This is a genomic window from Corynebacterium sp. 32222D000AT, from assembly GCF_053546955.1.
This window is the reverse complement of the sequence record NZ_JBPPVW010000001.1, coordinates 111,838-169,214: the sequence shown is the minus strand read 5'-3', so window position 1 is coordinate 169,214 and position 57,377 is coordinate 111,838. Positions and strand designations below refer to the sequence as shown.

The window sequence follows — 57,377 nt, the reverse complement described above, 5'->3', positions numbered from 1 at the left end:
CCGGCGTGGCGGCGGCGACCCCGGGCACCGCACTCGCGGACGTGGACAAGGCCTGTCGCGACGTCATCGAGGAGGCCGGCTACGGCGAATACTTCGTCCACTCCACCGGCCACGGCGTGGGCCTGCTGGTCCACGAGGCACCCGCGGCCGCCCGCAACGCCAAGGGCACCCTGGCCGCGGGAATGACGCTGACGATCGAGCCCGGCATCTACGTGCCCGGCAAGGGCGGCGTGCGGATCGAGGACACGCTGATTATCACCGACGGCGCGCCGACGATCATCACCCGCTCGCCGAAGGAACTGCGTTCCTTCTAGCCGCCGCTGGTCCTTCCGCACTTTAAAAAGTGGGCGCCGGTTTTACACGCATTCCGGCAGGGATAGTAAACTGGCAAGACGTAACTTTTAATCCAACAGACTTCGGGAGATTGATTCGTGGCTGATACCACCGCATTCAAGAACGGTCTTGTTCTAAAGATTGACAATAAGCTCCAGCAGATTATTGAGTTCCAGCACGTCAAGCCGGGCAAGGGCCCCGCTTTCGTGCGCACCAAGCTCAAGGACGTTGTCTCGGGCAAGGTCACGGATAAGACGTGGAACGCCGGCGCCAAGGTCGAGACCGCGACGGTGGACCGTCGCGACATGACCTACCTGTACCACGACGGCAGCAACTACGTCGTCATGGACGACAAGGACTTCGAGCAGGTCGAGCTGAGCCCGGACAAGTTCGGCGACGCCGCCAAGTTCCTGCTGGAGAACATGCGCGTGCAGGTCTCCTTCCACGAGGGCGAGCCGCTGTTCGCCGAGCTGCCGATCAACGTTGACCTGAAGGTCGAGCACACCGATCCGGGCCTGCAGGGCGACCGCTCCAACGGCGGCACCAAGCCGGCCACCCTGGAGACCGGCGCGGAGATCCAGGTCCCGCTGTTCATCGAGACCGGCAACGTGCTCAAGGTTGACACCCGGACGGGCGAGTACCTGTCCCGCGTCAGCAACTAGCGTGCAGCAAGAATCAAAGAAGGACCCAGTGACGGAAGAAAATAACGAGCAGCACAGCTCGTCTCCCGAGCGTGTGTCCCGTAACCGTCGCCACGGCGCGCGGTACCGGGCACGGCGGCGTGCCGCCGACATCCTTTACGAGGCAGAAAACCGCGACATCGATCCGGTGGCCATCGTGGAAGAGCGAAAGGGCCTAGCCCTGGAAGGCGAGCACGGCGTTGCGCCGATCGCGGACTACACCGCCGAGATCGTCCAAGGCGTGGCCGAAGAGCTGGACGATATCGATGACGCGATCGCCCGCTACCTCTCCGACGATTGGCGCCTGGACCGGCTGCCTCCCGTCGAGCGCGCCATCCTGCGCGTGTCCACCTGGGAGCTGCTGTTCAACCCGGAGGTGCCGCTGGCTACCGCGGTGACCGAGGGCGTGGAGCTGGCCAGCGAATACTCGCACATCAAGGCCGCCCCGTATATCAACGCCGTCCTCGACGACATCGCGCAGTCCCGCCGCACCGGCAGCCCGATGGCCGCCGAGCAGGACCTAGATGCCGCCGATGCCGACGAAGACGCAACGGGCACCGACGACGTCACCGAAGCTACGGATCCGGCCGCTGCTGAGACCTCTGCCGCCGCGCCGGCCGCACCCGAGCCCGTAGGCGAAGAGGCTGAGCCTGCGGATTCCCCGGAAGGGGAGAAGGACTCGCCGACCGAGTAGCCGCTGAGGCGGCGCGCCGGTCTCCGGCTGCTGGCTGCGAAAACTAAAAAGCTGGCTGCCTTTCCTTTCCACCCGCGCTAATGCGCGAGGTTGGTAGAGGAGGGCAGCCAGCTTTTGTGCTGTCTGGGCTTTTAGTTTTCGCCGCCGGCTTCCTGGGCGGTCTCGGAGCCCATCTTGGCCATTTCCTCGGCGGCGGAGACCATGGCGTTCTGCGCGCCGATGACGCCGTCGACGGCGGCCTGGAGCGCGGCGGTCAGCTGGCCGTCGGTGGCGCCGGCGGCCACCGGCAGGTCGCGCTCGGAACGCACGATGAGCATGTCCTCGTGCTCGGCGATGGCCACGCGGGCGCCGAAGGAGACCGAGTTGATCTGGTTGGCCGCCAGGAAGAGCCCGGCATCAGCCTGCGAGAAGGAGGCGTCGGTAGCCACGTCGCAGCGGACGATGACCACGGAGTCCAGCACCGCGAACATGCACGGCAGGCCGTTGAGGTTGGCCGTGGCGGCGTCGTTGCGGCCCTCGATCTTTTCCAGCTCGATCTCGAAGGTGCGCATCGCGTCGATGACGCGGTCCAGGGTGACCTCCGGCAGGGCGGTGTCGGCGGGATTCTGGTTAGTCATTGTGCTCCTCCCAAGTCACGAGTTCCGGGTACTGCTGTTCCAGCCAATTAAACGACTGCACGACGGCGTCCAGGGTGGACATCACGAAGGCGCCGATCTGGTTGCGGGACAGGCCCTGGCTGATGTTGAGCTCGCGCACGGCGGAGACGGCCAGGCTGCCCTCGCCGGTCTCAAAGAACCGCAGGGTCGGGGCGAAGTGCTCGGTGTTCCACTGGTTGAGCTGGGCCAGGACCTTCGGGCCCTCGGAGGCCGGCACGTCGCCGCGCCACACCGAATCCAGGATGAGGGTGTTTTCCCGCACCTGCATGGCGATGGCGGCGTTAGAAAAACCGGTCCGCAGGATGTCGATGGTCTCCTCGTCGCTGACCGGCTGGTTTTCCATCCGGTACTGCAGCTTTTCGGCGTCGAAGATCTCCGCGACGCGGGCGAGGGTCACCGGCTCTACTGGGGTGTCCGGGTGCAATTGGGGTTGTTCATCAGTCACTGGGACAAAATCCAAACTTGTAGCTTAAAGGGGGTCGAATATCATTCGTTACCTGCCGAGGTCCCGGCCAGTCCGTGCCGGCTAAGCCGACGGGACGCCGAGGTCTTCGGCGGGTAACCCGTCCATACAGCATAACGGAGAGCAATCCGGCGTGGGGCGCGGGCGGCTAGTTCGCGTCTGCGGGCTGCCAGAGGCGCTGGTTGCCCAGCTCGTGGGCGAAGGTGTCCTGGATGGTGCCAAAGCGCATGGCGTGGCCGTGCTGTTGCAGCTTGGCCGGGGCCACGCGCTGGTCGGCCAGCGCTAGTTCCTGGGCGCCCTCCTTGCCCAGCAGCAGGGCCGGGCCGAGGGCGGGGATGGAGATGACGGCCGGGCGCTTGAGCTGTTCGGCTAGGGCCTGGGTCATTTCCCGGTTGAGGACCGGGGCAGTCGAGGCCGCGTTGACGGGCCCGGAGAGGGCGGTGTCGAAGATGGCGCGGGTATAGATATCGCACAGGTCGTCAAAGGCGACCCAGGAGAACCAGAAATCCCCGTCGCCGAAGGAGCCGCCCAGGCCGGTGGAAAAGAGCGCGCGCAGCAGCGGCAGCAGGCCGCTGGCCCCGGTCAGGGCGATACCCGTGCGGATGTTGACCACGCGCTTGCCGGCCTCACGGGCCTCGGCGGTGGCGGCCTCCCAGTCGCGAACCACCTCGGCCAGGAAACCGTCGCCGCTAGCGGAGTCCTCGGTGAGCACCTCGTCGCCGCGGTCGTTGCCGTAGTAGCCGATGGCCGAGGCGCAGACGAAGGTGTGGGTATCTGGGCTAGCGGCCACCAGCTGGGCCAGCTTGCGGGTGGGCCCCACGCGGGAGTCGCGGATTTCCTGCTTGTGCTTGTCGTTGAAGCGGCCGAAGATGGGCTCGCCGGCCAGGTGGACCAGCACGTCGACGTCGTCGAGCAGGTTGCGCGACGGCGAGTTCGGGTTCCAGGTGCGCTGGCCATCCTTGGCCTCCGAGCGGACCAGCTGGATAACACGGTGGCCCAGCGTGGTCAGCTGGGCAGTCAGTGCGCGCCCGACGGAGCCGCGGGAGCCGGTCACTGCCACGGTTAGCGGGCGGGTCTCGGTTGCCAGGACGTTGATGCCCTGGTCGCGCAGCTGGTTGATGAAGTTGAAGTCCCCGATTAGCTTGTGCTGCCGGTAGGCGAAAGAGGCCTCCAGCGCGCTATCGGGGATGCGGGTGTCCACCGTGTCTGTAATCAGCGTGCCGTCGGCGTGATCGGCGAAGTGGTGGTCGTGGCGCCACGAGGCCAGCCGCTTGAGTGGGGCGGAGACGCACACGTCGCTGAAGGACACCCCGCGGCGGTACCGGGACAAGTCGTGGCGGGCCACCCACTTGAGCCCGGCGGGCAGGGAAAACACGGTGGTGCCGTCCGCCAGGCTGCGGGCCTGCTCCCGCGGGGCCATGGGGAGGAAGGGCGGGGTCAGGCGGCTCACGGCGCCGGGACGGGTGTGCCAATCCCATACCTGCTCGCGGTCGGCGGGGATGACGTGTTGTGCCTGGAATGTCACGGTGTTGAAGAACTCCTTTAAAAAGTCCGGGTATTCGGTGGAGTGTAACCAACTATTGTCCCAGTTTTTGGCCGGCCGCGCGCTCGGCCCGCCCCCGAGTTCGGGGGAGGATGTGTTTCAGCTACGCGCAGGGGTGCGATCGGGGTACCGAGGCTGCTAAAATTCGCCTTAGCACGAGCGGGGAAGGCGACGCCTCGTACCCGGCTACGTGAATAATTTCATCTGACCCTTATTCGACATCCTTTAAAGACCGCACCGTGAGGCGGGGAAGGAGGTCACGATGAGTGGTTCCGACACCTCCGCGGAGTCCACTGAGCTGCTGAGCTCAGACGACGTCGCGCGCACTGTCGCACGCATCGCGCACCAAATCATTGAAAAGACGGCCCTTGATGAGGCCGACGCGAACCCAGTCGTTTTGCTAGGCATCCCTTCCGGTGGTGTTCCTTTGGCCCACCGGCTGGCAGAAAAGATCGAAGAATTCGCCGGGGTGACCGTGCCGTGCGGCTCCCTGGATATCACCCTCTACCGCGACGACCTGCGTTCCAAACCGCACCGCGCCCTGCAGCCGACCCGGATCCCCGGCGGCGGCATCGACGGCACGACTGTCATCCTGGTCGACGACGTCCTGTTTTCCGGCCGCACCATCCGCGCCGCCCTGGACGCCCTGTCCGATGTGGGGCGCCCCCGCATTATCCAGCTGGCGTGCCTGGTCGATCGCGGGCACCGTGAGGTCCCGATCCGCGCCGACTACGTGGGCAAGAACATCCCCACTTCGCGCGACGAGGACATTGCCGTCTACAGCCGCGACCTTGATGACCGCGACGCGGTCGTGCTGACCCGCGTTAACCGGGAGGATTAGTCATGAAGCACCTACTCGATATTGCTGACGTCAGTGCGACCGACCTGGTGGCGCTTCTGGACGAGGCAGACCGTTTCAAAGAGGTCCTCGACGGCCGCGAGGTCAAGAAGCTGCCGACCTTGCGCGGACGGACCATCTACACCCTGTTCTACGAGAACTCCACGCGTACCCGCTCGTCGTTCGAGACCGCCGGCAAGTGGATGTCGGCCGACGTCATTAACCTGTCGGCCTCGACGTCCTCGGTGAAAAAGGGCGAGTCCCTGCGCGATACCGGCCTGACCCTGGCCGCCATCGGCGCGGACGCCATCATCATCCGCCACCCGTCCTCGGGCGCGCCGCAGCAGCTGGCCCAGTGGGTGGCCCCGGACGGTAACGGCCCGTCGGTCATCAACGCCGGCGACGGCGCGCACCAGCACCCGACCCAGGCCTTGCTGGATGCGGTGACCATGCGCCAGCGCCTGGGCATTACCGGCGGGAACTTCTCCGGCCTGCGCGTGAAGATTGTGGGCGACTGCCTGCACTCGCGCGTGGTGCGCTCCAACGTGGACCTGCTCACCAAGCTCGGCGCGGAGGTCACCCTGGTCGCCCCGGCCACCCTGCTGCCGAACGGCGTGGAGAACTGGCCGGTGCGCGTGGCCTACGACTTCGACGCGGAGCTGGCCGATGCCGACGTGGTCATGATGCTGCGCGTGCAGGCCGAGCGCATGCACGGCGGTTTCTTCCCGTCGCACCGCGAATACGCCAACCTCTACGGCCTGTCGCCGCAGCGCGCGGCCCAGATGAAAAAGGACGCCATCATCATGCACCCGGGCCCGATGCTCCGCGGCATGGAAATCAACTACCAGGTGGCTGACTACGACAACACCGCCGTCCTGCAGCAGGTCAACAACGGCGTGCACCTGCGCATGGCAGTCTTGTTCACTTTGCTCGCCGGCGGCGAAAGCTCGGCGGAATAGGAGAAAATACTCATGACCAACACTTCTCAATTCCCGGCTACCGGCGCCACCCACCCGGCGCCGCAGCGCCCGTTGCTTATCACCAACGTCCGCCCCTACGGCGAGGGCGACCCGGTCGACGTCCTGGTCCGCGACGGCGTCATCGCCGAGATCGGCGCGGGCCTGACCGAGAAGCTGGCCGGCGACGAAACCCAGCAGGCCGAGGTCATCGACGGCGCGGGCAACGTCCTGCTGCCGGGCCTGGTGGACATGCACGTCCACCTGCGCGAGCCGGGCCGCGAGGACACCGAGACCATCGAGACCGGTTCCCAGGCTGCGGCCAAGGGCGGGTTCACCGCCGTGTTCACCATGGCCAATACCAACCCGGTCACGGACCAGCCGGTCATCGCCGAGTCCATCTGGGCCAAGGCCCAGCGCATCGGCACCTGCGACGTGCACCCGGTGGGCTCTATCACCAAGGGGCTCGAGGGTAAGACGCTGACCGAGTTCGGCATGATGGCCCGCAGCGACGCCAAGGTGCGGATGTTCTCCGACGACGGCAAGTGCGTGGCCGACCCGCAGCTGATGCACCGCGCCCTGGAATACGCCAAGGGCTTGGACGTCCTGCTGGCCCAGCACGCTGAGGAGCCGCGGCTGACCGACGGGGCAGTGGCGCACGAAGGCGAGACCGCCGCGAAGCTGGGGCTGACCGGCTGGCCGCGGGTCGCCGAGGAATCCATCGTGGCCCGCGACGCCCTGCTGGCCCGCGACTACGGCAACCGCGTGCACATCTGCCACGCCTCGACCACCGGCACGGTGGAGCTGCTCAAGTGGGCGAAGTCCCAGGACATCCCCCTGACCGCCGAGGTGACCCCGCACCACCTGCTGCTGACCGACGACAAGCTGCACACCTACGACGGCGTCTTCCGCGTCAACCCGCCGCTGCGCGAGGAGCACGACACGCAGGCGCTGCGGCAGGCGCTGCTGGACGGGGTCATCGACTGCGTGGCCACCGACCACGCGCCGCACGGCGCCGAGGACAAGTGCGTGGAGTTCGAAAACGCCAAGCCGGGCATGCTCGGCCTGGAGTCCTCGCTGGCGATCATCGCCAAGATCTTCGTCGCTTCCGGCCTGGCCGACTGGCGTTTCGTCGCCCGCGTGATGTCCGAGCGCCCGGCGGAGATCACCCGCCTGCCGGGCCAGGGGCGCCCGATCGCGGTGGGCGAGCCCGCCAACCTGGCGCTCGTGGACCCGAACAGCCCGTGGACCTCGGACTCGACGCGGCTGGCCTCCAAGGCGCGGAATAACCCCTATGAGGGGGAGGAATTCAACGCGCAGGTTACCCACACCATCCTGCGTGGCGCGGTGACGTACTCCCGCGGGGCTGACGACTAAAGTCAGTCGTGGAAGAAATACATCAGACCGCATATAATACTTTTCAAGATTTCCTAGTCAGCGAAAGGCACATTCATGACTGACTCCGCCCACACCTCTACGCCGGCCATCCTGGTCTTGGCCGACGGCCGTACGTTCCGCGGCTTCGGCTTCGGCGCCACCGGAACCACCCTCGGCGAGGCCGTGTTTACCACCGGCATGACCGGCTACCAGGAGACCATGACGGACCCGTCCTACCACCGCCAGATCGTGGTGACGACCGCCCCGCAGATCGGCAACACCGGCTGGAACGACGAGGACAACGAGTCCCGCGGCAACCGCATCTGGGTGGCCGGCCTGGTCATCCGCGACCTGGCCCACCGCGTGTCCAACTGGCGCGCCGAGCGCAGCCTGCCCGAGGAGATGGAAGCCCAGAACATCATCGGCATCCGCGGCGTGGACACCCGCTCCCTGGTCCGCCACCTGCGCAACTACGGCTCCATCGCCGCCGGCATCTTCAGCGGCGAGGCCGCCGAGCGCGACGTCGAGGAGCTGCTCGCCGAGGTCAAGGGCCAAGACGCCATGGAAGGCGCCGACCTGTCCGGCGAGGTGACCACCGAAGCGCCGTACACCGTCGAAGCGGAAGGTCAGAAGCGTTACACCGTCGTCGCCTACGACATGGGTATTAAGTCCGCCACCCCGCGCCACTTCGCCCGCCGCGGCATCGAGACCGTCGTCGTGCCCTCGGGCACCCCGCTCAAGGAGATTGAGCAGTACCACCCGGACGGGGTATTCATCTCCAACGGGCCGGGCGACCCGGCCACGGCCGACGAGATGGTCGGCATCGTCCGCGACATCCTGTCCGCCGGTTACCCGTTCTTCGGCATCTGCTTCGGCAATCAGCTGCTCGGCCGCGCGCTGGGCCTGGGCACCTACAAGATGAAGTTCGGCCACCGTGGCATCAACGTCCCGGTGCAAAACCACCTGACGGGCAAGATCGACATCACCTCCCAGAACCACGGCTTCGCGCTGGAAAACCCGACCGGAAAGCCGGGCGGGGAGTTCGAGTCGGACTTCGGGCCGGCCATCATCACCCACACCTGCCTCAACGACGGCACCGTCGAGGGCGTGGCGCTCAAGAGCGGCAAGGCTTATTCCGTGCAGTACCACCCGGAATCCGCCGCCGGCCCCCACGACGCCAACCCGCTGTTTGACCAGTTCATCGAGCTGCTCAGCCAGCGTGCAGAAAACAAGTAAAGACCAGGAAGGATAGCAAAGAGACCATGCCAAAGCGCAACGATATTAACCACGTCCTGGTCATTGGCTCCGGACCCATCGTCATCGGCCAAGCCTGCGAGTTCGACTACTCCGGCACCCAGGCCTGCCGCGTGCTCAAGGAGGAAGGCCTGCGGGTAACCCTGGTCAACTCCAACCCGGCCACCATCATGACGGACCCGGAATTCGCCGACCACACCTACGTCGATCCCATCGAGCCGGAGTTCATCGAGAAGATCTTCGTCAAGGAGATCGAGGAGGGCCACCGCATCGACGCCGTGCTGGCCACCCTGGGCGGCCAGACCGCCCTGAACGCCGCCATCCAGCTGGATCGCCTGGGCATCCTGGACAAATACGACATCGAGCTCATCGGCGCCGACATCGACGCCATCGAGCGCGGCGAGGACCGCCAGAAGTTCAAGGACATCGTGGCCTCCGTCGGCGGCGAGTCCGCCCGCTCGGCGGTCTGCTACAACATGGACGAGGTCCACGCCACCGTCGAGAAGCTGGGCCTGCCGGTCGTCGTCCGCCCCTCGTTTACCATGGGCGGCCTCGGCTCCGGCCTGGCCTTTAGCTACGATGACCTGGATCGCATCGCCGGCGGCGGCCTGGCCGCCTCCCCGGAGGCCAACGTGCTCATCGAGGAGTCCATCCTCGGCTGGAAGGAATTCGAGCTCGAGCTCATGCGCGACGGCGACGACAACGTCGTGGTCATCGCCTCCATTGAAAACGTCGACGCCCTGGGCGTGCACACCGGCGATTCGGTCACCGTGGCCCCGGCGCTGACCCTGACCGACCGCGAGTACCAGAAGATGCGCGACCTGGGTATCTCCATCATCCGCGCCGTGGGCGTGGACACCGGCGGCTGCAACATCCAGTTCGCCGTGAACCCGGAAGACGGCCGCATCATCGTCATCGAGATGAACCCGCGCGTGTCCCGTTCCTCCGCGCTGGCGTCGAAGGCCACCGGTTTCCCGATCGCGAAGCTGGCCGCGAAGCTGGCCATCGGCTACTCCCTGGACGAGGTCACCAACGACATCACCGGCGTGACCCCGGCGGCCTTCGAGCCAACCCTGGACTACGTCATCGTCAAGGCCCCGCGCTTTGCCTTCGAGAAGTTCCCGGGCGCCGACGACACCCTGACCACCACCATGAAGTCGGTGGGCGAGGCCATGGGTATCGGCCGCAACTACATCGCCGGCCTGAACAAGGTCATGCGCTCGCTGGAGAACAAGCCCGCGGGCTTCTGGACCACCGACGACGAGTTCTTCGCCGGCGAGCGCGCCACGGACAAGGACGCCGTCCTGGAGGACCTGCGCACCCCGACCGAGGGCCGCATGTACGACGCCGAGCTGGCCCTGCGCCTGGGCGCTACCGTCGACGAGGTCCACGAGGCCTCCGGCATCGACCCGTGGTTCCTGGCCGAGCTGCAAGCCCTGGTCAGCTTCCGCACCAAGCTGCTGGAGGCCCCGGTCCTGGACGCCGACCTGCTGCGCGAGGCCAAGTACCTGGGCCTGTCCGATGCCCAGATCGCCGCGCTGCGCACCGAGTTCGCCGGCGAGGACGGCGTGCGCTCCCTGCGCTGGTCGCTGGGCATTCGCCCGGTCTACAAGACCGTGGATACCTGCGCCGGCGAGTTCGAGGCCCAGACCCCGTACCACTACTCGGCCTACGAGCTGGACCCGGACGCCGAGTCCGAGGTCGCCGAGCAGCGCGAGCGCGAGAAGGTCATCATCCTGGGCTCCGGCCCGAACCGCATTGGCCAGGGCATCGAGTTCGACTACTCCTGCGTGCACGCCGCGCTGGAGCTGTCGCGCCAGGGCTACGAGACCGTCATGGTCAACTGCAACCCGGAAACCGTCTCCACGGACTACGACACCGCCGACCGCCTCTACTTCGAGCCGCTGACGTTCGAGGACGTCATGGAGATCTACCACGCCGAGTCCGTCTCCGGCACCGTCGCCGGCGTCATCGTCCAGCTCGGCGGCCAGACCCCGCTGGGCCTGGCCGAGCGTCTGGCCGAGGCCGGGGTGCCGGTCGTGGGTACTACCCCGGAGGCCATCAACCTGGCCGAGGACCGCGGCGAATTCGGCAAGGTGCTGGCCGCCGCCGAGCTGCCGGCCCCGGAGTTCGGCACCGCCACCAGCTTTGCGGAGGCCCGCGAGGTCGCCGCCAACATCGGCTACCCGGTACTGGTGCGCCCGTCCTACGTGCTGGGTGGGCGCGGCATGGAGATCGTCTACGACGAGCCCTCCCTGGAGTCCTACATCGAGCGCGCCACCGAGCTCAGCGAGGACCACCCGGTGCTGGTGGACCGCTTCCTGGACTCGGCCATCGAGATTGACGTCGACGCCCTGTGCGACGGCGAGGAGGTCTACCTGGGCGGCGTCATGGAGCACATCGAGGAAGCCGGCATCCACTCCGGCGACTCCTCCTGCTCGCTGCCGCCGATGACCCTGGGGCCGCAGGACATCGAGAAGGTCCGCGAATCGACCCGCAAGCTCGCCGAGGGCATCGGGGTCAAGGGCCTGATGAACGTCCAGTACGCGCTCAAGGACAACGTGCTCTACATCATCGAGGCCAACCCGCGCGCCTCCCGCACGGTCCCGTTTGTCTCCAAGGCGACCGGCGTGCAGCTGGCGAAGGCTGCCGCCCGCATCATGATGGGCGCGACCATCGCCGAACTGCGCGCCGAGGGCATGCTGCCGGAAAGCTACGACGGCGGCGCGCTGCCGATGGAGCACCCGCTCGCGGTCAAGGAAGCAGTCTTGCCTTTCAACCGTTTCCGCCGCCCGGACGGTTCCATGCTGGACACCCTGCTCTCTCCGGAGATGAAGTCCACCGGCGAGGTCATGGGCCTGGCCGACAACTTCGGCGCCGCCTACTTCAAGGCGGAGACCGCCGGCTTCGCCAAGCTGCCGAAGGAAGGCTCGGTCTTCGTCTCCGTGGCCAACCGCGACAAGCGCACGCTCATCTTCCCGATCCACCGCCTGTCGACGATGGGGTACAAGATCCTGGCCACCGCCGGGACCGCCTCCATCCTGCGCCGCAACGGCATCGAGTGCGAGTCCGTGCTCAAGTCCTCGGACATCCGCGGCGGGGCAGAGGGCAAGTCCATCGTCGACCGTATCCTGGACGGCGAGGTCGACCTCATCATCAACACCCCGGCCGGTTCCTCCGGCTCCCGCCACGACGGCTACGAGATCCGCGCCGCCGCCGTCGAGGTGGACGTGCCGCTGATTAACACCGTCCAGGGCGTGACCGCCGGCGTCCAGGCGCTCGAGGCGCAGCGACAGGGCAACTTCGAGGTACGCGCCCTGCAGGAGCTCAAGCATGCCCCAGTCAACAACTAGCCAGCAGCAGCCCGGGAGCACCACGCCGGGCTTCGGCGAGCGGCTGGTCGCCGCCGGCCAGGAGCGCGGCCGGCTGTGCGTCGGCATCGACCCGCACCCGTACCTGCTCGAGCAGTGGGGGCTGGGCGTAAACGCCGCGGGCGTGCGGGAGTTCAGCCGCCGCTGCGTGGAGGCCTTCGCGCCGGTGGCCGCACTGGTCAAGCCCCAGGTGGCTTTCTACGAGCGCTTCGGCTCCGCGGGCCTGGCGGCCCTGGAAGAGAGCCTGGCCAACCTGCGGGAGGCCGGCTGCCTGAGCGTGGCGGACGCCAAGCGCGGCGACATCGGCTCCACCATGGCCGGCTACGCCGAGGCCTGGATGGGCGAGGAGGCGCCCCTGCGGGCCGACGCGGTCACGCTGAGCCCCTACCTGGGCGTGGGCGCCCTGGAGCCGGCTTTTGCGGCGGCCCAGGCCACCGGCCGCGGCATCTTCGTGCTGGCGGCTACCTCCAACCCGGAGGCCCGCCGCCTGCAGGGGTTCAGGGAGCCGGAAAGCGGCCGCACCGTAGCCCAGTCGGTGGTGGATCTCTGCGCCGAGCGCAACGCGGCCACCCGCCCCGGCCAGGTCGGGGATATCGGCGTGGTGGTCGGGGCGACCCTGGACAGCCCGCCGGAGTTGGACCAGCTCAATGGGCCGGTCTTGCTGCCGGGCGTGGGCGCCCAGGGCGCCGGCCCCGATGAGGTCCACGCGATCGTGGCCGGGCGCAGCGAACTGGGCTTCGCCAACGTCTCGCGCGCCATCCTGGAGCGCGGCCCGAAGGTGGATGACCTGCGCAAAGCCGTGCAAACGGCAGCCGCGGACTTCCGGGATTAGCACGCGCCTCGGGCCGATTATCGGCCCCGGGCCTAACCTGGTATTTTAGTAACCGCACCTCGATGACGTGCTGAAACGGTGCGCGACACCAAGCCCGGTAACGTCATCGTTTTACTAGCAGTGCTAGGATTGCCAGAAGTCGGAGCGGGTGCCTGCGTGTAATGCGCTGGTACTAGCTTCGGAATCTGGTATTCATGTACTGGACGTCAAAATCAATCTAACGAATCGGAGGAAACCCTGTGGCCCTTCCAAAGTTGACCGATGAGCAGCGTAAGGAAGCCCTCGCTAAGGCTGCTGAGGCCCGCAAGGCTCGCGCTGAGCTGAAGGCTGATCTGAAGCGCGGCGCTACCAACCTGAAGGAAGTTCTGGACAAGGCAGAAAGCGACGAGATCATTGGCAAGACCAAGGTCTCCGCTCTCCTGGAAGCACTGCCGAAGGTGGGCAAGGTCAAGGCTAAGGAAATCATGGAAGACCTGGAGATTGCTCAGACCCGCCGCCTGCGCGGCCTGGGTGAGCGCCAGCGTCGCGCCCTGCTGGAGCGCTTCGGCTACTCCTCCTAAGTCCGTCATGTCTGGTGCAACCAAACGCGGGCGGCTAGTGGTACTGGCTGGGCCGTCCGCAGTGGGTAAATCCACGGTGGTTTCGCGCCTACGCACCGGAGTGGACGGGCTGTACTTCAGCGTGTCCATGACGACGCGCCAACCCCGTCCTGGTGAGCAAGACGGGGTTGACTATTTCTTCGTCACCCCGGAGCAGTTCCAAGAACGTATCGACTCCGGCGAGATGCTCGAGTGGGCAGAGATCCACGGCGGGCTCCAGCGGTCGGGTACGCCAGCGCAGCCCGTCAAGGACGCGATGGCCGAAGGCCGGCCGGTCTTGGTCGAAGTTGATCTGGCCGGTGCCCGCGCCGTCAAACAGGCGTTGCCCGAGGCACAGCTGGTCTTCCTGGCGCCCCCGTCGTGGGATACCCTGGTAGACCGCCTGACCGGCCGGGGTACGGAACCGCAGGACGTTATCGAGCGTAGGCTGGAAACCGCGCGGCAGGAGCTAGCAGCCCAAGACGAGTTCGACCACGTGGTGGTCAACGAGGACTTGGAAGAGGCGGTCGCCGCCATCAGTGCTATCCTGCAAGGTTAGAGTCAGTATTCAAGTATCCGCAATTCAACGAAAAGGTGCATGTGACTAACGTGACCACCAATGACACCGCTGAGGCAGTAAAGGCCGAGCCGGTCTTCGACGCCCCCGAGGGCATCACCGCTCCGCCGATCGATGAGCTGCTGGACAAGGTATCTTCCAAGTACGCCCTGGTGATTTTCGCCGCCAAGCGTGCTCGCCAGATCAACAGCTACTACCAGAACCACGGTGATAGCGTGTTCGAGTTCGTCGGCCCGCTGGTCACCCCGGAAGCCGGCGAAAAGCCGCTGTCCATCGCCCTGCGTGAGATCGACGCGGGCCTGCTGGACCACGAGGAAGGCAACTAAGCCACTCGCGTTCCGCGCAGCACACCTCCCGGACTGGGCATCCCGCCCCGCCGGGAGGTTTTTGTGTGCCCAGTGCATGAGACAACGCCGGGGGAGCGGGCCGGGTGCGTACAATGAGGTGCTGTGACTGAGCAGAACCGACAAGAGCAGCAAGCAGCGCGCCAGCCGGCGGAAGAAACTCCCCGCATCCTGGTGGGCGTGGCCGGGGGCATCGCCGCCTACAAGGCCTGCCACCTCGTGCGCGACCTGAAGGAAAACGGCGCGGACGTGCGGGTCATCCCGACCCCGAACGCGCTGAAATTCGTGGGCGCCGCGACTTTCGAGGCCCTGTCTGGCCACCCGGTGGACACTTCGGTCTTTACGGCCGTCGACGAGGTGCAGCACGTCGCACTCGGGCGGCAGGCCGGCGCCATCGTTATCGCTCCGGCCACCGCGGATCTGATCGCGCGGCTGGCCGCGGGGCGCGCCGATGATCTGCTCACCGCGTCCGTTTTGGTAGCGACCTGCCCGGTGATCGTGGCCCCCGCCATGCACACGGAGATGTGGAACAACCCGGCTACCCAGGACAACGTGGCCACCCTGCGCCGCCGCGGCATGACCGTGCTCTACCCGGCGCACGGCCGGCTGACGGGCGCCGACTCGGGTGCCGGCCGCCTGCTGGAGCCCGCGCAAATCGCTGAGCTGACCCGCACGAGCCTCGCCGGCTGGCCGCCGCAGGCCGACTGGCAGGGGATGAAGGTGGTTATCTCTGCTGGCGGCACCCAGGAAGACCTCGACCCGGTGCGCTACCTGGGCAACCGTTCCTCCGGCCGCCAAGGCTTCGCCCTGGCCGAGCTGGCTAGCCAGCGCGGCGCCGAGGTCATCCTCGTGGCCGGCAACGTGGAGGACCTGCCGGTCCCGGCCGGCGCCCGCGTGGTGCGGGTGACCTCGACGCGGGACATGCTGGAGGTCATGGAGACCGAATCCGCAGACGCCGACGTGGTCATCATGTCCGCCGCCGTGGCCGATTACCGCCCGGCCACCGTCGCCGGCTCCAAGATGAAAAAGGGCGCGGATGACGCTAACCTGTCCCGCCTCGAACTGGTAGAAAACCCGGATATCCTAAAGACACTGGTGGAAAAGCGCGCCGCCGGAAAGCTGCCGGCCCACCAGGTGCTGGTCGGCTTCGCGGCGGAGACCGGCGACGAAAACCACACCGCCGTGGAGCTGGCGCAGGCCAAGTTGGAGCGCAAGGGCTGCGACGTCCTCATGGCCAACGAAGTCGGGCGCGGCAAGGTTTTTGGTCAGCTAGACAACCAGGGCTGGCTGCTGACCCCCGGCGCTGCGCCCGAGGTGGTCGAGCGCGGGACAAAACAGGTCGTCGCGGCGCAGATCCTGGCCGCGGTCGACCGGGTTAGGACCGCCGCGAATGAGGCGTGAGCTTAGTTACCCGTAGACAGACTAGGTTGCCCTTATAGACTGCTTGGTCTATGGTGGGGGATTGTTAAAGCTTGATGCGTCAGTCGAGCTGGAGAATGTAGTTCGTAGAAAAGGATAAATACGTGTCAGAAAACGCCACCCCGGCGACCCGCCTATTTACCAGCGAGTCTGTAACCGAAGGTCACCCAGACAAGATCTGCGATGCCATTTCCGACGCCATCTTGGACGCCATGCTGGACGGGGATCCGCATGCGCGCGTAGCCGTGGAAACCCTGGTCACCACGGGCCAGGTCCACGTGGTCGGGGAGGTGCGCACCTCCACTTACGTCGAAATCCCGCAGCTGGTGCGCTCCACCCTCACCGAAATCGGCTTTACCTCCTCCGACGTTGGCTTCGACGGGAATACCTGCGGCGTCAACGTCGCCATCGGCGAGCAGTCCGCCGAAATCGGCGCCGGCGTTGACTCGTCCACCGAGGTCCGCTCCGGCGACGAATTCGAGGCCGACGACCAGGCCGGCGCCGGCGACCAAGGCCTGATGTTCGGTTACGCCACCAACGAGACCGACGAGTACATGCCGCTGCCCATCGCCCTGGCCCACCGCCTGGCCCGCCGCCTGACTCAGGTCCGCAAGGAGGGCATCGTCGACCACCTGCGCCCGGACGGCAAGACTCAGGTCACCTTCGCTTACGACGACGCCGGCAACCCGAAGCACCTGGACACCATCGTCATTTCCACCCAGCACGATGAGGAAATCACCCAGGAGCAGCTGGCCGAGCAGCTGCGCACCCACGTGGTCGAGTGGGTCATCAAGGACGCCGGCCTGGCCCATTTCTACGACTCGGAGCGCACCACGCTGCTGGTCAACCCGTCTGGCTCGTTCATCCTGGGCGGACCGATGGGGGATGCCGGCCTGACCGGCCGCAAGATTATCGTCGACACCTACGGTGGTATGGCCCGCCACGGCGGCGGCGCCTTCTCTGGCAAGGACCCGTCGAAGGTCGACCGCTCGGCGGCCTACGCCATGCGCTGGGTGGCCAAGAACATCGTGGCCGCCGGTCTGGCCGACAAGGCCGAGGTGCAGGTGGCCTACGCCATCGGCCGCGCCAAGCCCGTGGGCCTGTACGTGGAGACCTTCGGCACCGCCCACGGCGAGCTGACTGACGCCGCCATCCAGGCCGCCGTCAACGAGGTCTTCGACCTGCGTCCGGCCGCCATCATCCGCGACCTGGACCTGCTGCGTCCCATCTACCGCCAGACGGCCGCCTATGGTCACTTCGGGCGCACGGATGTTGACCTGCCTTGGGAGTCGACCGAGCGGGCCGCCGCCCTGCGCGCTGTCGCCGGGCTGTAGAATCGGGGCCTATGCCTCCCAAGACACCCGCTGCCACCAAACCGGTGGCGCGGGTGTTGCCTTTATTGGGCATCTCCCACCTGGACCGCGGTTTCGACTACTACGTCAGCGAGGCCGACTCGGAGGCCGCCCAGCCCGGGGTGCGCGTGCGCATCCGCTTCGCCGGCCGCCTGTGCGACGCCCTCGTGCTCAGCCGCGAGCCGAGCCCGGAATTTAGCGGCGAGCTGCGTTTTATCGAGCGGGTCATTTCGGACTTCGTGGTCTACCCGCCGCAGCTGGCCGCGCTGGTCGAATCCCTCGCGGACCGTTACGGCGGGGTGCGCTCTGACATCATCCGCTCGGCCCTGCCGCCGCGGCACGCCAAGGCCGAAGAGGCGGACTTCTCCACGCCCTGGGAGGAGCTCGGTTCCACCACGGAACCGGACCTGTCGGACTGGGCCGGCTACGTCCACGGGCAGTCCTTCGTCGACTACGTCTTAAGCGGCAACCCCGCCCGCGCGGCCTGGCAGATGGCCCCCGGTAACGAGTGGCACCGCCCCCTGGCGGCCTTGAGCGCCAAGGTCGCCATCGACGGCGGCGCGGTGCTGCTGGTCGTGCCCACCCAGCGCCAGCTCGACGAGCTGGAAGAAAGCCTGCGCGACTACGTCTCCGCCAAGCAGATCACCGTCCTGTCCAACAGCCTGGGCCCGCAGGCGCGCTACCGGCGTTTCCTCTCCGCGGTAAAGGGGCAGGCCCGGATCGTGCTGGGCACCCGTTCGGCCGCCTTCGCCCCGGTGAAGGGACTAAAGCTGGCCGTGGTGGTCGACGACGGCAACGACAACTTGGTCGACAACGTCAAGCCCTACGTGCATGCCCGCGAGGTCCTAAGCACGCGCGCCGCCCAGGAGTCCGCCTCGCTAATCATCGCCGGGTTCTCCCGCACCGCGGAGGCCCAGCTTTTGGTCGAGGCCGGCTGGATGCACGATCTCGTCCCGGCCCCGGCCACCCTGCGCGCCCGGATGCCCGCGGTGCTGCCCGTCGGCACCTACGGCATTGAACTATCCCGCAATACCGAGGGCGGGACCACCCGGCTGCTGGGGCCGGCCTTCCAGGCGATGGCCCGCGCGCTGGACCGCGGCGAGCCCGTCCTGGTGCAGTCCCCGCGGGCCGGCTACATGCCCATCCTGGCGTGCGGGAATTGCCGCGCGCCGGCCCGCTGCCGGCATTGCAATGGGCCCATTGGCCTGCCGCCGGAGGAAGGTTTCGGCGCCGCGGGGCAGGCCTCCGCCCCGACCTGCCGCTGGTGCGGGCGGATAGCCGCCCATCATCGCTGCAGCGAGTGCGGCTCGCCACGGCTGCGCGCCATCGTGCTGGGGCAGGAGCGCACCGCCGAGGAATTCGGCCGCGCCTTCCCCTCGGTACGCGTCAAAGTCTCCGGCGGCAACCGCGTCATCGAGGACATCGAACACGCCGCGCAGCTGGTGGTCGCGACCCCCGGGGCGGAGCCACCCGTGCGTGGCGGCGCCTATGGGGCGGTCATCTTGATGGACACGGGCGCGCTGCTCAACCGCCAGGACCTGCGCGCCGGCGAGGATACCTTGGCCAAATGGGCCCGGGCTGCCCGCCTGGCCGCCCCGGCGGGTCAGGGCGGCGAGGTCATCGTCGCCGCCGACCCGGACCTGCCGCTGGTGCGTTATTTGGCCGAATGGGACTTCGCGGCGGCCGCGCACGCGGAGCTGTCCAGCCGGCGCGAGGTGCGCTTCCCGCCGGCGGTGCACATGGCCGCCATCGACGGCCCGGACGCGGCCTTGGACGGCTTCCTGGAGCTAGCGGAGCTGCCCGCCAACGCGGAAATCCTCGGCCCGGTGCCGCTCCCGCCGGGGCTGAAGCTGCCCGGCGACTACGACGAGCAGCGCCTGGGCCCGCCCCAGCGGGTCCTTGTGCGCACCCCGCTGGGTCCGCGTTCCGAGCTCGGCCGCGCCCTGCGGCAGGCGAACGCGGCGCGCACTTCCCGCAAGGACGACGCGCCCCTGCGCATTCAGGTAGATCCGATCCATATCGGCTAAGGCGGCGCGCCAGCCGCCAGAAAGGAACAGCGACCATGACATTGCGACCGATTCGCCTGTTCGGCGATCCCGTGCTCAACACCGCCGCGGACGCGGTGACCTCCTTCGGCCCGGGGCTGCGCACCCTGGCCCGGGACATGCTCGAGACCATGGACGACGCCGGCGGGGTCGGGCTGGCCGCCAACCAGGTGGGCGTGACCCAGCGGGTCTTCGTCTACGACTGCCCAGACGGCGGCGCGAGCCGGCGCGGCGTACTGGTCAATCCCTCCTGGACCGCGGTGGGCCGCGGCGCCGACGGGGAAGCCGCACCACTGGTGGCCGGGCGGGAAGGCTGCCTGTCCATCCCCGGGGTGCCCGGCACCGTGCCGCGGCACGAGCGGATCGTGGTCCGCGGCTTCGACGAGTGGGGCCGGCCGGTGTGCCTGCTCGCCGGCGGGCTCCTGGCGCGCTGCATTCAACACGAGTCGGATCACCTGGATGGGGTGCTGTTCCTGGCGCACCTGAGCACCGAGGATCGCCGGGAAGCAATGGCTACCATCCGCTCCGCGGACTGGTTTAACCGTTAGGAGGTACCAGTCCGTATCATGAGGGAGACAACGCCAAACGCGAAGGTTAACCGGGGCGCCCGGTCAGCCCGCGGGAAGCGGGGAGCGAGAGGTCAATTGGGAAGGACGAGGGCCTAACCGTCATGCGAATTGTTTTTGCCGGGACACCAGAGCCGGCAGTGGTTGCCTTAGAAAAGCTCATTGCATCGGAGCACGAGGTCGTAGCCGTCATCACGCGGCCGGACGCGCGCCGCGGGCGCGGGCGGAGCCTGCACCCCAGCCCGGTCAAGGCCTGCGCGGAAAGCCACGGCATTGAGGTGCTCACGCCCACGACCCTGAAGCCGGGCACCGAGGACGGCCAGGAGCTGCGCCGCCGGCTCATCGAGCTGGCGCCCGAGGCCATCCCGGTCGTGGCCTACGGCAACCTGATCACCCCGGACCTGCTGGGCGTGGCGCCGCACGGCTGGGTCAACCTGCACTTTTCCCTCCTACCCGCCTGGCGGGGTGCGGCACCCGTCCAGGCCGCCATCGCCGCCGGCGACGACATCACGGGGGCGACCACCTTCCGGATCGACGAGGGCCTGGATACCGGCGAGATCCTCGGCACCGTCACGGAGGAGATCCAGCCCACCGACACCGCCGACGATTTGCTGACCCGGCTGGCTTATACCGGCGGCGACCTGCTGGTGGCCACGATGGACCTGCTGGACAGCGGCGAGGCCGCGCCGCGTCCCCAGGAGGGGGAGGCGACCTACGCCGCCAAGATTTCCAAGGACGATGCCCGCATCCGCTGGCAGGACCCGGCCTTTGCCATCGACCGCACCGTGCGCGCCCACACCCCGGCCCCGGGCGCGTGGACGCTGTGGGGAGACAAGCGCGTCAAGCTGGGCCCGTTGACGCCCGTCCGCCTGGACGGTGAGGCCCTCCCAGACAGTGACGCGCTGGAACAGCTGCAGCCGGGCGAGCTGCACGTGGCCAAGGACGCCGTCTTCGTCGGCACCGGCAACGGCGTGGTGCAGCTGGGTAACATCCAGCCGCCGGGCAAGAAGATGATGGAGGCCGCGGCCTGGGCCCGGGGCCTGAACCAGAACGATGGAAAGGTGGTCTTCGAATGAGTGGTGGTTTCCGTTCCCGCTCCAAGTCGGGAGACAAGCCGAAGGACAAGCCCGCCCAGGGAGCCGGCCAGAGTCGTGACGGCAACGGCCGCGGGCGTAACGGTCGCGGCGGCGGGCGCAATTCCCGCGGCGGGAAGAACTTCCGCGACAACCGAGACAACCGCGGCCACCGGCAGGGGCGCGGGGGCGCCAACGCCGGTTCGTCCCGTCGTCCCGGGCGCTCCAACAGCACCGGGCAGCGCCTGAACGAGCGGGCGCAGGCGGCCTCCCTGGCGCAGGCGGCGAAGCAGGCCGGCCTGGACTTGCCGCGCGCGGTGGCGCTGGAGACCTTGCAGCGCGTGCACCAAGAGGGCGCTTTCGCCAACCTCATCCTGCCGCGGGCACTGCGGGAGCACAACCTCAGCGGCCGCGACGCGGCCTTCGCCACCGAGATCGCCTACGGCACCCTGCGCGCCGAGGGCGTGGTGGACGCGGTCATCGCGCGGTGCTCGAGCCGCGAGCTTTCAGCCATTGCGCCGGCCGTGCTCGACGCCCTGCGCATGGGCGTCTACCAGGTGCTCTACACCCGGGTCGAGGATCACGCCGCCGTGGATACCACCGTGCGCCTGGTCGAGGCGGCCGGGGAGACCAAGGCCAAGGGCTTTGCCAACGGCATCATGCGCTCGGTCACCCGCCGCAGCCGCGAGGACTGGATCAACCTGCTGGCCCCGGACGATGAGGTCGCGCGCCTGGCCTTCGAGCACGCCCACCCGGAGTGGATCGCCCGTTCCTTCGCCCGCGTGGTCGGCCGCGAGGAACTGCCCGCCGCGCTGGCCGCGGACTCCGAGCGACCCATGGTGCACCTGGTGGCGCGCCCCGGGGAAATTACCGCCGAGGAACTCGCGCTGATGACCGGCTGCGAGCAGGGGCGCTACTCGCCCTATGCGGTCTACTTGGAGCACGGCGACCCGGCGGACCTGGAGCCGGTCAAGGAGCGCATGGCCGCCGTCCAGGACGAGGGCTCCCAGCTCATCGCCCGGGCCGTCGTCGAAGCCGAGGTCATCGGCGAGGATCACGGCCGCTGGCTGGACCTGTGCGCTGGCCCGGGCGGCAAGGCAGCGCTGATGGGCGCGCTCGCGCGCATCGAGGGCGCGAAGGTGGACGCCGTCGAGGTCAGCGAGCACCGCGCCAAGCTCATCGACCGCACCGCCGGGGACCTGCCGGTGCGGGTCCACGTGGCCGACGGCCGCGATCCGGGCCTCGAGCCCGGCTACGACCGCGTACTCGTCGACGCGCCCTGCTCCGGGCTGGGCGCCCTGCGCCGCCGCCCGGAGGCCCGCTGGCGCAAGGAGGAGGCCGACCTGGCTGAGCTCAGCCGCCTGCAGTTCGAGCTGCTGCGCTCCGGGCTGGAGCTGCTCCGCCCGGGCGGCATCCTCATCTACTCGACCTGCTCGCCGGATCTGCGCGAGACCCGCTCCATCGTGGACAAGGCCGTCGCGCAGCTGGGCGCCGTGGAGGAGGACGCGCACGCGCTGCTGCCGGAGGCAATGACCGACGTGGGCGAGGAGAAGTCGGTCCAGATATGGCCGCACCGGCACGGCACGGACGCGATGTTCTTCGCGGCCCTCCGCCGGAAGGATACGTAGGATAGTAGACATGTCAGCACCGATCATTTCGCCGTCCATCCTGGCCGCGGATTTCTCCCGGCTCGGCCAGCAGATCTCCGCCATTTCCAACGCGGACTGGATCCACGTCGACATCATGGACGGCCACTTCGTTCCCAACCTCTCCTTTGGCCCGGGGATTACCTCCACGGTCAACGGCCTGACCGACCAGCACCTGGACGTGCACCTGATGATCGAGCACCCCGAGAAATGGGCGCAGACCTATATCGAGGCCGGCGCCGACTGCGTCATCTTCCACGTCGAGGCCATGGAGAACGCGGCCGCCGTGGTCGAGCTGGCCCGCGACCTGCGCGGCCAGGGGGTTATGGCCGGCATTTCCATCAAGCCGGACACTCCCATCGAGCCCTGGCTGGAGATTCTGGAAGAGCTCGACCTGGTCCTGGTCATGAGCGTAGAGCCCGGCTTCGGCGGCCAGAAGTTCATGCCGGAGATGTTGGACAAGGCCCGGGCCCTGCGCGCGGCGATCGACTCCCGCGGCCTGAAGACCCTCATCGAGATCGACGGCGGCATCGACGCCACGACCATCACGCAGGCCGCGGCCGCCGGGGTGGATGCCTTCGTGGCCGGCTCCGCCGTCTTCAAGCACGCCGACCCGGGCCAAGCCGTCGACGAACTGCGCTCGGCCGCCACCCAAGCCACCGCCTCTTAACAACCGCCACCTACCGCGCGCACAGCCGCCGGGCTGGGCCGAGGAAGCCAGAATCTTTGGAAAGGAATCGCATGCCAGAAGGACTCGCAGCGGGCATCGAGCGCGCCATGGAACGAGCAATCGAATTAGGCGCCGGCGTGCGGGGGACGACCAGCCCGAACCCGCCGGTGGGCGCGGTCGTGCTCGGCGCGAACGGCGAAATCGTCGGCGAGGGAGCCACGCAGCCGGCCGGCAGTGACCACGCGGAGGTCGTGGCCTTGCGCGCGGCCGGTCAGGCCGCGGCCGGCAGCACCGTGGTCGTGACCCTGGAGCCGTGCAACCACACCGGGCGCACCGGCCCGTGCGCGCAGGCGCTTATCGATGCCCAGGTGGCGCGCGTTATCTACCTGCACGCGGATCCCACCGGCGCGGCTGGCGGCGCCGAGGCCCTGCGCCAGCACGGCATCGAGGTCGAAAAGCGGGACGTGCCGGCCGCCCTGCGCACCCGGGACGCCGTGATCCCGTGGCTGACCGCGGTGCGCCTGAAGCGCCCGCACGTGACCGTGAAATTCGCCCAGACCCTGGACGGGTACACCGCCGCGGCCGACGGGACCAGCCAGTGGATCACCGGCACCGCCGCCCGCGAGTACGCCCATCGCGACCGCGCCCACCGCGACGCGATCGTGGTCGGCACCGGAACGGCGCTCGCGGATAACCCCTCGCTGACCGCGCGGCGGGCCGACGGCAGCCTCTACGAGCACCAGCCGCGGCGCGTGGTCATCGGCAAGCGCGATCTGCGCGCCGCGGGCCCGGCGTCGACCAACCTCCGGGAGCTGGGTTATACCCAGTACGGCGATCTCGAAGAGGCCATGGAGGAGATGTACGACGACGGGGTGCGCGACGTGCTCGTCGAGGGCGGGGCCGGGCTGGCCAGCGCCCTGTTCTACGGCGGCTACGTGGACGCCATCAACGCCTATATTTCGCCGGTGCTGCTGGGCGAGGGGCTCGGCATCCTGGCCCACCCGCTGGCCGACACCCTGGCGGACGCCCCGCGCTTCCATCACCTGGGTACCCGCCAGCTGGGCGAAGACGTCCTGGTGGAATACGTCACCAGCGACGCGGCGTTGGAGAGCATGAAGCTCTAGCACAACTGAATACCTTTTGAAACGAACGAAGACGCAGACGCAGTGAGCGCCGCCGAGCACGGCGGCGGTCAACCGCGAAGGAGATACGCACCAGAAGTGTTTACCGGCTTGATAGAAGAGACTGGGGCAGTGGAGTCCCTCGAGCAGCTGGGGGATTCCATCCGGCTGTGGGTTCGCGCCCCGCACGTGGTCCAGGACGCGGGCCTGGGGGATTCGATCGCCGTCAACGGCGTGTGCCTGACCGTGGCGGAGCTCAACGCGGAGCGGACCGGGTTTGCCGCGGACGTGATGCAGGAATCCCTGAACCGCAGCGCGCTGGGCCAGCTCGGCGTTGGCGACCGGGTGAACCTGGAGCGGGCCTTGGCGGCCTCGGCGCGGCTAGGCGGCCATATCGTCCAAGGCCACGTCGACGGCACGAGCCACCTGATCGAGCGCACGCCCTCGGAGCATTGGGAGGTCCTGCGCTTCGAGCTGCCGGAGCAGCTGGCGCGCTACGTGGTGGAGAAGGGCTCCATCGCCATCAACGGAACCTCGCTGACCGTCAGCGCCCGCGGGGAGGACTGGTTCGAGGTTTCCCTCATCCCGGTGACCCTGCGGGATACCACCCACGGCGACCTAGCGCCCGGCGACGTGGTGAACCTAGAGGTCGATATCCTGGCGAAATACGTCGAGAATATGCTGGCCTACCCGAAGACTGGCGGCGCTGTCGACCCGACTAAGGTTGAGCACTATGAGCGTTGAGGAGCAGCAGACCGCCGCGGGTAGCGTGCGGCTGGATTCGGTGGAGACCGCCATCGCGGAGATCGCGGCCGGCAAGCCCGTCGTCGTGGTCGATAACGAGGACCGAGAAAACGAGGGCGATCTGATCTTCGCCGCCGAGCTGGCCACCCCGGAGCTGGTCGCTTTCATGGTGCGTTATTCCTCCGGCTATATCTGCGCCCCGCTGTTGCCGGCTGACTGCGCCCGGCTGAACCTGCCGCCCATGGTCGCGCGCAACGAGGACGTGCGCGGCACCGCCTACACGGTGACCGTCGACGCCGCCACCGGCACCACGGGCATTTCCGCCACCTCCCGCGCCGAGACCATCCGCCGCCTGGCGGATCCGGAATCCACCACGCAGGACTTCACCCGCCCCGGCCACGTGGTACCGCTGGCCGCCCGCCCGGGCGGGGTGCTGGAGCGCGAGGGCCACACGGAGGCCTCGGTCGACCTGGCCCGCCTGGCGGGCCTGCGCCCGGCCGGCGTGCTGTGCGAGATCGTCTCCGAGGAGGATCCGACGGACATGGCGCGCTCGCCGGAGCTGCGCCGCTTCGCCGACGCGCACGGCCTGGCGATGATCTCCATCGAGCAGCTCATCCAGTGGCGCCGCCGCCACGAGTCCCAGGTCGAGCGCGTCGTGGACACCCAGCTGCCCACCGACTACGGCCGCTTTACCGCCATCGGCTACCGCCACGCGGTGGATGGCCAGGAGCACGTGGCTCTTATCGCCGGCGACCCAGAGCAGCTGCGCGGTGCGGAAAACGTCACCGTGCGCGTCCACTCGGAGTGCCTGACCGGGGACGTCTTCTCCTCCCGGCGCTGCGACTGCGGCCAGCAGCTGCACCGCTCCCTGGAGATCATCCAGGGCGCCGGCAGCGGCGTGGTCATCTACCTGCGCGGCCACGAGGGCCGCGGCATTGGTTTGCTCCACAAGCTGCAGGCCTACCAGCTCCAGGACCAGGGCTTGGATACCGTGGACGCGAACCTGGAACAGGGCCTGCCGGAAGACGCCCGCGAGTACTCCGTGGCGGGGCAGATCCTGCGGGATCTGGGCATCGTCTCGGCCCGCCTGCTGACCAACAACCCGCACAAGGGCCAGGGCCTGGCCGGCTTCGGCGTCGACGTGAGCGAGCACCAGCCGCTGGAGGTCACGCCGAACGCGGACAACATCAAATACCTGCGCACCAAGCGCGACCGGATGGGGCACCACCTGCCGCAGGTCGCCGCCTGGGACGCCGAGCACGGCGTCACCTCCTAGGCAGTACCAGCTGCCGCGCACGGCGCAGCACCACCGCTAAGACAGCACCACCGACAGGAAACACCACCGACCGGAAAGAGGTACCGAAATGAGTAAGGAAGGCTTGTCGGCGATCGACTCGGTCGATGCGCGCGGGATTTCCGTCGCCGTTATCACGGCCACCTGGAACGCGGATATCTGCGACCAGCTCCACGCCGAGGCGCTGGCGGCCGCCGAGCGCAACGGCGCCCATGCCGAGGGCTTCCGCGTCGTCGGGGCCCTGGAGATCCCCGTGGCTGTCCAGGCCGCGGCGCGGCGCTTCGACGCCGTGGTGGCGCTCGGCTGCGTCATCCGCGGCGGCACCCCGCACTTTGACTATGTCTGCGACTCCGTGACCCAGGGGCTGACCCGGATCGCGCTGGATGAGTCCACCCCGGTGGCCAACGGCATCCTCACCGTCAACGACCACGACCAGGCCGTCGATCGGGCGGGTTTTGCCGGCTCCGCTGAGAACAAGGGTTCCGAGGCCATGGTGGCGGCGCTCGACACCGTTGTGAAGCTGCGGGCGATTAACCAATCCGGTAGTGCGGACGTAGACTATGAGGGCGCAGAAAAAGGAGTGGAGCACTGATGACTGACAGCACTGGCAAGCCGGCGAAGCCACAACTGTCCGAAGAGGAGTTGCTGGCCTATACCCGCATCGATCCCTTCGCCCAGACCAGCAACAAGCCGTGGGATCTCGAGGTCAAGTCCCCGTACCTGCGCAAGCTGGCGGTCATCGTCGTCATCGTGGTCATGGCGGTCCACATCTTCATGGGCCTAACCCTGGACATCGAGTTCACGGGCGCGACCGTGACCACCATTGACAAGTTCGCCTTCCCTGGTGTGGGCGTGCTGCTGTCCATCCTGTTCTGGCTCATCCTGACCCGCCCGCGCGTGCGGGCCAACGAGGACGGGGTAGAGATCCGCAACATCGTGGGCACCCGCTTCTACCCGTGGGCGGTCATCTACGGCCTGTCCTTCCCCGAGGGCGCGCGCATGGCGCGCCTCGAGCTGCCGGAATTCGAATACGTACCGATGTGGGCCCTGCAGGCCGGTGACAAGTCCACCATCATGGACTCCGTCAACAAGTTCCGCGCCCTGGAAGCCCGCTACATGCCGCAGGATTAGGCGCCGCCGTGGCTGATCCAACTACCTATCGGCCGGCCCCCGGAACCATCCCCACGGAACCGGGGGTCTATAAGTTCCGAGACGAAAACCGCCGCGTCGTCTACGTCGGCAAGGCAAAAAACCTGCGCGCCCGCCTGTCCAACTACTTCCAGGACATCACCCAGCTGCACCCGCGCACCCGCCAGATGGTGCTGACCGCGGCGTCGGTGGAATGGACCGTGGTGGCCAGCGAGGTGGAGGCCCTCCAGCTCGAATACACCTGGATTAAGCGCTTCGACCCGCGGTTCAACGTCATGTACCGCGACGACAAGACCTACCCGATGCTCGCGGTTTCGGTGGGCGAGCGCTTCCCCCGCGCGTTTTTCTACCGCGGTCCGCGGCGCAAGGGCGTGCGCTATTTCGGCCCCTACTCGCACGCGTGGGCCGTGCGCGAGACCCTGGACTTGCTCACCCGCGTGTTCCCCATGCGCACCTGCACCAAGGGCGTGTTCAACCGCCACGAGGCGCTCGGCCGGCCCTGCCTGCTGGGCTATATCGGCAAGTGCGATGCCCCGTGCATCGGCCGCGTCAGCGAGGACGAGCACCGCGCCACCGTCAAACGCCTGGTCTCCTTCATGAACGGCAATACCGCCCCGGTGACCCGCCAGCTCACCCAGGAGATGGAAGAGGCCTCGGCCAACCTGGAATTCGAGCGAGCCGCGCGCCTGCGGGACGACCTGGGCGCCATCAACAAGATCATGGAGCAGCAGGCCGTCGTCTTCGGCGACGGCACGGACGCCGATCTCATCGCCTTCCACACCGACGAGCTCGAGGCCGCGGTGCAGATCTTCCACGTGCGCGACGGGCGCATCCGCGGCCAGCGCGGCTGGGTCGTGGAGAAGGTCGGCGACCAGGCCAGCACCGAGACGGTCGCCGAGGGGCAAGAGGATCCGGCGCTGCCGGCGCTCATCCAGAACTTCCTCATCCAGTTCTATTCCGACGCCGTGGAGCGCGAGAAGCAGGAGGCCGCCGAGGACGCGGCCATCGACCTGGGGGTGCCGCGGCGCGGCGTCGACCAGGAATCCCACGCGAAGTCCCGCACGGTCAAGGTGGTCCCGCCGGAGATCCTGGTCCAACGTCCGCCGGCCGAGGACGCGGAGGTCAAGCAACTGCTGGAGGAGCTGCGTGGGGCCCGGGTGGATCTGCGCGTGCCGCAACGCGGGGACAAGCGCGCCCTGATGGCAACGGTCGCGCGCAATGCCAAGGACGCCCTGCGCCAGCACAAGCTCAAGCGCGTGGGCGATCTGACCGCCCGTTCGGCCGCGCTGCAGGACATCCAGGAAGCCCTGGGCATGGAGCAGGCGCCCCTGCGCATCGAGTGCACGGATATCTCCCACATCCAGGGCACCGACGTGGTGGCCTCCCTCGTGGTCTTCGAGGACGGCCTGCCGCGGAAGTCGGACTACCGGCGTTACCGCATCAAGGAAGCGGCCGGCGACGGCCGCTCCGACGACGTCGGCTCGATTGCGGAGGTCACCCGCCGCCGCTTCAAGCGCCACCACGTGGATAAGCTGGCCAACCCGGATGAGGAATCGGAGGAGCAGACCTTCTCCGACGAGCAGGTCGTGGAGGAATCCGCGGAGGCCGGGCGGCGTTTCGCCTACCCGCCGCAGCTGTTCATCGTCGACGGCGGCGCGCCGCAGGTGGCCGCGGCTCAGGAGGTCTTCGACGAGCTGGGCATTAACGACGTCGTGCTGGTGGGGCTGGCGAAGCGCCTGGAGGAAATCTGGGTGCCGGGCGACGACGAGCCGGTGATCCTGCCGCGTAACTCGCAGGCGCTCTACCTGCTGCAGCAGATCCGCGACGAGGCCCACCGCTTTGCGATTACCTACCACCGCCAGCAGCGCTCGGCGCGGATGCGCTCGTCGGTGCTGGACTCCATCCCCGGGCTCGGGCCGCAACGGCGCAAGGACCTGGTCAAGCATTTCGGTTCCGTCAAGAAGCTCAAGCAGGCCTCCGTCGAGGAAATCGCCGAGGTCAAGGGCTTCGGCCCGAAGCTGGCCCAGACCGTCTTCGACGGCCTGCAGGCCCGCTAAGAATCCTGGCGGGCCGGGATCGGCCGCGAACCAGATAGAATGGCCCCATGGCACAATTTGTCACCCCTCCCATCCTGCTGACCGGCATGTCCGGCGGCGGGCTCAGCTCGGCGGCCAAGGTCTTAGAAGACAAGGGCTATTTCGTCGCGCACAACCTGCCCCCGGTGCTCATCGTGGAGCTGCTGGAGCTGTGCGCCCAGGACGACTCGCCCGTCGACAAGGTCGCCGTCGTCACCGACGTGCGCAGCCGGATGTTCCCCGGTTCCTTGCTGGAGACCTTCGACCAGCTGCGCGAGCGGGACATGCAGCCCACCGTGTTGTTCATGGATGCCCGGGACGACGTGCTGATCCGGCGTTTCGACTCCGTGCGGCGCACCCACCCGCTGCAGGGCGAGGACACGCTGAAGATTGGCATCCGGCGGGAGCGCGACGCCATCGCGAGCGTGCGCGCCCGCGCGGATATCATCCTGGACACCACGAACCTGTCGGTCCACGATCTGCGCCGCGCCATCGAGGCCTCCTTCGGGCCGCTGGGCAGCCAGAAGCAGCACGTCACCGTCGAGTCTTTCGGCTTCAAGCACGGCTCGCCGCGCGACGCGGACCTGGTCGTCGACGTGCGCTTCCTCCCGAACCCGTACTGGGTTCACGAGCTGCGGCCCTACCGCGGCACGGACGCGCCGGTGGCTGATTACGTGCTTTCCCAACCGAGCGCGGAAGAGTTCATCGATCGATTCATGGCGATGCTGGATTCCATGCTGGCGGGTTACCACCACGAGGGCAAGAACTTCATCACGGTCGGCGTCGGCTGCACCGGCGGGCACCACCGCTCCGTGGCCGTGGCCGAGGAGATCGCCCACCGGCTCGGCGAGAAGGGCAAGGTCGACGTGAGCGTCCTGCACAGAGATATCGAGCGGGACTAGAAAATATAGCCCGCCGCGGATAGCGAAAACTTAAAGGAACTGAATACACCCACAACGAACCGGGGCGAAAACGCCCGCAGAGTCGGTGGCCGACGGGCCGGATGGGGCGGGCACGGGCACGATCTGTGCCCAACCCGCTGCTAAGTCCCGTGTCCTGGGCCTTGAAGATTTTAGGCCCGGGGCAGCGGCCACCGGCGATGAGACCATAGAAAGGCGGCAGGGATCTTTTCCAATGTCTAATCCCTTCCACGTAGCCTGCCTGGGCGGCGGGCATGGCTTGTACCAAACTTTGCTCGCGGCGCAGGAGACCGGCGCCACGAAGGTGACCGCAATCGTGACCGTGGCCGACGACGGCGGCTCCTCCGGGCGCCTGCGCCGCGAGCTGGCGATCATCCCGCCGGGGGATCTGCGCATGGCGCTGGCGGCGCTGTCCGACGGCGAGGACGAGGGCCGCTTCTGGGCGACCACGCTCCAACACCGTTTCGGCGGGCACGGGGCGCTGGCCGGACATGCGCTAGGCAACCTGCTCATCGCGGGGCTGACGGAGATTTTGGGCGATAGCCAGGCCGCCCTCGACAAGGTCGCGGAGCTGACCGAGTCGCACGGCCGGGTCCTGCCGGTGGTCAACGAGCCGCTGGAAATCGAGGCCGAGGTCGCGGGCCTCGACGAGGACCCGCGCGTGGTGCGCTCGGTCCGCGGCCAGGTGGCCGTCGCCTCGACGCCGGGCCAGGTCCGCCGCGTGCGGATCATCCCCGAGGACGCAAAGGTCAACGACTTGGTGTTGGAAGCCATCGGCCAGGCCGACCTCATCACGCTGGGGCCGGGCTCGTGGTTTTCCTCCGTGCTGCCGCACGTGGTCATCCCGCGCCTGATGGAGGCCATCAGCGCCGCCGATGCCCTGCGCGTGGTGGTGCTCAACCTGTCCGCGGAGCCGGGGGAGACCCAAGGCTTTTCCGCGGAGCGCCACCTCCACGTCCTGGCTCAGCACGCCCCGGGCCTGCGGATCGACAAGATCTTGGTGGAGGAGAAGATCCTCACCGCGCCCAGCGAGCGGGAGTACCTGCAGCGCGCGGCCCGCGCCCTAGGCGCCACGGTCGAATATGCGGATCTCTGCCGGCTGGACGATAATGGGCAGCCCACCAGCGTCCACGATCCGGATAAGCTGTCCGCTGCGCTTTCCCGGATGCATTCCGCTTTCCTCGAGGCCGGGCGCTAGAATAGGCAGTCTGTTTTAATATTTTTTCATCTCTATTTCGATTACCTGACGACAACCGGTGTGGTGCTGCGGGCCGGAAGCTGGCACCGCAGGATAGAAAGGGCAGGAAGGCATAAAAGATGACTCTTACCGACGCGGTGAAAAAAGAGTTAACGGCGGTGCACGCCACCCGCACTAGCGCGCGGGCAGCAGAGCTGGCGGCCATCTTGCGTTTCGCCGGCGAGCTGACCGTCTCAGGCAGCTCCATGATGTACGAGGTGCAGCTGCCCGACCAGGACACGGCCGACCGGGTCATCGCGGCCCTAGACGAGCTTTACGGGATCAAGGTGGGAAGCCACGTGGTGGGCCCGACCGCCGCCCAGGCCCACAAGCGGGCCCGCATCCACATCCGCATCACCGACGGCACCCCCGACCTGGTCCGCCGCTTGGGGCTTATCACCCGCTCCGGGCACCCGGTAGTGGGCCTGCCGCCGCAGGTGATTTCCGGCTCCATCGCCGACAACGAGGCCGCGTGGCGCGGGGCCTTCCTCGCCGCCGGCTCCCTCACCGAGCCGGGGCGGTCCTCCTCGCTCGAGGTCCTTTGCCCGTGCCAGGAGGCCGCCCTGGCCCTGGTGGGCTGCGCCCGGCGCCTGGGGCTGTCCGTCAAGACCAAGGAGACCCGCGGCGCCGACCGCGTGGTCGTGCGCGACGGCGACGCCATCGGCGCGCTGCTGACCCGCATGGGCGCCCAGGTCACCCGCCTGAAGTGGGAGAAGAAGCGCCTCCGCAACGAGGTGCGCATGAGCGGGGAGCGCCTGCAGAACTTCGACGACGCCAACCTGCGCCGCTCGGCCCGCGCGGCAGTTACGGCGGCCGCCCGCGTGGAACGCGCCATGGAGATCCTGGGCGACGACGTGCCGGAGCACCTGGCGGATGCCGGCCAGCTGCGCGTGCAGCACCGCGAAGCCTCGCTGGAGGAGCTCGGCCGCCTGGCCGATCCGCCGATGACTAAGGACGCGGTGGCCGGCCGTATCCGCCGCCTGCTGTCCATGGCGGACAAGCGGGCCGAGGAGCTGGGCATCCCGTCGACGAGCGAAGCGGTCACCGAGGACCTCTTCGACGCGGACGGCGCCGGGCACGGCGAGCACCAGGACGACGGCGAGAACTAGCCCGCCGCAGAGCGACCAGGGGAGTGGTCTAACCCGCCCCGCCCGTGGTCCTGTGCCCAGAATCACGTCCGCTATCTTTCCTTCGCGGGTATGCAGGCCCAATCGGGCACCGCGCGTCTACCTGCGGTTATGGGCGCTATTTTGTGGCCGTGTCCAGGAATATTAGTCACTGAATGTGGGAATATGTCTGGTTTTGTTGATTTGCTTTCCGTAACCCGTGCGCGCTAGCGCGAGCGTCGGTAGTATCGGACCTGTTGGAAGTTGTCGAGGAAAAGCCAAACTACCTCACGTAGCCCTCGGTGAGTTCCACCAGACGTAAAACCTTACGTACATCCAATTTTCTAGGAGAACATCAAGTGACTATCCGCGTAGGCATCAACGGCTTCGGGCGCATTGGCCGCAACTTCTTCCGCGCAGTCGTCGAAGGCGAGCACGACTTGGAGATCGTCGCGGTCAACGACCTGACCGACAACCAGACCTTGGCAAACCTGCTGAAGTACGACTCCGTCCTGGGACGCTTCCCGGGCGAAATCACCTACGACGACGAGTCCATCACCGTCGATGGCAAGCGCGTGGTCGTCACCGAGGAGAAGGATCCGAAGGATCTCAACTGGGGCGAGCACGGCGTGGACATCGTCATCGAATCCACCGGCAAGTTCCGCACCGGCGAGAGCGCCCGCGCTCACATTGAGTCCGGCGCCAAGAAGGTCATCATCTCCGCCCCGGGCAAGGAGGTCGACGCCACCTTCGTCTACGGCGTCAACTCCGAGGAGTACGACCCGGCTAACCACCACATCATCTCCGCTGCGTCCTGCACCACCAACTGCCTGGCTCCGATGGCCAAGGTGCTGGACGAGAAGTTCGGTATCGAAAACGGCCTGATGACCACCATCCACGCCTACACCGGTGACCAGCGCCTGCAGGACGCTCCGCACAAGGACCTGCGCCGCGCTCGCGCCGCTGCCGTCAACATGGTTCCGACCTCCACCGGCGCTGCCAAGGCCGTGGCTAAGGTCCTGCCGAACCTGGAGGGCAAGCTGGACGGCTACGCCATGCGCGTGCCGATCATCACCGGCTCCGCTACCGACCTGACCTTCACCGCCTCCCGCGACGTCACCGTCGAGGAAGTCAACGCCGCCATCAAGGCAGCCTCCACCGGCGAGTTCGCTGACGTCCTGGGCTACACCGAGGATCCGCTGGTCTCCACTGACATCGTCACCGACGGCCACGGCTGCATCTTCGACTCCGGTATGACCAAGGTCTCCAACGGCAACCTGGTTAAGGTTCTCGGCTGGTACGACAACGAGTGGGGCTACACCGCCCAGCTGCTGCGCCTGACCGACCAGGTGGCAGCCAACCTCTAAGAAACAGTTTCTCTAAGAACTAGTTTCTGTGACACCGACCCAGCGCAGGCCCAGCCCAACTCACGGCGCCGCCCGCGTTGGGTCGGTATTGTTTTAGGTGCATCAACTTTCGCCAAAGGAGTAGAAAAACTATGGCTTTCAAGACGCTAGACGAACTGCTGTCCGAGGGCGTGGAGTCCCGCCACGTGCTCGTGCGCTCCGACTTCAACGTCCCCCTGGATGACGAGGGCAATATCACGGACCCGGGCCGTATTACCGCTTCGCTGTCGACCATCCGCGCGCTGGTCGACGGCGGCGCCAAGGTCATCCTGACCGCCCACCTGGGCCGCCCGAAGGGCGAGGTTAACCCGAAGTACTCCCTGGCTCCGGTCGCGGAAGCCCTGTCCGAGGCCCTGGGCCAGTACGTCGCCCTGGCCGGCGATGTCTGCGGCGAGGACGCGCACGAGCGCGCCAACGGCCTGAACGACGGCGACGTCGTCCTGCTGGAAAACGTCCGCTTCGACCCGCGCGAGACCTCCAAGGACGAGGCCGAGCGCGAGGCCTTCGCCGGCGAGCTGGCCGCCCTGGCCGCCGACAACGGCGCTTTCGTCTCCGACGGCTTCGGCGTGGTCCACCGCGCCCAGGCGTCGGTCTACGATGTCGCCAAGAAGCTGCCGGCCTACGCCGGCAAGCTGGTCCAGAAGGAGCTGGATGTGCTCTCCACCGTGGCGAAGGAGCCGGAGCACCCCTACGTCGTCGTCTTGGGCGGCGCGAAGGTCTCCGACAAGCTCGGCGTCATCGAAGCGCTGGCCGGCAAGGCCGACAAGATCATCATCGGCGGCGGTATGTGCTACACCCTGCTGGCGGCCAAGGGCTACAACGTCCAGAAGTCCCTGCTGCAGGAGGACCAGATCGATAACTGCCGCGACCTGCTCGAGCGCTTCGGCGACAAGATCGTCCTGCCGGTCGACCTGGTCTCCGCCACCGAGTTCGCTGCCGACGCCGAGCACGAGACCACCTCGGTCTCCGAGATCCCGGAGGGCTGGATGTCCCTGGACATCGGCCCGAAGACCGTCCAGGAGTTCGCCTCCGTGCTGGCCGAGTCCAAGACCGTGTTCTGGAACGGCCCGATGGGCGTTTTCGAGATGGAGGCTTTTTCCCGCGGCACCGCCGGCGTGGCCCAGGCCATCATCGACGCCACCAAGGCCAACGGCTCCTTCACCGTGGTCGGCGGCGGCGACTCCGCCGCCTCCGTGCGGGCGCTGGGCCTGGACGAGGACGGCTTCAGCCACATCTCCACCGGCGGCGGCGCCTCCCTGGAGTTCCTGGAAGGCAAGGAGCTGCCGGGCGTTTCCGTCCTCGAAGCCTAGCTCTCGCACGCACCGCGTAACTGCGCGGACAGCCTACGTTTACACCCTAAGAAAGGACCACCACGTCATGGCACGTAAACCGCTCATTGCGGGCAACTGGAAGATGAACCTCGACCACATCGAGGCCATCGGTTCGGTGCAGAAATTCGCCTTCTCCCTGCCGAAGGAATACTACGAGAAGGCGGACGTGGCCTTCCTCGTGCCGTTCACGGATCTGCGCACCATCCAGACCCTGGTCGACGGGGATAACCTGAAGATCACCTACGGCGCGCAGGATGTCTCCCGCCATGAATCCGGCGCTTTCACCGGTGAGGTCTCCGCCCACATGCTGGCCAAGCTGGGCGCCAGCTGGGCCATCGTCGGCCACTCGGAGCGGCGGCAGTACCACTACGAGACGGACGAGACGGTGGCGCAGAAGTCCGCGGCGGCCCTGAGCCAGGGCATTAGCCCGATCGTCTGCGTGGGCGAGCCGCTGGACGTGCGCGAGGCCGGTACCCACGTGGACTACGTGGTCAACCAGACGCGCAACTCGCTGGCCGGCCTGGACAAGGAGCAGCTGGCAAAGGTTGTCGTGGCCTACGAGCCGGTCTGGGCTATCGGCACCGGTAAGGTCGCCTCCGCCGCCGACGCGCAGGAAGTCTGCGCCGCCATCCGCGGCGTCCTCGGCGAGCTGGCCGGTCAGGAGACCGCGCAGCAGATGCGCATCCTCTACGGCGGCAGCATGAAGGTCGATTCCGCGGCCGAGCTGGTCAGCCAGCCGGACGTGGACGGCGGCTTGGTCGGCGGCGCCTCCCTGGTGGGCGAGGACTTCGCCAAGCTGGTGGCCAACGCCGCCAACGCCGTCCAGTAGCAGCCGCGTCCGCCCCGGCACCGAGGATCTCTGGTGCCGGGGTTTTGGCGGGGCGCTACTACTGCCGTAATGGCAGGTGGTGTAGACTAGCCGGAGTACTTCAAGCGCTGGAGCGTGGCGCGCGCGTTGCGTGCTCCCGCTGACCGGCGCGCGGACCTTTCGGCCTTATCGAGAAGCAAGGAATTTTAATGACCCTGGCATTGCAGATCATTCTGGTTATCGCAGCAGTCTTGATGTCTGTGTTCGTCCTGCTCCACAAGGGCAAGGGCGGCGGCCTGTCGAGCCTGTTCGGCGGCGGGGTGCAGTCCAACCTGTCCGGTTCGACCGTCGTGGAAAAGAACCTGGACCGCGTGACCATCGTGATGGTCATCATCTGGCTCGGCTGCGTGATCGGCCTGAACCTGATCACCGCTTTCAGCTAAACCGTCCAACGCGGCGTGTGCCGCCGCGTTAGCTAACCGCCGAAAACCAACACCGCCTAGCTGGTCAAACCAGCTAGGCGGTGTTTGCGTATTTTAGTGTCTATTGTGTCCTCTCGGTGCCGCGTGGGTGGGGCGGCCCGGGACTAGCCTCGGGCGGCGTCGTTGGCCAGGTAGAGGCGGGTAGCCGCCGCGCCCTGGGCGCCCGCGGCCGGCCAGTCGAGGGCGTCTGCGCCGTCGATGACGTGCTGGGCGGCCTCGGCCTTTTCCTCGCCGCTAACTAGCAGCCAGACCTGCTCGGCGCGGCGGACCGCCGGCAGGGTCAGGCTGGCGCGCTCGGCCGGCGGCTTGGGGGAATCCGTCACCGCCACCACGAGGCGTTCTTCCTCGCGGACCGCCGGGGTGTGGGGAAACAGCGAGTTGATATGGCCCTCGCCGCCCATCCCCAGAAGGTGCAGATCGAAACCGCGCGGGGCGAACTCGTCCAGCACCGCGGCGTAGTCCGCGGCGGCCTGCTCGAGGTCCGCCGCGCCCAGGCCGTAGCCGTGGACGTGTGAATCCGGGATGCCGACGTGGTCGAGCAGGGCAGCGCGCGCCTGCCCCTCGTTGGACTCGGGATCGTCGACGGCCACGTTGCGCTCGTCGCCGAAGAAGACGTGCACGCGGGACCAATCCACCTGCAGGGCCGGGAAATCCTCACCCTGGGCCTGGGCGGCGTCGGCAAAACGGCGCAGCTGCTCGAGCATGCCGATGCCCGCGCTGCCGCCGGTGAGCACCACCCGGGCGACCCCGTCGCCGTGGCGGCCGCCGCCGGGTGCCTGGCAGGCGGCGATCAGATCGATGAAGTCGAGTGCGGCCTGCTCGGTGAGGGCGGCCTTGTCCTTGACGCGGCGAATATCGACCATGTGGGAGTGCCTTTCTGATTAGACGTAGCTTACGCGCGGCAGGGCGCGCAGAGCGTTGGCGAAAATCTGATCGGTGTCCAAGTGGCGCAGTTCCTCGGCGAGCACCTCGGCCTGGGAGCGCACGCTGAGCGCCACCAGCGAGGTGGGCGAGTTCGGCACGGCCAGCTCGACGCTGCCGTGGTCGACGACCGTGAGGCTGATGTCGCCGGAATCGCGGTGGAAGATGAGCTTGGAGATAGGGAAGTGGTGGTGCAGGCTCGGGTCGTCCGCGGCGCGGCGCACCGCCACGCCCAGGCGATCGGCCAGCCAGCCGGCGGCCAGGTCCACGGCCGGGTGCGACTTGGGACCGGAGATGGTCACCGATCCGACCGGTTCGTGCGGCAGGCGGTCCAGGGCGGAGGCGACGATGCCGCGCCACAGGGTGATCATCGCCCAGGACATGTCGGAATCACCCGGCTGGTAGTCGTCGGAGAGCTGCTGGAGCATTTGCGGGGTCGGGCCCTCGGAATGGGCGATATCGGTGATGCGGCGCTGGGCCAGGCTGCCGATGGGGGCTTCCGCCGGCGAATCCGGGTAACGGGTAGGCCACCACGCCACAATCGGCGTGTCGGGCAGCAGCAGCGGGGTGACGACGGCCTCGGCCTGGTGGGCGAGCTCGCCGTGCAGGCGCATAATCACGATCTCGGAGGCACCGGCCTCGCCGCCGACGCGCAGCTCCGCGTCCAGGCTGGTGTCGGCTTCCGGGTCCTCGGAGATGACGACCAGCACGCGGGCCGGGTGCTCGTGGGAGGCATCCCGGATGGAGTCGAGGATGACGTTGATGTCATCGCCCTGGTACGCGGAGACAATCAGGGTCAGCACGCGGCCGGTGGTCAGCGTGTAGTGCTCTTGGGCCTCGACCAGCTTCTTGGAGATGTCGCGCGTGGTGGTATCTGGCAAGGGGATAATCATGGCAAATCTCTCTTTTCGCTCGAGCTCTTAAGGGCGGCGCCAGGAGTGGCCCCGGCGGCGCAGCATCTTGTCGGCGGACTCCGGGCCCCAGGTCCCGGCCGGGTATTCGTCCGGCTGGCCGGCCTCGGCCCAGTAATCGAGGATCGGGTCCAGGATCGCCCAGGACAGCTCGACTTCCTCGTTGGTGGGGAAGAGCGAGGACTCGTCCAGCAGGGCGTCGAGGATGAGCCGCTCGTAGGCCTCCGGGGATTCCTCGGTGAAGGCCTCGGCGTAGGCGAAGTCCATGTTCACGTCGCGGACCTCCATGGTCGAGCCCGGCACCTTGGAACCGAAACGCATGGTCACGCCCTCGTCCGGCTGGACGCGGATAACCACGGCGTTCTGGCCCAGAGCGTCGGCCTGGCCGTTTTGGAAGGGCTGGTGCGGGGCGTGCTTGAAGACCAAGGCAATCTCGGTCACGCGGCGCCCCAGGCGCTTGCCGGTGCGCAGGTAGAACGGCACGCCGCCCCAGCGGCGGGAGTTGACCTCCAGCGTGCAGGCCGCGTAGGTCTCCGTCGTCGACTCCGGATCGAAGCCGTCCTCCTCGCGCAGGCCCTTGACGTATTCCGAGCCCTGCCAGCCGGCGGTGTACTGGCCGCGGGCGGTGGTCTTGTTCAGCGGGTGCACCGGCGTCGTGGCGCGCAGCACCTTCGTCTTTTCGGCCTGCAGGGCCTCCGGCTCGAAGGAGGAAGGCTCCTCCATGGCCACCAGCGCCAGCAGCTGCAGCAGGTGGTTCTGGATGACGTCGCGGGCTGCGCCGATGCCGTCGTAGTAGCCGGCGCGCCCGCCCAAGCCGATGTCCTCGGCCATGGTGATCTGCACGTGGTCGATGTAGTGGGCGTTCCACATCGGCTCGAAGATCTGGTTGGCAAAGCGCAGCGCCATGATGTTCTGCACCGTCTCCTTGCCCAGGTAGTGGTCGATGCGGAAGACCGACTGCTCCGGGAAGACCGCGTTGACGACCTCGTTGAGCTCCCGGGCCGACTTCTGGTCGTGGCCGAAGGGCTTTTCGATGATGACGCGGCGCCACGTGTTGTCGGAGCTGTTAGCCATGCCGACGCGCTCGAGCTGGTGGCAGATGCTAGAGAAAAACTCCGGCGGGACGGACAGGTAATAGGCCCAGTTTCCACCGGTACCGCGGGCGGTATCCAGCTCGCTCAGGCGGGCCGAGAGCTTGTCGAAGCCGGCGTCGTCGAAACCGCCCGTGACGAACTCGACGCCCTGAGCCAGGTACTGCCAGACGTGCTCGCGGAACTCGGTGCGGGCCCCGGCCTGGACGGCCTTGAGGACGTAGTCGGCGAACGCCTGCTTGTCCCAGTCGCGGCGGCCGTAGCCGACCAGGGTGAAGCCGGCCGGCAGGAGGCCGCGGTTGGCCAAGTCGTAGATGGCCGGCAGGAGCTTTTTCCGTGCCAGATCGCCGGTAACGCCGAAGATAACCATGCCGGAGGGGCTAGCAATGCGGGGTAGGCGTTTGTCTCTTTCATCCCTTAACGGGTTGTCCCAGGAACTGGGGTCTGACACGGGAAATCCTTTCGCCGGAGATTAAGAAGACAATATTTATTTTAAGGTTGCGGTTACCCATTGTAGCGAGGAGCGCACCGTCGGTTTACTTCGGCGGTGCGCTGCGAATCGCGGCCTGAGGGAGGGACACAACGCCCACCTTCAGGCGGACGGAGGAGCGGCCCTAGAGCTTCGCGGACATGGTCTCGAGCAGCTCGTTCCAGGAGGCCACGAACTTGTCGACGCCCTCCTGCTCGAGTTGCTCGTAGACCTCCTCGAGGGAAACCAGCTGGGCCGCGTGCCCGCAGGTGCTGTTGGCGGTCTCCAGCATGCCGGTCAGGGCATCGCCCAGGCGCACGTCCGCGTCCAGGAACGCGTCCAGGGTGGCCTCCGGCATGGTGTTGACGGTCTCCGGGCCGGCCAGCTCGGTTACGTACAGGGTGGCGGGGTACTCTGGGTTCTTCACGCCGGTAGAAGCCCACAGCGGGCGCTGGAAGTTCGCGCCGGCCGGCAGCGGATCCGGGGCGGGCAGCCGCTCCGGGTGGAGGAAGGCGGACTCGAAGAAGCCGTAGCAGAGATTGGCTTCGGCCAGGCCGACCTGGCCGCGCAGCTTGAGCGCCTCAGGTGTGCCGATTTCCTCCAGGCGCTTGTCGACCTCGGTGTCGATGCGGGAGATGAAGATGGAGGCGACCGAGAAGATCTTGGTCACGTCCAAGCCGGCGGCCTCCGCGCGGCGGATGCCCTCCTTGTAGCGGTCAACGACCTTGACGTAGCGCTTCAGGGAGAAGATCAGGGTCACGTTGACGCAAATGCCTTCCGCCAGCGCGTCCTCGATGGCCTGCAGCGAGCCGTCGGTCGCCGGGATCTTAATCATCGCGTTGGGGCGATCGACTTTCTTCCACAGGTCGCGGGCCTGGTTCAAGGTGGCCTCGGCGTCGTCGGAGATGCGCGGGTCGACCTCGATGGACACGCGGCCGTCCTCGCCGTTGCTGTCGACGAAGACGTCGTGCAGCTCGTCGCAGGCGGCGCGCACGTCGTCGATGGCCAGGCTGTAGACGGCCTCGTCCACGGCCGCGCCCTGCTCCTTGAGCTTAGCGATGTCGGCATCGTAGGCCGTGCCCTGGGACATGGCCTTGGCGAAGATGGTCGGGTTGGTGGTCACCCCGACCACGCTCTTGGTGTCGATGAGTTCGCGGAGGTTGCCGGACTGCAGACGCTGGCGGGACAGATCATCCAGCCACGTCGAGGTGCCCATCTGGGCGAGCTTGTCAACGTTGTTCATGTGCGTTCTCCTTAAGGAAAATCTCGGGTTAGGTAGCTCGGTCGGGCGGGTGAAAAAACTACGCGCGGGCGGCGGCCAGGGACTCCTGGGCAGCCTCGACGACGGCCTGGGCGGTGAAGCCGAACTTCTTGAAGAGCTCCTCCGCCGGGGCGGAGGCGCCGTAGTGCTCGAGGGAGATGTTGCGGCCGAAGGTGCCGGTGTACTTGTGCCACGGCTGGGCCACCGCGGCCTCGACGGACACGCGGGCCCGGACCTTGGCCGGCAGCACCTGCTCGCGGTACTCGGCGTCCTGCTCCTCGAACCACTCGAGGCACGGGGCGGAAACCACGCGGGTGGGCACGGACTGCTCCTCGAGCACCTTGGCGGCCTCGACGGCGTACTGGACCTCGGAGCCGGTGGCAATCAGGATGACCTCAGGCTCGCCGCCGGTGGCCTCGACCAGGGTGTAGGCGCCGCGGCGCACGCCCTCGGCGGCCTTTTCCGCGGTGCCGTCCAGGATGGGCAGGTTCTGGCGGGTCAGCGACAGGCCCTTCGGGGCGGCCGGGCGCTCCAGGGCGGCGGTCCAGGCCTGGGCGGTCTCGTTGGCGTCCGCCGGGCGGATCACCGCCAGGTTCGGCACCGCGCGCAGGGCGGCCAGGGTCTCGACCGGCTGGTGGGTCGGGCCATCCTCGCCCAGGCCGATGGAGTCGTGGGTCCAGACGTAGTAGGTATCCGTGGACATCAGGGCGCCCAGGCGGATGGCCGGGAACTGGTACTCGGAGAAGATCAGGAAGGTGCCGCCGTAGACGCGCGTGTTGCCGTGCAGGGCGATGCCGTTCATGATCGCCGACATCGCGTGCTCGCGGATGCCGAAGTGAAGGTTGCGGCCGTAGGGCTGGGCGGACCAAGCGTCGGTGGTGATGGCGGTCGGGCCGAAGGAATCCGCGCCCTTAATCACGGTGTTGTTGGAACCGGCCAGGTCGGCCGAGCCGCCCCACATCTCCGGCAGGGCAGCGGCCAGCGCCTGGATGGTCGCCTCCGAGGCCTTGCGGGTAGCCAGCGGCTTGTCCTCGGTGGACCAGGTCGGCAGTTCGGCCGCGAAGTCCTCCGGCAGCTGGCGGGCCTGCATCCGGTCGAAGAGCTGCTTGGCCTCCGGGTTCTTTTCCGCCCAGGCGTCGAAGCGCTGCTGCCAGTCCGCGTGGGCCTGCGCGCCGCGCTCGACCAGCCCGCGGGTGTGCTCGAGCACGTCGGCGTCGATGTGGAAGGTCTCCTGCGGGTCGAAGCCCAGGATCTCCTTGGTGGCGGCGACTTCCTCGTCGCCCAGGGCGGCGCCGTGGGCGCCACCGGTGTTCATCTTGTTCGGCGCCGGGTAGCCGATGACGGTCTTGATGCGGATGAAGGAGGGCTTGTCGGTGACCTTCTGGGCTTCGCGCGCCGCCTTCTCGATGGCCACGACGTCCTCGCCGGACTCGACGGTCTGGACGTGCCAGCCGTAAGCCTCGTAGCGGGCGACGACGTCCTCGTTGAAGGCGATGTTGGTGTCGTCCTCGATGGAGATGCGGTTGTCGTCCCAGAAGACGATCAGGTTGCCCAGCTGCTGCGTGCCCGCCAGGGAAGAGGCCTCGGAGGTCACGCCCTCCTGCAGGTCGCCGTCGGAAGCGATGACGTAGACGAAGTGATCGAAGGGGGACTCGCCAGCCGGTGCCTCCGGGTCGAACAGACCGCGCTCCTTGCGAGCGGCCATGGCCATGCCCACCGAGGACGCCAGACCCTGGCCCAGCGGGCCGGTGGTGATTTCCACACCGTCGGTGTGGTGGACCTCCGGGTGGCCCGGGGTGCGCGAGCCCCAGGTGCGCAGGGCCTTCAGATCGTCCATCTCCAGGCCGAAACCGCCCAGGAAGAGCTGGATGTACTGGGTAAGCGAAGAGTGGCCCACGGACAAAACGAAGCGGTCGCGGCCGGCCCAGTCCTTATCCTGCGGATCGTGGTTGAGGATCCGCTGGTACAGCGTGTAGGCCAGCGGCGCGAGCGACATCGCGGTACCCGGGTGCCCAGAACCACAGTTCTGCACGGCGTCGGCGGCCAGCACGCGGATGGTATCGACTGCCCGGGTGTCCCGGTCGGTCCAATCCTCGGGGTAGCGGCGCTCGGTCATGGCCTGCAGCTCAGGCGACAAGGTAATTTCCGACACGGTAAATGGTCCTTACTAGCTCGGTGTTTTCGACATAGAAAAATTCCTCCCTCAGTCTAGTGAACTTTGCGGCCCCAAGGGAGCACCTCCGGGCGCAACTACCGAAGCCGGGGGAGAATTGTCCGGCGGACACACCAGCCGGCCCGGCGGTGGGGCGCCCAACTCGCTCGGCCCGCATTCGTTCTGAGCTGGGGCCGAGCAGCGACCGGCCGTCGCCAACTCAGGCGCCAGCCGGGCCGTACTGGGCCGGTGTCGAGGTGTCTCGACACGGCAGCGGAGAGAATTTAAGGTTTATCAGCCAAACGTTGTAGGCTGGCAGGGATAGGAAAGGCTGGGGCTGGACCAGCGCGCACTTTTTCGCGGCGCGCCTAGTCCGACTAAAGCCCCGTAGGAGCCTTCCCACCCGCCGGCGTTGTGAAGTTGGTAACGAATCACGGCGTGCGCGGAACTATCGCCCGCGAAGGGGCGACCACTTAACTGCGGCCTTTAGCGGCCGCCTTTTGACCACCAACCCGCTCGTGCCCAGGACGCTGGAGGATGATTCCTTGGAGACCATCAAGGCCTATATTGCGCTGACTAAACCGAGGATCATTGAGCTCCTCCTCGTCGCAGCAATTCCGGCGATGCTCCAGGCGCAGCGCGGTCTCGAGGCCGTCAGCGACAATATCTGGCTCATCCTCTCCACCCTCTTCGGCGGCTGGATGGGCGCGGCGGCCGCCCACACGTTCAACAACGTGGTCGACTACGACCTCGACCAGAAGATGCAGCGCACCCGCGCCCGCCCGCTGGTCCGCGCCAAGATCAGCAAGCGCAACGCCGCCATCTTCGCCTGGATCATGCTGGCGCTGTCCATCTTCTGGCTCGGGGTCATGGCCAACTCCTGGCTGGCCGCCTTCTTCGTCATCCTGACGAACTTGTTCTACGTCTTCGTCTACACGAAGTTTTTGAAGATGCGCAACGCCCAGAACATCGTTTGGGGCGGGCTGGCCGGCTGCATGCCGGCGATGGTCGGCTGGGCGGTCATCAAGGACAACGCCCCGGCCGGCGAGCCGGGCCAGTGGTGGCAGGCCATCGTGCTCTTCCTCATCATCTTCTTCTGGACCCCGCCGCACACCTGGGCGCTGGCCATGAAGTACAAGGAAGACTACCGCCGCGCCGGCGTCCCGATGCTGCCCGTGGTGGCCTCCGATCAGGAGGTGACCCGCCAGATCGTCTGGTACACCATCGGCACCGTCATCGTGTCCTGGCTCATCGTCCCGGCCACCTCCTGGATCTACCTGGTGGTCGCAGTGCTCTCCGGTGCGGCCTTCCTGTGGATGGCCATCCGCCTGCACCAGGGCGTCAAGGGCGGCCAGACGGTCAAGCCCATGCGCTTGTTCATCTACTCGAACAACTACCTGTCCGTGCTCTTTATCGGCCTGTCTATCGACGCCATCCTGGGCTGGCAGACCGTCGGCGAGGCTCTCGGCTTCTAATAGGCCCGCCGAACCGGCTTAACGCATAAGAAAACCCAGCCCGCCTCACCTCCCGTGGATAACTCCACGGGGCGGTAGGCGGGCTGGGTTTTAGGCGCTTAGGGTGCTAGGCGCGGGGGTTCAAGACGATGGAGCCGGTGGTCTTGCGGGCCTGCAGATCGCGGTGGGCCTGCTCGGCCTGCTCGAGCGGGTACTCGTTGCTCACGCGCAGGGTGAGGTGGCCGCTGCGAATCATCTCGACGACGGCCTGGGAGCGCTTCTGGAACTCGGCATCGGTAGCCGTGTAGGCGGCCAGCGACGGGCGGGTCAGGAAGATCGCGCCGTGGGTGTTGAGCACCTGGGGATCGATGGGGTCGACCGGGCCGGAGGCCGCGCCGAACAGGCAGACGGTGCCGCGCGGGCGGACGACCTCGAGGGACTCCTGGAAGGTGGCCTGGCCGACGCCGTCGTAGACCACGTCGACGCCCTGGCCGCCGTTGAAACGGCGGACCTGCTCGGCCAGCACGTCGGAGTAGCGGAAGACCTGGTCCGCGCCCGCCTCGTAGGCCAGCTGCTCCTTCTCGTCGGAGGAGACCACGGAGTAGACCGTGGCGCCTAGGTACTTGGCCATCTGGGTGGCCAGCAGGCCCACGCCGCCGGCGCCGGCGGTAATCAGGCAGGTGGAGCCTTCCTCCAGCTGGTAGACGCCGTGGGTGAGGTAGTGCGCCGTCATGCCCTGCAGCATCATGGAGGCGGCGATATTCAGCGGGAAATCGTCCGGTACCTGGGCCATGCGGTTGCGGTCCACGCAGACCTGCTCGGCGTAGGAGCCGAAGGCGTGGTGCCAGGCCACCAGGGTGCCCTCGGCGATCTCGCCGCGCGGATCGTGGCTGACGCGGCCGACGCCTTCCAGGCCGAGGATGAACGGGACGTTGGCGTTGTAGATGCCCTCGCGGTAGTAGGTGTCGATATAGTTAACCCCCGCCCGCTCGACATCCACGAGAACCTCGTTGTCGCTGGGGACGGGGGCATCCACGGACACGTACTCCAGTACTTCCGGGCCGCCGGTGCGCTTTACTTGAATAGCATGCATACACCCACGTTAACTGTTTTTAGCGCGCGGCGAGGGCAGCTTGGCGATCCGCGTAGTGCTTATCACCCTCGATCGAGCCCGTTTTGAGGCCCTCGGTGCCGCCGGTGCGGACGAAGCCGTAGGCATACAGAGCCGCGGTCAGGGCGGTGACGAGGGAGGACATCCCGATGTGCACCGGGATGGTCCAGCGGGGGATGCCCAGGCGGAACTGGATGACACCGATGGCCCACTGAATCAAAATAGCGACCACCAGGTACCAGCCGATGTTGCGCGGGCGGGCCGCGACCCGGTTGCGGTAGAGCAGGATGATGACGACCAGGGTCAGGGCTAGGTAGACGTACATGCACATCGCGTGGACCACGGCCATGGACTCGGTGTCTAGGTGGAGGCGGCCCAGCATGCCTTCCTCGGCGTCGCCCGCGTGCCGGCCCGAGCCGGTGACGAAGGTGCCGGTAATCAGCACGACGGCCAGGGCGGCCGCGGCGACGGCGGCCAGGTTGCGGATGGTACGCGGGAAGGCCTGGGTCGGGGTGCCGTCATCCGGCTGGCGCAGGCGGGTATACAGCAGCGCGGCGATCCAGACCAGGACCATCGACGGCAGGAAGTGCATGGCCACCGCCCACCACTTCAGCTTCAGGAAGACCGACAGGGCGCCGATAAGCGCCTGGACGAAGATGCCGGCGACCGAAATCCAGGCGTAGACCTTGAGCTCCTTGCGGCGGCGCGCGCGGTGCATGGCGAAGGCCGCGGCTAGGGCGGCGGCCAGCACCACGAAGGTCAGCAGGCGGTTACCGAACTCGATGAACTGGTGGATCAGCGGGGCCGTGCCCTCCAGCGGCACCAGCGAACCGGGGTGGCAATTGGGCCACGTCACGCAGCCCAGCCCGGAGCCGGTCACGCGGACGATGGAACCGGAGACCGTGATGCCGCCCTGGCACAGCAGCAGGATGAACGCGATGATGCGCTGCTGGCGCAGGCTGGGCACGCCGTTCCGGACGAAATTGCCCAGGCGGGAAAAGAACCCGGGGCGGGTATCGCCCGAGGCGGGGGAAGCAGAGGTTGTCACGTTGTCACTCACGGTCATTAGGGTACTCCGTTTGGGGGTCGAACTAAAAAGAAAAGTAGGGGTCAAGCTGGGTTTTTAGAAATAACTCACACTTAGCCCTCGAATCGGAACCATTTGGCCGCCGCCAACGACGCCGCGCCTGCCCAGACGGCCAAGACCAGCATCTGCACCCAGGGTAGGTGACCGGCGAACGCGTCGGCCAGTCCGCCCGCCAGTGCCACCGTGGGCACCACGTTGAGGAGCCCGTTCGAGCCGAGCCCCTGGCTGTACATCGCCCAGCCGACGACGCCCAGCAGCAGGAACCAGATGAGGTTGGCCAGCGCCAGGACGATCTCGGACGACAGCGTCCCGCCCAGGATGAGGCCGAGTGCGGTGAAGGTCGCCACGCCGAACAGCAGGATGATCAGGGCGAGCAGCACGCCCACCCAGCTGGCCCTAAAGCCCAGGGCCACGGCGATGACTCCCAGGACGATCACCTGGACGGTGACCATGGAGAGCACCGCCATGATCTTGCCGGTCACGATAGTCCAGGCGGGCACGCCGGAGGCGCCGGTGCGCTTGAGGGCGCCGTAGCGGCGGTCGAAGGCCAGGGAGATGGCCTGGCCAGTAAAGCCCGCGCTGGTGGCGGCTACGGCCAGCACCATCGGGAAGATCTGGTCGAGGTGAATCTCGTCCGCCAGCAACGGCATCCGGGCCGCGCCGAAGAGCAGCAGCGCCGGGATGATGATGCTGAGCAGCAGCTGCTCGCCGTGGCGGAGCATGAGCTTGGATTCGATGAGACCCTGGGCCCAGGCTAGTTTGGCTGCCGATGCCCGCTGCGGTGCCGGGCGGAAGGTGCCCGGCGGGAAGTCCGCAGCGCGCCCGACAGCCCGGGCGGAATCAGCAGGTGTGGTGGGTGTATCCATGGCTTTTCCCCTTAACTGCGTAGTTCGCGGCCGGTGAGATCGAGGAAGACATCCTCGAGGTTGCGGTGGGCGGTGTCGATGCGGTGGGCGAGGACCCCCTGGTTGGCCAGCGCCTGGGTCAGCCGGGCGAGCAGCTCCGGCGTGCCGGCGGCGTGGACGCGGTAGTGCAGGGGGCGGACCAGATCGAGCCCGATGCCGCAGTCGCGGGCAAAGCGATCCAGGTCGATGGCCTCGTCCGTGGACACCGTTACCTGCGGGTTAGCGGTGCGCGTCATCAACTCGCTAGGCGTGCCCTCCGCTATCAGCTCGCCGCGGTCGATAATCGCGATATAGTCCGCCAGGGCTTCGGCCTCGTCCATGAGGTGGGTGGTCAGCACGATGGTGGTGCCGTCGCGCTTGAGGGCATCGATGAGCCGCCAGACCGCCAGCCGGGATTGCGCGTCCATGCCGGCGGTCGGCTCGTCGAGGAAGACCAGCTCGGGCCGGGAGATAATCGCCAGCGCCAGGGAGAGGCGTTGTTTCTGGCCGCCGGAGAGTCGCCGGTAGGTGTTGCGGGCCACGCCCTCGAGGCCGAGCAGCTCCATCAGCCAGTCCGGGTCGTGGGGGTTCTGGTTGTAGCTGGCGGCCAGGTGCAGCATCTCGCGCACGCGGATGCCGGAATAGGAGCCGCCTCCCTGGAGCATGATGCCGATCCGGGCGCGCACCTGGTCAGCCTGGGACGTGGGATCCAGGCCGAGGACCCGGATGGACCCGGAGGTCGGGGCGATGAAGCCCTCGCACATTTCAATGGTGGTGGTCTTGCCGGCGCCGTTGGGGCCGAGCAGGCAGAGCATCTGCCCGCGGGGAACCCGCAGGTCGAGCCCGTTGACGGCGGGCTTGCCGCTGTAGGTCTTGTGCACCCCGCGGAGCTCTAAAGCTAAAGATCCATCGAAAGTTTTAGTCACACCGCTCTACCTTAGGAGATCAACCCGCGATCGGCGTAATAGCACCCACCAGATTCCGCCGACTATGACGAACATTACCGCCGCGGCGAGGTAGATGAGCAGGATGGTCATCGGCGGCAGGCCCAGGCCGCGGGGCAGGACGAAGAAGCTGACGATGGCCGAGTAGCCGACCACCGCGGCGCGGAAGACCAAGCGGTTGGCCCACGCAGCCAGGGGAAAGACCGCCCACAGGATGTACCAGGGGTGGACCACCGGGAAGAAGACGACCAGCACCAGCGTGGAGACCCCGAGCCCGCCGACGGGGTGGATGGAGCCGCGGAAGGTGGCGAAAAGCATGCGCACCATGAACACCCCGGCGACCAGGACGCCCAGGGTGCGGGTGACCGAGAGGATGGCGTCGGTGTGATCGCCGAGCCCCAGCTGCATGCCGATAAAGCCAGCGCCCACGCCCACGGAGGTGGTCGCCGACATCCAGGACCGGATGGTGGCCGCGCCGCCCTGGCCGGTGATCCAGCCCAGGCCGATGCCCGTGAGCACAGTGACCACGGCGATGGTCGCAATGAGCAGGGCCAGGTGGAGCGCGGCCGAGCAGGCGATGGCCCGCAGCGGGCTGGCACCCCGGTAATGGACCAGCGTGCGCGCCAGGGTCATGCCCACGAACCCCAGGGCGATAAAGCCGGTGACCTTGACCATGCCGGCGCAGGAGATGAGCGCGACGGACACGGCCAGGTAGCCGGCGATCGCGCGCCCGGCGGGGCTATTAAGCCGCGCGCCAGCCGGGAGATCCGCCACTCGGTCGGCGGCGCGCAGGCCGAATTCGACGCCGAGAAGGATGAGCCCCAGCATGATCGACTCGTTGTGGATGCCGCCGATGAGGTGGAGCACCGTCAGCGGGTTGAGGATCCCCAACCACAGGGCCGTGGCCACCTTGACCCGGCAGCGCAGCGCCAGCCGGGTCAGCGCCCAGCCGGCCGCGCCCACGCCGAGGATGGACAGCAGGCGGTGGGCGATAACGCCCAGGAGGATGGAGTCCTGGGTCAGCCAGCTGACCGCGCCCGCCAGCCCCAGGGCGACCGGCCCGTACGGGGAGGGCGAGTTGGCCCAGATGAACGGCACCGACCGGGCGAGCTCGTTTTCCGGGCCCAGCAGCTGGACCGGGCCTGCGGAATAGGGGTCCAGGCCGGCGACGACGATGGAGCCGTTCGCCAAGTAGGAATAGATGTCCTGGGTGAACAGGGGAGCGGTCAGGATAAGCGGGATGACCCAGCCGGCGAAGGTGCGCCAGATAAGGTGCGGGGCCACGGCCGGGTGTTGCCGCTGTGCCCGGCGCAGGGGCGCGCCCACGTAAGGCGCCATCAGCACCCAGGCGAGCACCAAGAGGGCCACGCCCAGAAAGACCAGGGCGGAGGCGGTCTGGAGCATGCGGGACATCAAGGAGCCGAAGGGGACGTTGTCGTAGGGGTTGCCCACCACGGGCACCGCACCCGCGCCCAGGCCGCCGAAGGCGATGAGGAGCGCGCCGACGGTGCCCATCCACCGCAGAACGAAAAAGCCGCGCAGATGGTTGACGGAATATCGCCCCCGACTACCCCCCGCGGGATCGACCGGCAGGAGGTCGAAGCGGGAGCCTCTTTCGCCGCCTGCAGTGCGCTCGGCGCGGGCCTCCGGCTCGTCGCTGGTGTGCAGCAACGCCGACCGAGAACCGGCCGTGCCCAGGCGGGGTAGCGCGGATCTCAGGGATCGGAGACCGTCGGCGAAAATCTGTTTCATCGGCGTCTACTTTACGCACTCCACCCGCGGGGGCCCGCGGGCGGCACGCCGATAACCTGCGTTGGTGGCATTCGGGAATGAATTAGGGAACACTAGTGTTGTCTAAAGTGTTAGCCCCGGTATCGAGGTGGCTGGCTCGGATACGACTTGTTAGGTGTGCACGGCCAGTGCGCAAGGAGGTGGAAGACATGACGAACAAGGCGCGAGCTGCCGCGGCGGCGAGCCCGGCAAAGGAGTCTCGCTCCACGGAGGGGGATACCCGCCGCCAAGTCATGCTTCTGCTGCTCAAGGACGGTCCGGTCACCGCTTCGTACCTGGGAAAGCGCCTGGGGCTTTCCGCCGCGGGCGTGCGACGCCATCTAGACATCCTGGTGGAAGAGGATTTGACGGAGGTGGTCCACCGTCGGCCGCACCCCAAGTACGGGGAACCGGCCGGGCGCGGGCGCCCCGCCAAACATTTCCGCCTCACCGACAAGGGGCGGGCCCAGTTCGGGCACGCCTACGACGAACTCGCCTCCGAAGCGCTGACCGCCCTTAGGGAAGTCGGCGGCTCTGCGGCCGTCAAGCAATTTGCGAAAGCTCGCATGGAGCGGTTGCTGGCGGACGTGGAACCCTTGGTCCAGGAGGGCGAATCCGTGGAAGAGATCGCGGCGGAGCTCGCCGCGGCCTTGGACGACCACGGCTACGCCGCCACCGTGACCAGCGCGGGCCAGGGAGTGCAGATTTGTCAGCACCATTGCCCCGTGGCTCACGTGGCAGCGGAGCACCCCGAGTTGTGTGAGGCGGAGCAGGAGGTCTTTTCCGCCCTGTTAGGCAAGCACGTGCAGCCTTTGGCCTCCATCGCGGACGGTCACGGTATCTGCACGACTAACATCCCCTTGACACCAATTTTTAAACAACGCAACTAATCTTCACACGCAGTGAGAAAGGAGCGGGTCATGACTCAGGCACAATCTGCGCCGGGTACCGAGGCCAAGATGACCGATGACGAGATCATCGAGTCCATCGGTGCGTACGAATATGGCTGGCACGACTCGGACGTGGCCGGTGCATCGGCACGACGTGGACTGAGCGAGGAGGTCGTTCGCGACATCTCCCGCCAGAAGAACGAGCCCGAGTGGATGCTCAACCAGCGGCTCAAGGCCCTCAACATCTTCGAGAAGAAGCCGATTCCCACCTGGGGCGCGGATTTGTCCGGGATCGACTTCGACAACATCAAGTACTACGTCAAGTCGACCGAGGAGCAGGCCCAGACCTGGGACGATTTGCCCGCCGACATTAAGGAAACCTACGACAAGCTGGGTATCCCGGACGCCGAAAAGCAGCGTCTGGTGGCTGGCGTCGCCGCCCAGTACGAGTCCGAGGTCGTCTACCACCAGATCCGCGAGGATCTGGAGCGCCAGGGCGTTATCTTCGTCGACACCGACACTGCCCTGCGCGAGCACGAGGAGCTGTTCAAGGAATACTTCGGCACTGTCATCCCGGCCGGCGACAACAAGTTCTCCTCGCTGAACTCCGCCGTCTGGTCCGGTGGCTCCTTCATCTACGTTCCGCCGGGAATCCACGTGGACATCCCGCTGCAGGCATATTTCCGCATCAACACGGAAAACATGGGGCAGTTCGAGCGCACGCTCATCATCGTCGATGAGGACGCTTACGTGCACTACGTCGAGGGCTGCACCGCGCCGATTTACAAGTCGGACTCCCTGCACTCCGCCGTCGTGGAGATTATCGTCAAGAAGGGCGGCCGTTGCCGCTACACGACCATCCAGAACTGGTCGAACAACGTCTACAACCTGGTGACCAAGCGCACCAAGTGTGAAGAGGGCGCGACCATGGAGTGGGTCGACGGCAACATCGGCTCCAAGGTGACCATGAAGTACCCAGCCGTCTGGCTGACCGGCGAGCACGCCCGCGGTGAGGTGCTCTCCGTCGCCTTCGCCGGCGAAGATCAGTTCCAGGACACCGGCGCGAAGATGACGCACATGGCGCCGCACACCTCCTCGAACATCGTGTCCAAGTCCGTGGCCCGCGCCGGCGGGCGCGCGGCCTACCGCGGCTTGGTTCAGGTCAACCAGAACGCGCACCACTCGACCTCCAACGTGGAGTGCGACGCCTTGCTGGTCGACAGCATCTCGCGTTCGGACACATACCCCTACAACGACATCCGCAACGACCACGTGACCTTGGGCCACGAGGCGACCGTCTCGCAGGTGTCGGAGGAGCAGTTGTTCTACCTGATGTCGCGCGGCATCGCGGAAGAAGAAGCAATGGCTATGATCGTGCGCGGTTTCGTTGAGCCTATCGCGAAGGAGCTCCCGATGGAGTACGCCCTCGAGCTCAACCGCCTCATCGAGCTACAGATGGAAGGATCGGTGGGCTAGTCCCGATGGTGAACTCAAACGAATTTTCTGCTCGTAAGAACCCGAACCAGGTCACCAAGGGTGATCTCTTCGGTTCCTTCGACGTGGCGGACTTCGACATCCCGAAGGGTCGCGACGAGGTGTGGCGCTTTATCTCCCTGCGCAACCTCCGCGGCCTGCACAACGGCGAGTTTGCTGAGGCCGTAGCCCAAGACGTGAAGGTCACCGGTCCGGACGAGGTCCGCACCGAGACGGTCGCTCCCACCGACGAGCGGCTGGGCCGGGCCGGCAAGCCCACCGACCGCGTGGCTGCCCAGGCATGGACCTCCATGCCGGAGGCCCAGGTCGTGACCATCGAGCCGGAGGCCCGGCTGGAGGAGCCGACCATCGTGACGATCACCGGCCGCGGCGACGGCGTTACCAGCTTTGGCGCGACCTCTATCGAGGTCGGCCACCACGCCGAGGCGACCGTCGTGCTCAAGTACGAGGGCTCCGGCACCCACGCTGACAACGTCGAATTCGTCATCGGCGACGGCGCGCACGTCACCGTCATTGTCGACGCCGACTGGGAAAACGACGCCGTCCACCTGTCGCACCAGGCCATCAAGATGGGCCGCGACGCCACCCTGCGCCACAACTCCGCCATCTTCGGCGGCGAGATCGTGCGCATCGTCCCGCGCGTGACCTTCAGCGCCCCGGGCGCCGACGTCGAGCTGCTCGGCGTCTACTTCGCGGACTCCGGCCAGTACTTCGAAAACCGCATGCTGGTCGACCACTCCGTGCCGAACTGCCGCTCCCGCGTGCTCTACAAGGGCGCTCTGCAGGGCGACAAGAAGGCCGAGTCCCGCACCTGCTGGGTGGGCGACGTGCTCATCCGCGCCGACGCGCAGGGCACCGACACTTATGAGACGAACAACAACCTCATCCTGACCGACGGGGCGCGCGCCGACGCGATCCCGAACCTGGAGATCGAGACCGGCGAGATCACGGGCGCCGGCCACGCTGCGACCGTCGGCCGCTTCGATGACTTGGAGCTGTTCTACCTCATGTCCCGCGGTATCCCGGAGGCAGAAGCCCGCCGGCTCATCATCCGCGGCTTCTTCAACGAGGTCATCAACCGTATTCCGGTCGAGTCCCTGCGCGAAGAGCTGGAAAACCGTGTTTCTGACGAGCTAGCGAAGATCAACGCCTAGCGCCCCTGCTGAAACCCACGCAACAGAAAGATTAAATCGCTATGTCAACTCTGGAAATCAAGAACCTCCACGCCCAGGTGCTCCCGAACGAAGAGGGCGAAGAGCCCAAGGAGATCCTCAAGGGCGTGAACCTGACCATTAACTCCGGTGAGACCCACGCCATCATGGGGCCGAACGGCTCCGGCAAGTCGACCCTGTCTTACGTCATCGCCGGCCACCCGAAGTACGAGGTCACCGAGGGTGAAATCCTCCTCGACGGCGAGAACGTCCTGGACATGGAAGTAGACGAGCGCGCCCGCGCCGGCCTCTTCCTGGCCATGCAGTACCCGACCGAGGTCCCGGGTGTGAAGATGAGCCAGTTCCTGCGCTCGGCCGTCACCGCTACCCGCGGCGAGGCCCCGAAGCTGCGCGAGTGGAACAAGGAACTGACCGCGGCCCGCGAGCAGCTGCAGATCGATAAGTCCTTCGCTCACCGCTCCGTGAACGAGGGCTTCTCCGGCGGCGAGAAGAAGCGCCACGAGGTCATGCAGCTGGACATCCTGAAGCCGAAGATGGCCATCATGGACGAGACCGACTCCGGCCTGGACGTGGACGCGCTGCGTATTGTCTCCGACGGCATCAACCAGTACCAGGAAGAGACCAACGGCGGCATCATGCTGATTACGCACTACAAGCGCATCCTCAACTACGTGAAGCCGGATTACGTCCACGTTTTCGCTCACGGCCAGATCGTTAAGACGGGCGGCGCCGAACTGGCGGACCAGCTCGAGGCCGAGGGCTACGACAAGTTCGTCAAGTAAAGCTGGAGACTATGTCAGCACTAGATACTCAAGCTATTCGGGCGCAGTTCCCCGTCCTCAGCCGCACCGTGCGCGGGGATAAGCCGCTGGTCTACCTCGACTCCGGGGCGACCTCGCAGCGGCCCCTGCCGGTGTGGAAGGCGGAGGAGGACTTCGTCCTGCACACCTTCGCTCCCGTCCACCGCGGCGCCTACCAGTTGGCCGAGGAAGCTGACGATGCCTATGAGTCCTCCCGCCAGGCAATCGCCGCCTTCGTGGGCGCCGACCGGGACGAGATCGCGTTTACGAAGAACGCGACGGAGGCCCTTAACGAGGTGGCCTACGTCTTGGGCGACGACCGCGCCGGTGACCTAGCCGTCACGGCCGATGACACCATCGTCATCACCGAGCTGGAGCACCACGCCAACCTGGTTCCGTGGCAGGAACTGGCCCGCCGCACGGGCGCGACCCTGAAGTGGTACTCGGTGACCGAGGACGGCCGCATCGACCTGGACTCCCTGGAGCTCGACGAGTCCGTCAAGGTAGTCGCGTTCACCCACCAGTCCAACGTGACGGGTGCCGTCGCCGACGTCGCGGAGATCGTCTCCCGTGCGAAGGCCGTGGGTGCTCTCACCGTCTTGGACGCTTGCCAGTCCGTCCCGCACATGCCGGTCGACTTCCACGCCCTGGACGTTGATTTTGCCGCGTTCTCCGGGCACAAGATGTGTGGCCCTTCCGGCATCGGTGTGCTCTACGGCAAGGCCGAGCACCTAAAGGCCCTCCCGCCGTTTCTGACGGGCGGCTCGATGATCGAGGTCGTCAAGATGGAGGGCACCACCTTCGCCGCGCCGCCGCAGCGCTTCGAGGCCGGGACCCAGATGACCAGCCAGGTCGTTGGCCTTGGCGCAGCGGTCAAGTACCTGTCCGAGATCGGCATGGACAACATCCAGGCGCACGAGCATGAGCTGACCGAGTACGCGCTGGAGCAGCTGAACCAGATCGAGGGCCTGACCATCGTGGGGCCCACGACGGCAGAGCGCCGCGGCGGGGCGATTTCCTTCCTCGTCGACGGGGTCCACCCGCACGATATGGGCCAGGTGCTTGACGATCAGGGCGTGGCCATCCGCGTGGGTCACCACTGCGCGTGGCCGGTGCACCGCGCGGTGGGTGTGCAGTCCACGGCGCGCGCTAGCTTCTACCTGTACAACACGCGCGAGGAAGTCGACCAGCTGGTCGCCGCCATCAAGAAGGCGCAAGAATTCTTTGGAGTGGTGTAGATGCTGGACTCGATGTACCAAGAGGTGATCCTGGATCACTACAAGAACCCGCAGTACAAGGGCCTGCGGGAGGGCCACCAGGCGGAGGTTCACCACGTGAACCCGTCCTGTGGCGACGAGCTGACCTTGCGCGTCAAGCTGTCCGAAGACGGCAAGACGGTCGAGGACATTTCCTACGACGCGGAAGGGTGCTCGATTTCCCAGGCCTCGACCTCGGTGATGGCCGAGGAGATCGTGGGCCAGCCGCTGGAGGTGGCCAACCAGAAGCTCGCCGAGTTCGAGAAGATGGTGACCTCCCGCGGCAAGGAAGAGGGCGACGACGAAATCATCGGTGACGGCGTGGCCTTCGCCGGGGTTTCTCAGTACCCAGCCCGAGTCAAATGCGCGTTGCTAGGCTGGAAGGCATTCCAAGCCGCTGCAGGCGACGCACTCAACGAATTGGAGCACTAATGACCCAGCCCACTGACCCGTACCAGAACGAGTCCTCGAGCTTTGATGGGGGCCGCGAGCGCCCCGAGCAGACCGAGGAGCAGATCGCGAAGGCCTACGACGTCGCTGAGTTCCTCCGTGACGTCATCGACCCCGAGCTCGGCATCAACGTCGTCGACCTCGGCTTGGTCTACGAGATCTGGATGGAAGAAAACGAGGGCAAGGAAAAGGCCGTCGTTAACATGACGCTGACTTCTCCGGCGTGCCCGTTGACCGACATCATCGCCGAACAGGCCGAGCAGGCGGTCGTGGGCAACAAGGTAGCCGACCAGTTGGAAATCAACTGGGTCTGGATGCCG

Annotated in this window: 53 protein-coding genes (2 of these 53 only partly in view); 40 read left to right on the top strand and 13 right to left on the bottom strand. The window is 67.1% G+C overall.

Features of this window, described 5'->3' with window-relative positions; all coding sequences use genetic code 11:
• From ACEE23_RS00820 to nusB, 3 genes are all read left to right on the top strand, one after another.
• A protein-coding gene (locus ACEE23_RS00820; protein ID WP_368521190.1) for a M24 family metallopeptidase crosses the window boundary here: on the top strand, positions 1–314 show its 3' portion. Its footprint begins 784 nt before the window's first position; the window shows 314 of its 1,098 coding nt (coding positions 785–1,098); its start codon lies off the left edge, out of view; it ends in the stop codon at positions 312–314.
• A 117-nt stretch (positions 315–431) separates the two neighbouring features.
• Positions 432–995, top strand: coding sequence for an elongation factor P (gene efp, locus ACEE23_RS00815; RefSeq protein WP_070768344.1), 564 nt, complete (start codon positions 432–434; stop codon positions 993–995).
• A 73-nt stretch (positions 996–1,068) separates the two neighbouring features.
• Entirely contained in the window at positions 1,069–1,707 is a 639-nt protein-coding gene (gene nusB / locus ACEE23_RS00810; protein ID WP_368521243.1) for a transcription antitermination factor NusB, read from the top strand.
• 131 nt (positions 1,708–1,838) lie between these two features.
• Here nusB and ACEE23_RS00805 read toward each other — a convergent pair whose 3' ends face one another.
• The 3 genes from ACEE23_RS00805 to ACEE23_RS00795 form a co-directional block, all read right to left on the bottom strand.
• A complete protein-coding gene (locus tag ACEE23_RS00805; protein WP_368521189.1) occupies positions 1,839–2,324 on the bottom strand; it encodes a YbjN domain-containing protein in 486 nt (161 codons plus the stop codon).
• Complete coding sequence (locus ACEE23_RS00800) at positions 2,317–2,808, bottom strand: YbjN domain-containing protein (protein ID WP_368521188.1); 492 nt, start codon at positions 2,806–2,808, stop codon at positions 2,317–2,319. The genes ACEE23_RS00805 and ACEE23_RS00800 overlap by 8 nt, the downstream gene beginning before the upstream one ends.
• A gap of 166 nt (positions 2,809–2,974) precedes the next feature.
• Positions 2,975–4,351 carry a TIGR01777 family oxidoreductase gene (locus ACEE23_RS00795; protein ID WP_448871167.1) on the bottom strand — a complete coding sequence of 459 codons (1,377 nt, stop codon included), beginning with the start codon at positions 4,349–4,351 and terminating at the stop codon, positions 2,975–2,977.
• A 280-nt stretch (positions 4,352–4,631) separates the two neighbouring features.
• Between ACEE23_RS00795 and pyrR the strand changes: the two genes are divergently transcribed.
• From pyrR to secG, 29 genes are all read left to right on the top strand, one after another.
• Positions 4,632–5,210: a bifunctional pyr operon transcriptional regulator/uracil phosphoribosyltransferase PyrR gene (gene pyrR / locus ACEE23_RS00790; protein WP_368519267.1), complete on the top strand. Its 579-nt coding sequence runs from the start codon at positions 4,632–4,634 to the stop codon at positions 5,208–5,210.
• 2 nt (positions 5,211–5,212) lie between these two features.
• Entirely contained in the window at positions 5,213–6,166 is a 954-nt protein-coding gene (locus ACEE23_RS00785) for an aspartate carbamoyltransferase catalytic subunit (protein ID WP_368519268.1), read from the top strand.
• 12 nt (positions 6,167–6,178) lie between these two features.
• Positions 6,179–7,540, top strand: coding sequence for a dihydroorotase (locus ACEE23_RS00780; RefSeq protein ID WP_448871170.1), 1,362 nt, complete (start codon positions 6,179–6,181; stop codon positions 7,538–7,540).
• 75 nt (positions 7,541–7,615) lie between these two features.
• On the top strand, positions 7,616–8,776 hold the full coding sequence (gene carA / locus ACEE23_RS00775) for a glutamine-hydrolyzing carbamoyl-phosphate synthase small subunit (protein ID WP_368519270.1): 1,161 nt from the start codon (positions 7,616–7,618) through the stop codon (positions 8,774–8,776).
• 26 nt (positions 8,777–8,802) lie between these two features.
• Complete coding sequence (gene carB / locus ACEE23_RS00770; protein ID WP_368521186.1) at positions 8,803–12,147, top strand: carbamoyl-phosphate synthase large subunit; 3,345 nt, start codon at positions 8,803–8,805, stop codon at positions 12,145–12,147.
• Complete coding sequence (pyrF, locus tag ACEE23_RS00765) at positions 12,128–12,997, top strand: orotidine-5'-phosphate decarboxylase (protein ID WP_368521185.1); 870 nt, start codon at positions 12,128–12,130, stop codon at positions 12,995–12,997. The genes carB and pyrF overlap by 20 nt, the downstream gene beginning before the upstream one ends.
• A gap of 239 nt (positions 12,998–13,236) precedes the next feature.
• The gene (gene mihF / locus ACEE23_RS00760) at positions 13,237–13,557 is read left to right on the top strand and encodes an integration host factor, actinobacterial type (protein ID WP_070768354.1); all 321 of its coding nucleotides are present in this window, start codon (positions 13,237–13,239) and stop codon (positions 13,555–13,557) included.
• Between the two features lie 7 nt (positions 13,558–13,564).
• On the top strand, positions 13,565–14,134 hold the full coding sequence (gmk, locus tag ACEE23_RS00755; RefSeq protein WP_368519273.1) for a guanylate kinase: 570 nt from the start codon (positions 13,565–13,567) through the stop codon (positions 14,132–14,134).
• Positions 14,135–14,175: 41 nt separating this feature from the next.
• Entirely contained in the window at positions 14,176–14,478 is a 303-nt protein-coding gene (gene rpoZ / locus ACEE23_RS00750) for a DNA-directed RNA polymerase subunit omega (protein ID WP_070768356.1), read from the top strand.
• A gap of 189 nt (positions 14,479–14,667) precedes the next feature.
• Positions 14,668–15,897 (top strand): bifunctional phosphopantothenoylcysteine decarboxylase/phosphopantothenate--cysteine ligase CoaBC, encoded by a 1,230-nt coding sequence (coaBC, locus tag ACEE23_RS00745; protein WP_448871246.1) that lies wholly within the window; start codon positions 14,668–14,670, stop codon positions 15,895–15,897.
• Between the two features lie 122 nt (positions 15,898–16,019).
• Positions 16,020–17,249 (top strand): methionine adenosyltransferase, encoded by a 1,230-nt coding sequence (gene metK, locus ACEE23_RS00740; RefSeq protein WP_368521183.1) that lies wholly within the window; start codon positions 16,020–16,022, stop codon positions 17,247–17,249.
• Positions 17,250–17,260: 11 nt separating this feature from the next.
• The gene (locus ACEE23_RS00735; RefSeq protein ID WP_368521182.1) at positions 17,261–19,294 is read left to right on the top strand and encodes a primosomal protein N'; all 2,034 of its coding nucleotides are present in this window, start codon (positions 17,261–17,263) and stop codon (positions 19,292–19,294) included.
• A gap of 35 nt (positions 19,295–19,329) precedes the next feature.
• Positions 19,330–19,860: a peptide deformylase gene (gene def / locus ACEE23_RS00730; protein ID WP_368521181.1), complete on the top strand. Its 531-nt coding sequence runs from the start codon at positions 19,330–19,332 to the stop codon at positions 19,858–19,860.
• A gap of 122 nt (positions 19,861–19,982) precedes the next feature.
• Positions 19,983–20,954 (top strand): methionyl-tRNA formyltransferase, encoded by a 972-nt coding sequence (gene fmt / locus ACEE23_RS00725; protein ID WP_368521180.1) that lies wholly within the window; start codon positions 19,983–19,985, stop codon positions 20,952–20,954.
• Positions 20,951–22,579, top strand: coding sequence for an RsmB/NOP family class I SAM-dependent RNA methyltransferase (locus ACEE23_RS00720; RefSeq protein ID WP_368521179.1), 1,629 nt, complete (start codon positions 20,951–20,953; stop codon positions 22,577–22,579). The genes fmt and ACEE23_RS00720 overlap by 4 nt, the downstream gene beginning before the upstream one ends.
• 10 nt (positions 22,580–22,589) lie before the next feature.
• Positions 22,590–23,267, top strand: coding sequence for a ribulose-phosphate 3-epimerase (gene rpe / locus ACEE23_RS00715; RefSeq protein ID WP_368521178.1), 678 nt, complete (start codon positions 22,590–22,592; stop codon positions 23,265–23,267).
• A 71-nt stretch (positions 23,268–23,338) separates the two neighbouring features.
• Positions 23,339–24,391, top strand: a complete 1,053-nt coding sequence (ribD, locus tag ACEE23_RS00710; RefSeq protein WP_368521177.1) for a bifunctional diaminohydroxyphosphoribosylaminopyrimidine deaminase/5-amino-6-(5-phosphoribosylamino)uracil reductase RibD — start codon at positions 23,339–23,341, stop codon at positions 24,389–24,391.
• A 96-nt stretch (positions 24,392–24,487) separates the two neighbouring features.
• The gene (locus tag ACEE23_RS00705) at positions 24,488–25,132 is read left to right on the top strand and encodes a riboflavin synthase (RefSeq protein WP_448871176.1); all 645 of its coding nucleotides are present in this window, start codon (positions 24,488–24,490) and stop codon (positions 25,130–25,132) included.
• Positions 25,122–26,408, top strand: a complete 1,287-nt coding sequence (locus ACEE23_RS00700; protein ID WP_368521175.1) for a bifunctional 3,4-dihydroxy-2-butanone-4-phosphate synthase/GTP cyclohydrolase II — start codon at positions 25,122–25,124, stop codon at positions 26,406–26,408. The genes ACEE23_RS00705 and ACEE23_RS00700 overlap by 11 nt, the downstream gene beginning before the upstream one ends.
• Before the next feature lie 88 nt (positions 26,409–26,496).
• Entirely contained in the window at positions 26,497–27,018 is a 522-nt protein-coding gene (gene ribH, locus ACEE23_RS00695) for a 6,7-dimethyl-8-ribityllumazine synthase (protein ID WP_368519284.1), read from the top strand.
• Positions 27,018–27,557, top strand: coding sequence for a PH domain-containing protein (locus ACEE23_RS00690; RefSeq protein ID WP_368519285.1), 540 nt, complete (start codon positions 27,018–27,020; stop codon positions 27,555–27,557). The genes ribH and ACEE23_RS00690 overlap by 1 nt, the downstream gene beginning before the upstream one ends.
• Before the next feature lie 8 nt (positions 27,558–27,565).
• A complete protein-coding gene (uvrC, locus tag ACEE23_RS00685) occupies positions 27,566–29,632 on the top strand; it encodes an excinuclease ABC subunit UvrC (protein WP_368519286.1) in 2,067 nt (688 codons plus the stop codon).
• A gap of 47 nt (positions 29,633–29,679) precedes the next feature.
• Positions 29,680–30,552: an RNase adapter RapZ gene (gene rapZ, locus ACEE23_RS00680; RefSeq protein ID WP_368519287.1), complete on the top strand. Its 873-nt coding sequence runs from the start codon at positions 29,680–29,682 to the stop codon at positions 30,550–30,552.
• A gap of 232 nt (positions 30,553–30,784) precedes the next feature.
• Positions 30,785–31,768, top strand: coding sequence for a gluconeogenesis factor YvcK family protein (locus tag ACEE23_RS00675; RefSeq protein WP_368519288.1), 984 nt, complete (start codon positions 30,785–30,787; stop codon positions 31,766–31,768).
• A gap of 119 nt (positions 31,769–31,887) precedes the next feature.
• Positions 31,888–32,916: a DNA-binding protein WhiA gene (gene whiA, locus ACEE23_RS00670; RefSeq protein WP_368519289.1), complete on the top strand. Its 1,029-nt coding sequence runs from the start codon at positions 31,888–31,890 to the stop codon at positions 32,914–32,916.
• A 356-nt stretch (positions 32,917–33,272) separates the two neighbouring features.
• On the top strand, positions 33,273–34,280 hold the full coding sequence (gene gap, locus ACEE23_RS00665; RefSeq protein ID WP_368519290.1) for a type I glyceraldehyde-3-phosphate dehydrogenase: 1,008 nt from the start codon (positions 33,273–33,275) through the stop codon (positions 34,278–34,280).
• Positions 34,281–34,411: 131 nt separating this feature from the next.
• A complete protein-coding gene (locus tag ACEE23_RS00660; RefSeq protein ID WP_368519291.1) occupies positions 34,412–35,629 on the top strand; it encodes a phosphoglycerate kinase in 1,218 nt (405 codons plus the stop codon).
• Between the two features lie 67 nt (positions 35,630–35,696).
• The gene (tpiA, locus tag ACEE23_RS00655; protein ID WP_368519292.1) at positions 35,697–36,479 is read left to right on the top strand and encodes a triose-phosphate isomerase; all 783 of its coding nucleotides are present in this window, start codon (positions 35,697–35,699) and stop codon (positions 36,477–36,479) included.
• Between the two features lie 188 nt (positions 36,480–36,667).
• Positions 36,668–36,901: a preprotein translocase subunit SecG gene (gene secG / locus ACEE23_RS00650; RefSeq protein WP_368521174.1), complete on the top strand. Its 234-nt coding sequence runs from the start codon at positions 36,668–36,670 to the stop codon at positions 36,899–36,901.
• A 143-nt stretch (positions 36,902–37,044) separates the two neighbouring features.
• Here the strand turns inward: secG and pgl are convergent, their stop codons facing one another.
• The 5 genes from pgl to tkt form a co-directional block, all read right to left on the bottom strand.
• Positions 37,045–37,803: a 6-phosphogluconolactonase gene (pgl, locus tag ACEE23_RS00645; protein WP_368519294.1), complete on the bottom strand. Its 759-nt coding sequence runs from the start codon at positions 37,801–37,803 to the stop codon at positions 37,045–37,047.
• Between the two features lie 18 nt (positions 37,804–37,821).
• Entirely contained in the window at positions 37,822–38,754 is a 933-nt protein-coding gene (locus ACEE23_RS00640; RefSeq protein WP_368519295.1) for a glucose-6-phosphate dehydrogenase assembly protein OpcA, read from the bottom strand.
• Positions 38,755–38,781: 27 nt separating this feature from the next.
• Positions 38,782–40,314: a glucose-6-phosphate dehydrogenase gene (gene zwf / locus ACEE23_RS00635; RefSeq protein WP_368519296.1), complete on the bottom strand. Its 1,533-nt coding sequence runs from the start codon at positions 40,312–40,314 to the stop codon at positions 38,782–38,784.
• 163 nt (positions 40,315–40,477) lie between these two features.
• Complete coding sequence (gene tal, locus ACEE23_RS00630) at positions 40,478–41,575, bottom strand: transaldolase (protein WP_448871182.1); 1,098 nt, start codon at positions 41,573–41,575, stop codon at positions 40,478–40,480.
• Positions 41,576–41,633: 58 nt separating this feature from the next.
• Entirely contained in the window at positions 41,634–43,709 is a 2,076-nt protein-coding gene (tkt, locus tag ACEE23_RS00625; RefSeq protein WP_368521242.1) for a transketolase, read from the bottom strand.
• 581 nt (positions 43,710–44,290) lie between these two features.
• On the opposite strand from tkt, the gene ACEE23_RS00620 reads away from it, so the two are divergent.
• Positions 44,291–45,220 carry a heme o synthase gene (locus ACEE23_RS00620; RefSeq protein ID WP_368519428.1) on the top strand — a complete coding sequence of 310 codons (930 nt, stop codon included), beginning with the start codon at positions 44,291–44,293 and terminating at the stop codon, positions 45,218–45,220.
• 106 nt (positions 45,221–45,326) lie between these two features.
• Here ACEE23_RS00620 and ACEE23_RS00615 read toward each other — a convergent pair whose 3' ends face one another.
• From ACEE23_RS00615 to mptB, 5 genes are all read right to left on the bottom strand, one after another.
• Positions 45,327–46,292 carry a quinone oxidoreductase gene (locus ACEE23_RS00615; RefSeq protein ID WP_368521172.1) on the bottom strand — a complete coding sequence of 322 codons (966 nt, stop codon included), beginning with the start codon at positions 46,290–46,292 and terminating at the stop codon, positions 45,327–45,329.
• A gap of 19 nt (positions 46,293–46,311) precedes the next feature.
• A complete protein-coding gene (locus ACEE23_RS00610) occupies positions 46,312–47,376 on the bottom strand; it encodes a COX15/CtaA family protein (RefSeq protein WP_409338157.1) in 1,065 nt (354 codons plus the stop codon).
• A 74-nt stretch (positions 47,377–47,450) separates the two neighbouring features.
• Positions 47,451–48,263, bottom strand: a complete 813-nt coding sequence (locus ACEE23_RS00605) for an ABC transporter permease (RefSeq protein WP_368519299.1) — start codon at positions 48,261–48,263, stop codon at positions 47,451–47,453.
• Positions 48,264–48,274: 11 nt separating this feature from the next.
• Positions 48,275–49,207: an ABC transporter ATP-binding protein gene (locus tag ACEE23_RS00600; RefSeq protein WP_409338156.1), complete on the bottom strand. Its 933-nt coding sequence runs from the start codon at positions 49,205–49,207 to the stop codon at positions 48,275–48,277.
• A 6-nt stretch (positions 49,208–49,213) separates the two neighbouring features.
• Complete coding sequence (gene mptB, locus ACEE23_RS00595) at positions 49,214–50,977, bottom strand: polyprenol phosphomannose-dependent alpha 1,6 mannosyltransferase MptB (RefSeq protein ID WP_448871185.1); 1,764 nt, start codon at positions 50,975–50,977, stop codon at positions 49,214–49,216.
• A gap of 188 nt (positions 50,978–51,165) precedes the next feature.
• Here mptB and ACEE23_RS00590 point away from each other — a divergent pair, with 188 nt between their 5' ends.
• The 7 genes in view from ACEE23_RS00590 to ACEE23_RS00560 are tightly spaced (at most 41 nt apart) and all read left to right on the top strand, a layout consistent with a single transcriptional unit that may run on beyond the window.
• Positions 51,166–51,885, top strand: coding sequence for a helix-turn-helix transcriptional regulator (locus ACEE23_RS00590; protein ID WP_368519302.1), 720 nt, complete (start codon positions 51,166–51,168; stop codon positions 51,883–51,885).
• A gap of 30 nt (positions 51,886–51,915) precedes the next feature.
• A complete protein-coding gene (sufB, locus tag ACEE23_RS00585; RefSeq protein ID WP_368521170.1) occupies positions 51,916–53,361 on the top strand; it encodes a Fe-S cluster assembly protein SufB in 1,446 nt (481 codons plus the stop codon).
• Positions 53,362–53,366: 5 nt separating this feature from the next.
• The gene (gene sufD / locus ACEE23_RS00580; protein WP_368521169.1) at positions 53,367–54,533 is read left to right on the top strand and encodes a Fe-S cluster assembly protein SufD; all 1,167 of its coding nucleotides are present in this window, start codon (positions 53,367–53,369) and stop codon (positions 54,531–54,533) included.
• A gap of 41 nt (positions 54,534–54,574) precedes the next feature.
• Positions 54,575–55,333 carry a Fe-S cluster assembly ATPase SufC gene (gene sufC / locus ACEE23_RS00575; RefSeq protein WP_368519305.1) on the top strand — a complete coding sequence of 253 codons (759 nt, stop codon included), beginning with the start codon at positions 54,575–54,577 and terminating at the stop codon, positions 55,331–55,333.
• An 11-nt stretch (positions 55,334–55,344) separates the two neighbouring features.
• Positions 55,345–56,589, top strand: a complete 1,245-nt coding sequence (locus tag ACEE23_RS00570) for a cysteine desulfurase (protein WP_448871188.1) — start codon at positions 55,345–55,347, stop codon at positions 56,587–56,589.
• Complete coding sequence (sufU, locus tag ACEE23_RS00565) at positions 56,590–57,039, top strand: Fe-S cluster assembly sulfur transfer protein SufU (RefSeq protein WP_290221825.1); 450 nt, start codon at positions 56,590–56,592, stop codon at positions 57,037–57,039.
• Positions 57,039–57,377, top strand: partial view of a metal-sulfur cluster assembly factor gene (locus ACEE23_RS00560; RefSeq protein WP_070768020.1) — the 5' portion only. The gene runs 69 nt beyond the window's last position; the window shows 339 of its 408 coding nt (coding positions 1–339); its start codon is at positions 57,039–57,041; its stop codon lies beyond the right edge, outside the window. Before sufU ends, ACEE23_RS00560 begins: the two co-directional genes overlap by 1 nt.

What these genes read in the sequence shown, in the direction of transcription:
- ACEE23_RS00805 (WP_368521189.1), bottom strand. Translation starts at nt 2,324, where the DNA reads ATGACTAACCAGAATCCCGCCGACACCGCCCTGCCGGAGGTCACCCTG.
- pyrR (WP_368519267.1), top strand. Translation starts at nt 4,632, where the DNA reads ATGAGTGGTTCCGACACCTCCGCGGAGTCCACTGAGCTGCTGAGCTCA.
- ACEE23_RS00785 (WP_368519268.1), top strand. Translation starts at nt 5,213, where the DNA reads ATGAAGCACCTACTCGATATTGCTGACGTCAGTGCGACCGACCTGGTG.
- ACEE23_RS00780 (WP_448871170.1), top strand. Translation starts at nt 6,179, where the DNA reads ATGACCAACACTTCTCAATTCCCGGCTACCGGCGCCACCCACCCGGCG.
- carA (WP_368519270.1), top strand. Translation starts at nt 7,616, where the DNA reads ATGACTGACTCCGCCCACACCTCTACGCCGGCCATCCTGGTCTTGGCC.
- carB (WP_368521186.1), top strand. Translation starts at nt 8,803, where the DNA reads ATGCCAAAGCGCAACGATATTAACCACGTCCTGGTCATTGGCTCCGGA.
- pyrF (WP_368521185.1), top strand. Translation starts at nt 12,128, where the DNA reads ATGCCCCAGTCAACAACTAGCCAGCAGCAGCCCGGGAGCACCACGCCG.
- gmk (WP_368519273.1), top strand. Translation starts at nt 13,565, where the DNA reads ATGTCTGGTGCAACCAAACGCGGGCGGCTAGTGGTACTGGCTGGGCCG.
- ACEE23_RS00735 (WP_368521182.1), top strand. Translation starts at nt 17,261, where the DNA reads ATGCCTCCCAAGACACCCGCTGCCACCAAACCGGTGGCGCGGGTGTTG.
- def (WP_368521181.1), top strand. Translation starts at nt 19,330, where the DNA reads ATGACATTGCGACCGATTCGCCTGTTCGGCGATCCCGTGCTCAACACC.
- fmt (WP_368521180.1), top strand. Translation starts at nt 19,983, where the DNA reads ATGCGAATTGTTTTTGCCGGGACACCAGAGCCGGCAGTGGTTGCCTTA.
- ACEE23_RS00720 (WP_368521179.1), top strand. Translation starts at nt 20,951, where the DNA reads ATGAGTGGTGGTTTCCGTTCCCGCTCCAAGTCGGGAGACAAGCCGAAG.
- rpe (WP_368521178.1), top strand. Translation starts at nt 22,590, where the DNA reads ATGTCAGCACCGATCATTTCGCCGTCCATCCTGGCCGCGGATTTCTCC.
- ribD (WP_368521177.1), top strand. Translation starts at nt 23,339, where the DNA reads ATGCCAGAAGGACTCGCAGCGGGCATCGAGCGCGCCATGGAACGAGCA.
- ACEE23_RS00700 (WP_368521175.1), top strand. Translation starts at nt 25,122, where the DNA reads ATGAGCGTTGAGGAGCAGCAGACCGCCGCGGGTAGCGTGCGGCTGGAT.
- ribH (WP_368519284.1), top strand. Translation starts at nt 26,497, where the DNA reads ATGAGTAAGGAAGGCTTGTCGGCGATCGACTCGGTCGATGCGCGCGGG.
- ACEE23_RS00690 (WP_368519285.1), top strand. Translation starts at nt 27,018, where the DNA reads ATGACTGACAGCACTGGCAAGCCGGCGAAGCCACAACTGTCCGAAGAG.
- rapZ (WP_368519287.1), top strand. Translation starts at nt 29,680, where the DNA reads ATGGCACAATTTGTCACCCCTCCCATCCTGCTGACCGGCATGTCCGGC.
- ACEE23_RS00675 (WP_368519288.1), top strand. Translation starts at nt 30,785, where the DNA reads ATGTCTAATCCCTTCCACGTAGCCTGCCTGGGCGGCGGGCATGGCTTG.
- whiA (WP_368519289.1), top strand. Translation starts at nt 31,888, where the DNA reads ATGACTCTTACCGACGCGGTGAAAAAAGAGTTAACGGCGGTGCACGCC.
- ACEE23_RS00660 (WP_368519291.1), top strand. Translation starts at nt 34,412, where the DNA reads ATGGCTTTCAAGACGCTAGACGAACTGCTGTCCGAGGGCGTGGAGTCC.
- tpiA (WP_368519292.1), top strand. Translation starts at nt 35,697, where the DNA reads ATGGCACGTAAACCGCTCATTGCGGGCAACTGGAAGATGAACCTCGAC.
- secG (WP_368521174.1), top strand. Translation starts at nt 36,668, where the DNA reads ATGACCCTGGCATTGCAGATCATTCTGGTTATCGCAGCAGTCTTGATG.
- pgl (WP_368519294.1), bottom strand. Translation starts at nt 37,803, where the DNA reads ATGGTCGATATTCGCCGCGTCAAGGACAAGGCCGCCCTCACCGAGCAG.
- ACEE23_RS00640 (WP_368519295.1), bottom strand. Translation starts at nt 38,754, where the DNA reads ATGATTATCCCCTTGCCAGATACCACCACGCGCGACATCTCCAAGAAG.
- tal (WP_448871182.1), bottom strand. Translation starts at nt 41,575, where the DNA reads ATGAACAACGTTGACAAGCTCGCCCAGATGGGCACCTCGACGTGGCTG.
- tkt (WP_368521242.1), bottom strand. Translation starts at nt 43,709, where the DNA reads ATGACCGAGCGCCGCTACCCCGAGGATTGGACCGACCGGGACACCCGG.
- ACEE23_RS00615 (WP_368521172.1), bottom strand. Translation starts at nt 46,292, where the DNA reads ATGCATGCTATTCAAGTAAAGCGCACCGGCGGCCCGGAAGTACTGGAG.
- ACEE23_RS00610 (WP_409338157.1), bottom strand. Translation starts at nt 47,376, where the DNA reads ATGACCGTGAGTGACAACGTGACAACCTCTGCTTCCCCCGCCTCGGGC.
- ACEE23_RS00605 (WP_368519299.1), bottom strand. Translation starts at nt 48,263, where the DNA reads ATGGATACACCCACCACACCTGCTGATTCCGCCCGGGCTGTCGGGCGC.
- mptB (WP_448871185.1), bottom strand. Translation starts at nt 50,977, where the DNA reads ATGAAACAGATTTTCGCCGACGGTCTCCGATCCCTGAGATCCGCGCTA.
- ACEE23_RS00590 (WP_368519302.1), top strand. Translation starts at nt 51,166, where the DNA reads ATGACGAACAAGGCGCGAGCTGCCGCGGCGGCGAGCCCGGCAAAGGAG.
- sufB (WP_368521170.1), top strand. Translation starts at nt 51,916, where the DNA reads ATGACTCAGGCACAATCTGCGCCGGGTACCGAGGCCAAGATGACCGAT.
- sufD (WP_368521169.1), top strand. Translation starts at nt 53,367, where the DNA reads ATGGTGAACTCAAACGAATTTTCTGCTCGTAAGAACCCGAACCAGGTC.
- sufC (WP_368519305.1), top strand. Translation starts at nt 54,575, where the DNA reads ATGTCAACTCTGGAAATCAAGAACCTCCACGCCCAGGTGCTCCCGAAC.
- ACEE23_RS00570 (WP_448871188.1), top strand. Translation starts at nt 55,345, where the DNA reads ATGTCAGCACTAGATACTCAAGCTATTCGGGCGCAGTTCCCCGTCCTC.
- sufU (WP_290221825.1), top strand. Translation starts at nt 56,590, where the DNA reads ATGCTGGACTCGATGTACCAAGAGGTGATCCTGGATCACTACAAGAAC.